Below are 57168 nucleotides of genomic sequence, written 5' to 3'. Positions count from 1 at the left end.
CTCGCCCTCGGCGCCATAACGCGATTCGACCGGGCCAGCTTCCACGCCTGCCGCCGCCAGCACGCCACGGATCGCCGCCTCGTCGAACGGCTCCACGCGGAAACAGATGTGATCGACATTGCGCCCTTCCGCGCCGGGCGCGGCGCCGCCCATGCGACCGAGCTTGCCGTCCACCGGCACCAGGTCGAGCAGGCAGCGGCCAGCGCGCAACTGGATCAGGCCGATCTCTTCCTGCCGGCGCTCGACCTTGCAGCGCAGGACGTTGCAGTAGAACTGCTCCATCACGGCCGCATCCACGACGCGCAACACGATGTGATCGATTTCACGTATGTGTATCATTTGCCCTCCCAGGGTTTGATCACGCTTGCAAGAAGGGAATGATAGTACAAGTCATAAATGCCAGTAGCCTCGGCCCGGTGTTCGGCATCGACGTGGCCGAGCTCAACGCTGTGGCGAACAATCACCGCTTCCCGCCGCCTTCATGTTCTGCGCGCTAAACGCGAAAAGCGGTAGGTGGTCGCAAATTGCGACCACCTCGCCAAGCTAAAGTTCCCCCCGTCAAGGTTAGCATCTAGATCCGGCCACGCTTGAATTCAGCCAGGAAGCGCTTGGCCTCGGCGGCCGACAGCACCTGCTCCGCGTCGCCATGCCATGCGTACAGGTAAGGCGTGCCGCCCAGCCGGTCGGTCAGCTTGGCCGACAGCAGGAAGCGGGTGCCGAGTGGATGGATGCTGGTGTCGCACAGGCGCCGCGAGCATTGCACCAGCAGCTCCGGCGAGAAGGCCTGCCCCGGCACCGGGCGGATCTGCACCCGCCCGTCGCGCAGCACGGATTCGACGGCCACCGGCCGGTATGCATAAATATCGCGTGCCATGGCGGCCCCTCCTGGTTACGTTCAGGGCGCCATGGTAGCAGAACGGACGCGACCGGCAAGGGGCCGGCCGCGCAGCGGGAAACGACCGCTTACTTGCTGTAGTAGCCGACGCCCAGCAACACGTTGTCCACGCGCTGGATCAGCGAGTGCTTCTGCTCCACCGCGTTGGTGGCCGGATTGCGCCACACGAAGTCCACCGTGCCCGAACCCTTGCTCTTGGCCAGCTTGATCATCTCTTCGACCATGGGCTTGCCAGCCGCATCGCGCAGGCCGCGCACGTCCATGCCCGACAGTTGCGGCGAGTCGCCCGAGGCGCGGTAGCGGCCATCGTCGATGCCGATTGCGAACACGTACAGGTCGTTATGCAGGAAGCCGCCCTGCTGGCTGTTGAAGGCCGTGAAGGCTGCCTTGTCGCCGGATTTCTTCAGGTAGGCGACGGCCTTGTCGAGCAATTCCTGCGCTTCCTCCACCGAGCCGCGCGGCGTGTAATAGCCCACGCACAGGATGTACTTGTCCACCTTGCGGTATTGGCTGACCTTGTTTTCGATGTGGTTGCTGACCCGGTTCAGCCAGCGGTATTCGATGGAACCCGTATCGTTGACGCGGGCTTGTTCCAGCAGGTCGCGGATCAGGGGCTTGCCGGCCGCATCGCGCAGGTCGATCTCGTTCTTGCCCACCAGGCCCACTTGCGAGCCGCCATTGGCCACCATGAAGCCGTCCATGTCGACGGCATACACGTAGTACGGCCCGTGCACGAACGGGCCGGCCGGTTCATTGAATTTCGCGAAGGCCTTTTCCGGGCCGTTCTTTTGCAGATACTCGACCGCGCTGTCGAGCAGTTCCGTGGCACGCTTGGCTTGCGCGCGCTCGATACTGCCGTAGTGACTGGTCGCCGGAGCATCGCCCGCGTGCGCGGCAGGCATGGCAAGCAATGCCGACGCGGCGGCGAGAGTTAATGCGCTGATGTAATGTCGTTTCATAGTGCGTTCCAGTTCAGATAGTGACAGCCAACATGCCCATGACGCGCAGCGTGTGGCACCAGCATGAACAACGACAACGTTTGCCGCAACGACGACCGGCGGCGCGTGCCGAAGACCATACAGTCATCAGGGGAAGCAAGTAGCAGGCCATTTACGCTGCCTGAGTGACGTAAAATTGACGGGACAGGGGTTGGGCGCAGGCGGCGCTGGCACGCACGCGGCATTGCGGCTGGATTGCGGATGGATAGCGGCTGAATCGTGGCGGATGTGGCGCCATGCGGACGCCAGTAAAGCGTGTCGTGCCTGACAGAACGCAGGCACGACCGTACCATTCTGCAACAACGGTGTGGTGGATTGGAGCAGCGGAAAGCGCCCCTCGCCCCCTCCCTGGCTCGCTAAAAGTCCGGCCAGACGCTCAGTGTTTGCGGCGTTTGACCATACCGATCACGGCAACGCCAGCCAGCAGCATGCCCCAGGTCTCAGGTTCGGGCACCGGCGCCAACGCCGTGTAAATCGTCAGTGACGGCGCGCTGACATCCATCTTGGCGTACGAGCTTAGCTTGTTGGTGCCGAACATGTCGTCCCAGCTCGCGTAAGCCGCAGACGCGTTGGCGAAAGTGCCGAATTGGAGGTGGGTAGCGTGGCTGATCGACAGGCCGTGCACGCCATATTCAAACGGCGTGGCGGTAGTGACATTGTTCATTCTCCCGGAGGTGAGACCACCCTGCGCATCCGGCAGGTAGATGACGGCCTCGTTGCTCGCCTGGCCCGGCACCCAGGTACCATTGGCCTCAGGGGGTTTTTCCGGGGTCTTCAAGACGCCCGACACCGATGCCGAGATCGAATACCCCGTGATGACATAACCGGTGGCAGGTGTCAGCGTCATGGAGAGCATGTATTCGCTCACGGTAGGCAAGCTGCCACCGGCGACCAGATCATGGTGGATGGTTTGCCAGGGGGCCGTGGTGACGGTGACGACGCCGTTTCCGACGCCCAGCACATCCAACATCTGTGAGTCCGCATTATCGACGATGGAACTCAGGTCGAGCGTCCGGGTGTGCACATCAGGGATCGCGGCCTGGGCGAACAGCGGAGTCGCTAGGGCAAGCGCGGCAAGAATGGTTCGCATACTGATTTCTCCAGAGATAGGACGGATAGTCCTGGTTGTAATTCCGAGAAATGTTAGTATATAGACATTCTTTCAAATTGCACAAGACGATTCTTGTGCGCAGACGGCGTTACGCGCGGATCAGCAAGGCCACCGCTTCCGCCGCGATGCCTTCCTCGCGCCCCAGGTAGCCGAGTTTCTCGTTGGTCTTGGCCTTGATGTTGACCTGGCCCACGGCCACGCCCAGATCCTCGGCCACGTGGGCGCACATGGCGGCGATGTGGGGCGCCATCTTCGGTTGCTGGGCGATGATGGTGGCGTCGATGTTGCCGATCACGTAGCCGGTGGCCACCACGCGCTTGCACGCTTCGCGCAGCAGCGTGCGCGAGTCGGCGCCCTTGAATTGCGGATCGGTATCCGGGAAATGCTTGCCGATATCGCCCAGCGCGGCGGCGCCCAGGATGGCGTCCGTGATCGCGTGCAACAGCACATCGGCATCGGAATGGCCGAGCAGGCCCACGTGGTGCGGAATCGTGACACCGCCGATGATGAGCTTGCGGCCTTCCACCAGCTTGTGGCAGTCATAGCCCTGGCCGATGCGGAACGGGAGTGCGGGAGTGGGATTCATGGCGGTGCTCAATTCGAAGTGGGTTGGGCCAAATACATTTCAGCGATGCGGACGTCGGCCGGCAGCGTGACTTTCAGGTTGCGCGGATCGCCGGGCACCAGCCGGGGCGACAGACCCAGCGCCTCCACGGCGCTGGCGTCGTCCGTGATGGCGCTGGCGTCGGTGGCCGCGTCCAGCGCGCGGCGCAGCAGCGCGTAGGGGAACATCTGCGGCGTTTGCGCCAGCCACAGGCCGTCGCGCGGGACAGTGGCGACCTGACCGCCGGCCGCGCGCTTGACCGTGTCGACCACGGGCAGCGCCAGCAGGCCGCCGGCCGGGTCGCCGGCCACGCCATCGATCAGGCGGGCGATCAGTGCCGGCGTCAGCCCCGGACGGGCGGCGTCATGCACGAGGATGCTGTCGCCATCGCGCACCTGCGCGCGCAGCGCGTGCAAGGCGTTCTGCACGGTTTCCATGCGGGTGGCGCCGCCGCAGCGCAGCACCGTCACGCCATCCAGGCCGGGCGGCACCACGGCATCGATCTGGCCGTCGGCCGGGCTGACCACGATGTAGGTGTGGGCAATGCGGTCGCTGGCCAGGAAGGCTTCCAGCGCATGGCGCAGCATGGGCTTGCCGCCCACGGTCAGGTATTGCTTGGGGCCGTCGGCCGCCATGCGGGCGCCCACGCCCGCCGCAGGAATCAGGGCGTAGTGGCGCGGCGCGCCAGCGGTGTTGTCAGTCATCAGTGCTTGCTATGGTTCAGAAGGAGTGGCCGCCACTGAGCACGTTGCGGATCTCGCCGCCGCAGGCCTGGCTCAGGCGCGCATATTCTTCGGGCGCGTCGATGCGGGCCTGTTCGGCGTCCACCTTGTGCATTTCTTCCTTGATGTAGACCATCCAGCCGTTATCGACCTCATGCGACAAAGCCGACATGGCCGTGCCCGACGGCGCGTACAGCGGCTTGTCCTGGAAGCGCTTGGCCAGCGCCGCGCGCACCGTCTTTTCCACCTTGGGCAAATGCTGCATGTAGGCGTTCATGTGGCGCAGCTCGTGGTTGAGGATTTCCTTGTAGGCGCAGGAGCCGACCGGGAATTCACGGGCCACGTAGATCACCACGGGCACATAGTACAGCTTGACCTCGATCTTCGGCGCGATGCACTCGTAGCCGCTGTCCGGGTCCTGCAGCAGCGTGCCCGTGTAACCCATCTTGACGCGCGAATCGGTCTGGGTCAGCCCGGCCACCTTGACGGCGCCGGCCGCCAGCCCGTGCATGGTAGTAAGGGCGTTGTAGGACAGGTGGGTGTCCACGGTGTAGCCGCTTTGCTGGGCCGTGAGCACGGTGACAGTTTTGCTGAGCGAATCTTCACAACGGATCTGGAACGGCGTGCGTTCCGCGTGCGCGGCCGTCGCGGCCAGCAGGCAGGCCAGCGCGAGCAGCGAACGGCATAGAAACCGGAATGGCCGCAGCGACAGCATGGCTCAGTCCAGCTTCCAGGCGCCGGCGCGCAGTTTGTCGAGCCAGAACACGCCGATGACGGTCTTGACGTCGGTGATCTTGCCGCTGCGGACCCAGTCCAGCAGCTCGTCGATGGTGGCGGTGAAGGTTTCCAGGAATTCGCCGTCGTCCAGCTTGGCCGTGCCCGCTTTCAGGCCGCGCGCCAGGTAGAGGTCGAGGTGCTCGTCCGAGTAGGCGATGGCGTTGTGGATCACGCTGACAAATTGCCAATCCGTGGCCGTGTAGCCGGTTTCCTCCTCCAGCTCGCGCTTGGCGCAAGCGAGCGGGTCCTCGTCCGGGTCGATCTTACCAGCGGGAAATTCGATGAAAACTTGATTGAGCGGATAACGGAATTGCCGTTCCATCAACACGGTGCCATCGTCGAGCAACGGCAGGATGACGACCGCGCCCGGATGACGGATGTACTCGCGCGACGTGTGCTGGCCGTCCGGCAGTGCCACCTTGTCCTTCTGGACCTTGAGGAACTTGCCTTCGTAAGCCATTTCACCGTCGACGCGGACTTCTTTCAGATGCTTATCCATGCGCACTCCATGTTGCCCTAGGGCTAGTATATCAGGTGTGGTGTTTGCGCAGGTAGCGTACTACAAATCCAGGAAAGGCGAGCACGATAAAGAGACAGGCCGTGATCGCGTAGAACTCCCACGTCTGGGGGAAAGGGGTGCCGATGCGGGCTTCCAGGGCAAAACCGGCCGCCCCCACGGCGAAATACAGCACCACCATCTCCACCAGCCGCAGCCAGAACGGCTTGCGCCGCACTGTCCGCGGGTCGCCCGGATGCCGCTTGAGCGGCACCACGGCGAACACCTTGTCATTGAAGAAAGGCAGGTTGGCGGCCAGGATAGTCAGGGCTATCACCAGCCAGCTGGCGGAAGACACTTCCATCAGGTGTTGAGCGTCTTGGTCATGGCGCTCAGGCACGAGGCCAGCAGCGGGCCGGGCAGCATGCCCACCACCACCAGCGCCAGGCCGTTCAGGCTCAGCACCAGGTTCATGTCGCCGGGGATGGACAGCGGGGTGCTGTCGGTCGGCTCATCGAACCACATCATCTTCACGACGCGCAGGTAGTAGAACGCGCCGATCAGCGAGAACATGACGGCCAGCACGGTCAGCCAGATCTGGCCGGTACCGAGCACGGCGGCCAGCACCGAGAACTTGGCGGCGAAGCCCAGCATCGGCGGCACACCGGCCAGCGAGAACATCATGATCGACATCAGCACGGCATACCAGCCGTTGCGCTTGCTCAGACCCTTGAAGTCGGCCAGTTCGTCCGCTTCGAAGCCGGCGCGGGCCAGCACCATGATCATGCCGAAGCTGCCGGCCGTGGTCATCACGTAGGTGATGGCGTAGAACATGGCGGCGCTGTAGGCGGCCGGGGCGCCGGTGCGGTTGGTGCCGACCACGCCAGCCAGCAGGCCCAGCAGCACGAAGCCCATCTGGGCGATGGTCGAGTACGCCAGCATGCGCTTGATGTTGCTCTGGGCGATAGCGGTCAGGTTACCGATGGCCAGCGACAGCACGGCCAGCACCAGCAGCATCTGCTGCCAGTCCACGGCCATCGGCAGCAGGCCTTCCACCAGCAGGCGGATGCAGACGGCGAAGGTGGCCAGCTTGGGCGCGCCGCCCAGCAGCAGGGTCACGGCGGTCGGCGAACCTTGATAAACGTCCGGCACCCACATGTGGAATGGCACGGCGCCCAGCTTGAAGGCCAGACCGGCCACCAGGAACACCAGGCCGAACACCAGGATGGTGGGCTTGATGGTGCCCGAGGCGGCGGCCAGCGCCACCTTGGACAGGTCCAGCGTGCCGGTGGCGCCGTAGATCATCGACATGCCGTACAGCAGGAAGCCCGAGGCCATGGCGCCCAGGATGAAGTACTTCATGGCCGCTTCGGTGGCCTGGGCGTTGTCGCGGCGCAGGGCCACCAGCGCGTACAGGGCCAGCGACATCAGTTCGATGCCGAGGTAGATGGACAGCAGGCTGTTACCGGAGATCATGACCATCTGGCCCAGCAGCGAGAACAGGGCCAGCACATAGAACTCGCCGCCCAGGTTGCCGCTCAGCATGCCACGGTCGGTGGCGTACTGGCGCGCATAGATCAGCGTCATGCCGACCGAGACGTAGGTGAACAGCTTGAGCAGGTTGGACATCGGGTCGGACACGAACATATTGTTGAACGTGTAGACCGTGGTGCCAGCCGCGTAGTCGACATAGCTGAAGTAGCCGCAAACGAGCAGCGTCAGCAGCGACAGTACGTACGTGATCGAACGCTTGCCCTCGGACAGGAACATATCGATCAGCAGGATCGCCGACGCGGCGACCAGCAGAAAGACTTCTGCGTAGAGCGGGATCATGTTGGTGGTATTCATGTAGGCGTTTCCGTTTTCTTCTTAAGGCAGCTTGCTGTGCGCTACGTGCGCGAGCAGGTCCGCGACCGAGGTTTGCATCGTGTCGGTGAACGGCGCGGGGTACAGGCCCATGGCCAGCACGGCCGCGGCCAGCAGGCCCAGCATTACGAACTCGCGGGCACCGATGTCGGTCAGCTCGGCCACGTGGTGGTTGGCCACCTTGCCGAAGATGACGCGCTTGGCCATCCACAGCGAGTAGGCGGCGCCGAAGATCAGCGCGGTGGCGGCGATCATGCCGATCCAGAAGTTGGCCTTGACGGCGCCCAGGATCACCATGAATTCACCCACGAAACCGGAGGTGGCGGGCAGACCGCAGTTGGCCATCGAGAAGAAGATGAACAGCGCGGCGAATTTCGGCATCTTGTTGACGACGCCACCGTAGTCGGCGATCTGGCGCGAGTGGGCGCGGTCGTACAGCACGCCGATGCACAGGAACATTGCGCCGGAGATGAAGCCGTGCGAGATCATCTGCACCAGGCCGCCCTGCACTGCCATGTCGTTAAACAGGAAGAAGCCCAGGGTGACGAAGCCCATGTGGGCGATCGACGAGTAAGCAACCAGCTTCTTCATGTCCTTCTGCACCAGGGCCACCAGGCCGATGTAGACCACGGCGATCAGCGACAGCGTGATGATGAAGTTGGCCATGTAGTGCGACGCGTCCGGGGTGATCGGCAGCGAGAAACGGACGAAACCGTAGGCGCCCAGCTTCAGCATGATGGCGGCCAGCACGGCGGAACCGCCGGTTGGCGCTTCCACGTGGACGTCGGGCAGCCAGGTGTGGACCGGGAACATCGGCACCTTGACGGCGAAGGCCATCAGGAAGGCGATGAAGATGAAGATCTGCTCACGCATCGTCAGCGGGGTGCGGTGCCAGGTCAGGATGTCGAACGAACCGCCGGACACGTTGTACAGGTAGATGATGGCGATCAGCGTCAGCAGCGAGCCGAAGAAGGTGTACAGGAAGAACTTGAACGACGCGTACACGCGGTTCTCGCCGCCCCAGATACCGATGATGATGTACATCGGGATCAGCGTGGCTTCGAAGAAGAAGTAGAACAGCAGGCCGTCCATGGCGCAGAACACGCCGATCATCAGGCCCGACAGGATCAGGAACGCGCCCATGTACTGGGCCACGCGCTTCTGGATCACTTGCCAGGCCGAGATCACGACGATCACGGTGATGAAGGCCGTCAGCGGCACGAACCACAGCGACAGGCCGTCGATGCCCAGCGAGTACAGGATGTTGAAGCGCTCGATCCACGGCGACTTCTCGACGAACTGCATGCCGTGGGCGGCGTTGTCGAAGTGGGAGATCAGCGGCAGGGTCAGCGCGAAGCTGACCAGCGAACCGATCAGCGAACCGACGCGCACCATGCCGGCGTTGCTGTCGCGGCCGAATGCCAGCACCAGCAAGCCGAAGGCGATCGGCACCCAGATCGCCAGGCTCAGGAACGGAGGTAATGTAGAAATTGACTGCATCATGGTTATCTTTATCTCTATGCGGTTCAGCTAATTAAGCGTGCCAAAACGGCAGGAAGTAGACCAGGAACCCCAGAATGCCGAGGATCATGATGAACGCGTAGTGGTAGATATAACCGGTCTGCGCCAGACGGGTCAGCGACGAGAACCACTCCACAACCTTGGCGCTGCCGTTCACGACGAGGCCGTCGATCAGCGTGCGGTCGCCCACGTTCCACAGGCCATTGCCCAGCAGGCGAGCGCCGCCGGCGAACACGGTCTCGTTGAACTTGTCCATGTAGTACTTGTTGTCCAGCAGCGTGTGGATGGCGCGGAACTTGTCGTAGAACCAGGCCGGCACGCGCGGGTTGATCATGTAGCAGTAGTAAGCCGAAGCCACACCAGCCAGGGCCAGCGCCAGCGGCAGCGAGGTGAACGCATGCATCGCCATGGCGACCGGACCGTGGAATTCCTCGCCCAGTTTTTCCATCGCGTGGTGGTTCTCGCCGACGAACACGACGCCGTTGAAGAACTTGCCGAACAGCATAGGACCGATGGTCAGGTAGCCGATGATGACCGATGGGATGGCCAGCATCACCAGCGGGAACCAGACCACGAATGGCGACTCGTGCGGCTTCTCGCCAGGGCCCAGGCCGTGGTGGCCGTGTGCGTCCTCTTCCTCTTCGTGGTGCGCGTCCGAATCGTGGGCGGCATGGTCGTCATGCGCGGCGGCAGCCGGCGCGTGGTGGTGGTCATGGCCGTGGGCCTTGCCGAAACGCTCTTCGCCGTGGAACACGAGGAAGTACATGCGGAACGAGTAGAACGCGGTCACGAACACGCCAGCCAGCACGGCGAAGTTGGCGAAGCCGGCGCCGGCGATGTGGGTTTCCGCCACGGCTTCGATGATCGAATCCTTGGAATAGAAACCGGAGAAGAACGGCGTGCCGATCAGGGCCAGCGAGCCGAGCAGCGAAGTGATCCAGGTGATCGGCATGTATTTACGCAGGCCGCCCATGTTGCGGATGTCCTGGTCGTGGTGCATGCCGATGATGACGGAACCGGCGCCCAGGAACAGCAGTGCCTTGAAGAAGGCGTGGGTCATCAGGTGGAACACGGCGATCGAGTAGGCCGAGGAACCGAGGGCCACGGTCATGTAGCCCAGCTGCGACAGGGTCGAGTAAGCGACCACGCGCTTGATGTCGTTCTGGATGATGCCCAGGAAGCCCATGAACAGGGCCGTGATCGAGCCGATCACCAACACGAACGACAGCGCCGTTTCCGACAGTTCGAACAGCGGCGACATGCGGGTCACCATGAAGATACCGGCCGTCACCATGGTGGCGGCGTGGATCAGTGCGGAGATCGGGGTCGGGCCTTCCATCGAGTCGGGCAGCCACACGTGCAGCGGGAACTGGGCCGATTTACCCATGGCGCCGATGAACAGGCAAATGCAGGCCACGGTCAGCAGCATCCAGTCCGTGCCCGGCAGGGTCAGGGCCGCCAGCGCTTCACGCTTGGCGAACACTTCCTGGTAGTTCATGGTGCCGGCGTAGGCCAGCAGCAGGCCGATGCCGAGGATGAAGCCGAAGTCGCCCACGCGGTTGACCAGGAAGGCCTTCATGTTGGCCACGATGGCCGTCGGACGGGTGTACCAGAAACCGATCAGCAGATACGAGACCAGACCCACCGCTTCCCAGCCGAAGAACAGCTGCAGGAAGTTGTTGGCCATCACCAGCATCAGCATCGAGAAGGTGAACAGCGAGATGTAGGCGAAGAAGCGGTTGTAGCCTTCATCTTCAGCCATGTAGCCGATCGTGTAGATGTGCACCATCAACGAGACAAACGTCACCACGCACATCATCATCGCCGACAGCGCGTCGATCTGGAAGCCCACTTCGAGCTTCAGGCCGGCCACCGTCATCCAGTTGTAGACGGTGCCGTTGTAACCGGCGCCGCCGATGACGTCTGACAGCGTCATCGCCGACAGAATGAATGCAATCAGCACGCCAAGAATCGTCGCGGTATGCGACGTCTTGCGGCCGACCATGTTCCCGAAGAATCGGGTTCCGAACAAGCCCGCGATCGCGGCGCCGGCCAGCGGCGCCAGGGGTACGGCAAGAAGGAGGTTAGGGTTTAGAGTTTGCCCCGCCATGATGAACCTTAATCGTTATTATTCGAGGTTGAAACTTAGCCTTTGAGGCTATCCAGGTCTTCCACATTGATGGTGTCCAGATTACGGAACATCACCACCAGGATCGCGAGGCCGATCGCCGATTCAGCGGCGGCCACGGTCAGGATGAAGAACACAAAGATTTGCCCGGCCGCGTCGCCCAGGTAATGCGAGAACGCGATGAAGTTCATGTTCACCGCCAGCAGCATCAGTTCGATGGCCATCAGCAGGATGATGATGTTCTTCCGGTTCAGGAAAATACCCACGATCGAGATCGCGAACAGAATCGCGCCAAGAACGAGGTAGTGAGCGAGCGATAAAGTCATGGTGCCTCCTTGTTTGCTGCACCGGCCTGTTCGCGGTTGGACACGGCTGCCACCTTGACGATGCGCAGACGGTCGTTACGCTTGACGCGCACTGCGTCAGCCGGGTCGAAGTACTTGGTGTCCTTGCGCTTGCGCAGCGTCAGGGCCACGGCGGCGACGATGGCCAGCAGCAGCACGGCGGCGGCGATCTCGAACGCGTAGATGTATTTGGTGTAGATCAGCAGGCCCAGTTCCTTGGTGCCGCCGATGTTGCCGGCGTTGGCCGGGCCCTGCGCCTCGAACGACAGGAAATTGCGCCACAGTACGGCGGCCATTTCCAGCACGATCACGACGCCGATGAAGCTGGCCAGCGGCAAGTAGCCCCAGAAGCCTTCGCGCATCTTGTCCATGTTGATGTCCAACATCATCACGACGAACAGGAACAGCACCATGACGGCGCCCACGTACACGAGCACCAGCACGATGGCGAGGAACTCGGCTTTCAGCAGCAGCCAGATGGCGGCGGCCGAGAAGAACGACAGCACCAGGAACAGTGCGGCGTGGACCGGATTGCGGGCCGTGATAACGCGGGTCGCGGCCAATATCATGATGGCCGAGAACACGTAGAACAAAGCAGTTTTAAATTCCATAACTAACCCAAGAGACGTACAGTTTATTGATCGGCAGATCACGCCCTGCCCTGCTCCACCGGAGCGGATTGGGCAGGACGGCGGCGATTAGCGGTAAGGAGCGTCGGCCGCGCGTGCCGCGGCGATCTGCTCTTCGTAACGATCGCCAACGGCCAGCAGCATCTCTTTCGTGTAGTACAGATCGCCGCGTTTTTCGCCGTGGTATTCCAGTACGTGCGTCTCGACGATCGAGTCGACCGGGCACGATTCTTCGCAGAAGCCGCAGAAGATGCACTTGGTCAGGTCGATGTCATAACGCGTGGTGCGGCGCGTACCGTCTTCGCGCTGCTCCGATTCGATCGAAATGGCCATCGCCGGGCACACCGCTTCGCACAGTTTGCAGGCGATGCAACGCTCTTCGCCGTTCGGATAACGGCGCAGCGCGTGCAGGCCGCGGAAGCGCGGCGACATCGGCGTCTTCTCTTCCGGGTACTGGATGGTGATCTTGCGCGAGAACATGTACTTGCCCGTCAGCGCCATCCCTTTGATCAGTTCGGTCAGCATGAAGCTGCCGAAGAAGTCCTTGATACGTTCCATTGTTCTCTTCCTTACTTCCAGATATTCCAGGATGTCTGCATCCAGCCTGCGACGAGGACCAGCCAAACCAGGGTCAACGGGATAAATACTTTCCAGCCCAGACGCATGATCTGGTCATAGCGGTAGCGCGGGAACGTGCCGCGTACCCAGATGAACAGGGAAACGATGCAGAACACCTTAGCGAACAACCAGAAGAAACCACCGAAACCGCCCCAGAATTCCAGGAACTTAAACGGTGCGGACCAGCCGCCCAGGAACATGATGGACGCCAGCGTGCCGATCAGGATCATGTTGGCGTACTCGGCCAGCATGAACATGGCGTAGGCCATACCCGAGTATTCAACCATGTGGCCGGCCACGATTTCCGATTCACCCTCGACCACGTCGAACGGGTGGCGGTTGGCTTCAGCCAGGCCCGAGGTCAGGTAGACCACGAACAGCGGCAGCAGCGGCAGCCAGTTCCACGACAGGAAGTTGACGCCCTGCTCGACGAAGTAGCCTTTTTGCTGGCCACCGACGATGTCGATGAAGTTCAGCGAACCGGACACCATCAGCACCACCACCAGCACGAAGCCCATCGGGATCTCGTAGGAGATCATCTGGGCCGAGGCGCGCATGGCGCCCATGAACGAGTACTTCGAGTTCGACGACCAGCCGGCGATGATGATGCCGTACACTTCCATCGAAGTGATCGCCATCAGCAGCAGCAGGCCGGCGTTGACGTTGGCCAGCACGGCTTCGGGACCGAACGGCACCACCGACCAGCATGCCAGTGCCGGCATGATGGTCATGATGGGGCCCAGCACGAACAGGCCGGGGTTGGCCTTGGTCGGCGTGATGATTTCCTTGAACAACAGCTTGAGCGCGTCGGCGATCGGCTGCAGCAGGCCGGCCGGACCAACGCGGTTCGGACCGACGCGGATCTGGATCCAGCCGATGAACTTACGCTCCCACAGGGTCAGGTAAGCAACCAGACCCATCAGAGGCATCAGCACGACGACGATCTTGATCATGGCCCACACCAGGGGCCAGATTGGCGCCAGCACGCTGGTGGCGCCGGCGTTGTTAATGGCGGTGACGAATTCAGGCAGAGCCATTATTTCCCCTCTCCTGCTTTTTCAACTGTGATGGAACCGAACATGCTGCCCAGGGCGGCGGTCGTCGGGTGAGCGGCGGCCACGCGCACGGCGTTGGCAGGCAGGCCGGCGTCGACGGCGGCCACCAGGATGGCGCTGCCGGAACCCTGGCTGACTTTGACCTTGTCGCCGGCCACCACGCCCAGCTGCTGGGCCAGTGCGCTGGACAGGTGCGCTTTCGGCGCGGCGGCGTCGGCCGTTTTTTGCAGCGACTCGGCGCGGCGCACGATGGCGTCGGCGAAGTAGATCGGCACGTCGGTCACGCGCTCAGGAGCATTACCGGCACCGAACGCGGCGGCGACTGGCGCGGCCTTGGCGGCGTTGTTCAGGCGGGCCGACACGTCGGTCACACCGGCGCCCAGCACTTCGTCGCGGACCGCTTCCGAGGTCTCGTAGTCGAAGCCGGACAGGCCCAGCACGTTGCCGAGCACGCGCAGCACTTTCCAGGCCGGACGGGTGTCGCCCAGCGGCTTGACGGTGCCGTTGAAGCTCTGTGCGCGGCCTTCGCAGTTGACGAAGGTGCCCGAGGTTTCGCTGAACGGCGACACCGGCAGCAGCACGTCGGCGTAGTCCATGCCGTGCTTGTAGGCCGACATCACGACCACCATGTCGGCGCGCTTGAGCGCGTCGGCGGCTTGCTGTGGGTTGACGGCGTCCAGTTGCGGCTCCACGTTGAGCAGCACGTAAGCCTGTTTCGGCGTGCTGAACACAGGGGCGGTGCCGCTGTTGGCGTTGGCGATGTAGGCGCCCACGGTGTTGGCCGCTTCGGTCAGCACGCCCAGCTTGGCGCCCGTCTGTTCAGCGATCCATTGCGCGGCAGCGTGCAGCGCGGCCGCTTGCGGATGTTGTACGGCGGCGTTACCGAGCAGCACAGCCTTGTTGTCACCGGACAGCAGGCTGGCGGCGATGGCGGCGGCCGTGTCAGACACGGTCACGGCCTCGAAGCCGGCTGGTGCAGCGATGTCCTTGGCCTTGGCCACGGCAGCGACAACTTGCGACAGCGCGGCCAGCCAGTCGGACGGCGCGGCGATCATCTTGTTGGCGATGGTGATCAGCTGGTCGTCGTCGGCGGCATGCAGGATGGACAGCTTGGCGCCGCCCTTCACTGCCGTGCGCAGGCGGGTGGCCAGCAGCGGGTGATCCTTGCGCAGGAACGAGCCGATCACGAAGGCGCGGTTCAGCTGCGCGAAATCGGCGATCGACATGCCCAGCCATGGCTTGACGTCGGCGGCCAGCGAGAAGTCGCTGTGGCGCAGGCGCGTGTCCACGCTGTCCGAGCCCATGGCGCGGGTCAGCTTTTGCAGCAGGTGCAGTTCTTCCAGCGTCGAGTGCGGCGTGGCCAGTGCGGCCAGCGCGTTGGCGCCGTGTTCATGCTTGATGTTCTTCAGGCCGTGCGCCACGTATTCGAGCGCCGTCTGCCAGTCCACTTCCTTCCATTCGCCGCCCTGCTTGAGCATGGGGGCGGTCAGGCGGTCGGCGGCGTCCAGGCCTTCGTACGAGAAGCGGTCCTTGTCGGAAATCCAGCACTCGTTGATGGCTTCGTTTTCCAGCGGCAGCACGCGCTTGACCTTGCCCTGCTTGACCTGAACGATCAGGTTGGCGCCCAGGCCGTCGTGCGGGCTGACCGATTTGCGGCGCGACAGTTCCCAGCTACGGGCGCTGTAACGGAACGGTTTCGACGTCAGCGCGCCGACCGGGCACAGGTCGATCATGTTGCCCGACATTTCGGAGGTGACGGTCTGGCCGACGAAGGCCGTGATTTCCGAGTGTTCGCCGCGGCCGATCATGCCCAGCTCCATCACGCCGGCCACTTCCTGGCCAAAGCGCACACAGCGGGTGCACTGGATGCAGCGCGACATTTCCTGCATGGAGACCAGCGGGCCGCCATCCTTGGGCGCCACCACGCGTTTCTCTTCCTCGTAGCGCGACTCGCCCTTGCCGTAACCGACGGCCAGGTCTTGCAGCTGGCATTCGCCGCCCTGATCGCAGATCGGGCAGTCCAGCGGGTGGTTAATCAGCAGGAATTCCATCACGGACCGCTGTGCCTGCACGGCCTTGTCGGACGCGGAGCGCACGATCATGCCGGCCGACACGGGCGTGGCGCAAGCGGGCAAAGGCTTGGGGGCCTTCTCCACTTCGACCAGGCACATGCGGCAGTTCGCTGCGATCGACAATTTCTTGTGATAGCAGAAGTGCGGAATGTAGGTTCCCAGTTTGTTGGCGGCGTCCATCACCATGCTACCAGCAGGGACTTCGACTTTTTTGCCGTCTATTTCGATTTCAACCATGGTGATCGTTACCTGACGCAGCTTAGATGTAAGCGGGCACTAAGCAATGCTTGTGCTCGACGTGATATTCAAATTCTTCGCGGAACTGTTTGACGAAAGCCCGCACCGGCATCGCCGCCGCATCGCCCAGCGCGCAGATGGTGCGGCCCTGGATGTTGTCGGCGATCGAGTTCAGCATATCCAGGTCCGACGCGCGGCCCTGGCCATGTTCGATACGATGCACCATGCGGTACATCCAGCCCGTGCCTTCGCGGCAAGGGGTGCATTGGCCGCACGACTCTTCAAAGTAGAAGTAGGACAGGCGTTCCAGCGCCTTGACCATGCAGCGCGTTTCATCCATCACGATCACGGCGCCCGAACCGAGCATGGAGCCGGCCTTGGCGATCGAATCGTAATCGAGGTCGGTGTCCATCATGATCTCGCCGCGGATCACCGGAGCGGACGAACCCCCGGGGATGACAGCCTTGATCTTCTTGCCACCGCGCATGCCGCCAGCCAGTTCCAGCAGCTTGGCGAACGGGGTGCCCAGCGGCACCTCGTAGTTGCCCGGCATGTTCACGTCGCCCGAGATCGAGAAGATCTTCGAGCCGCCGTTGTTCGGCTTGCCCATGCCCAGGTACTTCTCCGGGCCCATGTTCAGGATGAACGGGACGGCCGCGAAGGTTTCCGTGTTGTTGATGGTGGTCGGCTTGCCGTACAGGCCGAACGACGCGGGGAAAGGCGGCTTGAAGCGCGGCTGGCCCTTCTTGCCTTCCAGCGATTCGAGCAGCGCCGTTTCTTCGCCGCAGATATAGGCGCCGTAGCCGTGGTGCGCGTGCAGCTGGAAGCTGAACTCGCTGCCCATGATCTTGTCGCCCAGGAAGCCGGCGGCGCGCGCCTCTTCCAGCGCCTCTTCAAAGCGCAGGTATTCCTGGAAGATCTCGCCGTGGATGTAGTTGTAGCCCACGGTGATGCCCATGGCGTAGGCGCCGATGGCCATGCCTTCGATCAGCGCATGGGGGTTGTAGCGGATGATGTCGCGGTCCTTGAACGTACCTGGCTCGCCTTCGTCCGTGTTGCAGACCAGGTATTTCTGGCCCGGGAACTGGCGTGGCATGAAGCTCCACTTCAGGCCCGTGGGGAAGCCGGCGCCGCCGCGGCCGCGCAGCGAGGACGCTTTCAGGTCAGCGATGATCTGCTCGGGGGCGATCTTTTCTTGCAGGATGCGGCGCAGCGCGCTGTAGCCGCCGCGCTTGACGTAGTCTTCCAGATGCCAGTTCTGGCCATCCAGGCCGGCCAGGATGACCGGGTCGATGTGTCGGTTATGGAGTGACGTCATTTCTTGAGTTCCTCGACCAGGGCGTCGATCTTGTCGTTGGACATGAAGCTGCACATGCGGTGGTTGTTCACCAGCAGCACCGGCGCGTCGCCGCAGGCGCCCATGCACTCGCCTTCCATCAGCGTGAATTCGCCGTCGGCCGTCGTGTCGCGGTAGTCGATGCCCAGCTTTTCCTTCAGATGGTGGGCCGCGCGCTCACCGCCCGACAGGGCGCATGGCAGGTTGGTGCACACGGTGATCTTGTGCTTGCCGACCGGCTTGAGGTTGTACATATTGTAGAAAGTGGCCACTTCCTGCACGGCGATGGCCGGCATACGGATGTAGTCCGCCAGTTCCTGCATCACTTCGGGCGAGATCCAGCCCAGCTCAACCTGGGCGTGGGCCAGCGAGGCCATCACGGCCGACTGGCGCTGGTCTTCCGGGTACTTGGCCAGCTCGCGGTCGATTTTTTTGTAGCACTGCTCTGATAACAACATACTTTTGCCTTTCGGACTGTCTTTTCGCTTAGCGGTCGATTTCGCCGAAAACGATATCCTGGGTACCAATGATGGTCACGGCGTCGGCGATCATGTGGCCGCGCGCCATTTCGTCCAGCGATTGCAGGTGGGCATAGCCCGGTGCGCGGATCTTCATGCGGTACGGCTTGTTGGCGCCGTCCGACAGCAGGTAGATGCCGAACTCGCCCTTCGGGTGCTCGACGGCGCTGTACGCTTCGCCCGGCGGCACGTGGAAACCTTCCGTGAACAGCTTGAAATGGTGGATCAGCGACTCCATGTTGGTCTTCATGTCGACGCGCGATGGTGGCGCCACCTTGCGGTTGCTCGACATGACGGGACCCGGATTGTTGCGCAGCCATTCCACGCACTGCTTCATGATGCGGTTGGACTGGCGCATCTCTTCGATACGGACCAGGTAACGGTCGTAGCAGTCGCCGTTGGTGCCGACCGGCACGTCGAAGTCCATCAGGTCGTACACTTCGTACGGCTGGTGCTTGCGCAAGTCCCAGGCGATGCCCGAGCCGCGCAGCATGGCGCCGGTGAAGCCCATGGCCAGCGCATCTTCGGGCTTGACCACGCCGATGCCCACGGTACGCTGTTTCCAGATCCGGTTGTCGGTCAGCAGCGTCTCGTACTCGTCCACATAGGTCGGGAAGCGGCGCGTGAAGTCCTCGATGAAGTCGAGCAGCGAACCCTGGCGGTTCTCGTTCAGCGCGGCGATCTTCTTGTCGCTGCGGATGATCGACTTCTGGTGCTGCGGCATGGCGTCCGGCAGGTCGCGGTAGACGCCGCCCGGACGGTAGTAGGCCGCGTGCATGCGGGCGCCGGACACGGCTTCGTAGCAGTCCATCAGGTCTTCACGGTCGCGGAACGCGTACAGGAAGGGGCCCATGGCGCCCACGTCGAGCGCGTGCGCGCCCAGCCACAGCAGGTGGTTCAGCAGACGGGTGATCTCGTCGAACATGACGCGGATGTATTGCGCGCGCAGCGGCACTTCCACGCCCAGCAGCTTCTCGATCGCCATCACGTAGGCGTGCTCGTTGCACATCATCGACACGTAGTCGAGACGGTCCATGTAAGGCACGGACTGCAGGTAGGTCTTCTGCTCGGCCAGCTTCTCGGTGCCGCGGTGCAGCAGGCCGATGTGCGGGTCGGCGCGCTGGATCACTTCACCGTCCAGCTCCAGCACCAGGCGCAGCACGCCGTGCGCGGCCGGGTGTTGCGGACCAAAGTTCAGGGTGTAGTTTTTAATTTCGGCCATTATTTCGTCCCGTAATTTTCTTCGCGGATCACGCGCGGTACATTTTCACGCGGCTCGATCGTCACAGGCTGGTAGATCACACGCTTCTGTTCCGGGTCGTAACGCATCTCGACATAGCCCGACACCGGGAAGTCCTTGCGGAACGGATGGCCGATGAAGCCGTAGTCGGTCAGGATGCGGCGCAGGTCGTTGTGGCCGTCGAACAGGATGCCCATCACGTCGAACGCTTCGCGCTCGTACCAGTTGGCGGTGCGCCACAGGCTGGTCACGGAAGGCAGCAGCGGCATGTCGTCGTCGGCGGCGAACACGCGCACGCGCACGCGCCAGTTGTTCTTCACGGACAGCAGGTGCACGACGACGGCGAAACGCTGGCCATCCCAGGCGCCTTCGCCGTAGTTGAGGTAGTCGACGCCGCACAGGTCGATCAGCTGGTCGAAGCCCAGCGCCTTGTCGTCGCGCAGCGTCTGCATCACGCCGAAGTAATCGGCGGCCTTGACCACCAGGGTGATCTCGCCCAGCGCCACGGTGGTGCTAACGCGATCGCCCAGGGCGGAGCCGAGGGCGTTTTGCAGTGTTTCCAAATGTGTAGTCATAGTTGATGCGCCCCGTTAGCGTGCGATCGTATTGGTGCGCTTGATCTTGTTTTGCAGCTGCATGATGCCGTACAGCAGAGCCTCGGCCGTCGGCGGGCAGCCCGGCACGTAGACGTCGACCGGAACGATGCGGTCGCAACCGCGCACCACGGAGTAGGAGTAGTGGTAGTAGCCGCCGCCGTTGGCGCAGGAACCCATCGAGATCACCCAGCGCGGTTCTGGCATCTGGTCGTAGACCTTGCGCAGCGCGGGGGCCATCTTGTTGCACAGGGTGCCGGCCACGATCATCACGTCGGACTGGCGTGGCGAGGGACGGAACACGACGCCGAAGCGGTCCATGTCGTAACGGGCCGCGCCCACGTGCATCATCTCAACCGCGCAGCAGGCCAGACCGAACGTCATCGGGAACATCGAACCCGTACGCGCCCAGTTGATCAGCTTGTCGGCCGAGGTGGTGATAAAACCTTCGTTTAATACGCCTTCAATAGCCATGGCTTATTCCCAATCAAGGGCACCTTTCTTCCAGATATACCAAAAACCGACCACGAATTCGGCGATGAACACCATCATCGTCACGAAGCCGGCCCAGCCCAGTTCGCGCATGGAGACGCCCCACGGGAAGAAGAATGCCGTTTCCAGATCGAACAAAATAAAGAGGATCGCGACCAGGTAGTACCGGACGTCGAATTTCATGCGCGCGTCTTCGAAAGCTTCGAAACCGCATTCATAGGGGGAGAGTTTTGCAAAGTCAGGCTTGTTGGGCCCGAGCAGGTGACCCAGGACTTGGGGCAGGATACCAACGCCGAGACCGACGAGGATGAACAACAGGACGGGGAAGTAATTTTCGAGGTTCACGATTGATAAGCTTGATGTTGAACGATCGGTTGAAGGACACACTGCAGTGTTGCGGTATTGCGTTGCAGTGATCTTAACGTCCGACCCAAATCAACAGCTTAGACCAGGATCGAACGACACATCCTCGTAAAAAAGCCAGCTTAGGTACTACCTTTGCTGGCCTCTAATTTTTGGTGCCGACGACGAGACTCGAACTCGTACAGCTTGCGCCACTACCCCCTCAAGATAGCGTGTCTACCAATTTCACCACGTCGGCATTCATTAAGGCCGCTATTCTACTGTGTTTTGCGCACTTTGTTAATGCGAATTGCACTAAAACAAGGAAGAAAAACGATAAATCTTTACTGAATCTCACTTTGGATTGTTTTGACAGCTTTCACTGCCAAAACAATAGGCAAGACGTTTACTGTATTACAAAAGACTGACTATTTGCTTACTTCGGAATCGAGGCGGCGGGAGCAGGTGCGACCGGGGCCGGTGCTGCAGGCGCGGCGGCAGCAGGCGCCGTCGTTGCCGGGATGGCCGCTGCGCCGCCAGCCGGCGCGGCCGGTGCTGGTGCTGGTGCAGGTGCAGGTGCCACCACCTTGTCCATCACGCCGCCGCTGACGCCGGTGCCGCTATGCGTTTGCAGGAACGACAGGCCCAGCGTGGCGCTGAAGAACAGGATTGCGGCCACGGCGGTCGACTTGGACATAAAGTTCGACGAACCGGAGGCGCCGAACAGGCTGCCCGAGGCGCCGGAACCGAAGGCGGCGCCCATGTCGGCGCCCTTACCATGCTGCATCAGCACCAGGCCGATGATGGCCAGCGCCGACAGGACTTGCACTACAACGATCAGATTGTACAAAGTGTTCATGTTGTTTCGTTCTCAGATTAAATAAGTTTCAAGCACTACCCTGCCCCGCCACGCGCTCAGTGCGCGTGGATGATGGCCAGGAAATCAGCCGCCTTCAATGCCGCACCGCCAATCAGGCCGCCATCGATGTCGGGCATGGACAGCAATTCCTTGGCGTTGTCCGGCTTCATGCTGCCGCCGTACAGGATGTGCACGCCAGCTGCCGCCTGGCCATCCTTTTCCGCCAGTTGGGCACGCAGCACCTGGTGCACGTCCTGCGCCATTTGCGGCGTGGCCGTCTTGCCGGTGCCGATTGCCCACACCGGCTCGTAGGCGACCACGATCTTCGCCACATCGCCGGCACTGATGGCTTCCAGCACGGCGCCCAATTGCTCGCGCACAACCGCGTTGGTCTGGCCCGCTTCGCGCTCGGCCAGCGTTTCCCCGACGCATACCACCGGCGTCAAACCGGCGGCCAGCGCGGCCACGGCCTTCTTCGCCACCAGTTCGCTGCTTTCGTGATGGTAGGCGCGGCGTTCCGAGTGGCCGACCAGCACATAGCGGCAAGCGAAATCGGCCAGCATGGCGGCCGATACTTCGCCCGTATAGGCGCCGGCCGCATGGGCCGACACGTCCTGTGCACCCCAGGCGATGGCCGAGCCCTGCAGGGCCGCCTGGCACTGGGCCAGGTAAGGCGCGGGGGCGCAGACCGCGCAAGCTGCGCCGGAGGCGGTCAAACCAGCGGCGATACCGGCCAACAACTCCGCATTGCCGGCACGGCTGCCGTTCATTTTCCAATTACCGATGACGAGTTTGCGTCGCATAGTAGCCTAATTTTTTATTAACCCGTTATTCTAACGTGCGGCCGGAAGGCCGGTCAAACCAGCGGCATGCGCCGCAAGCCAAAAATTGATAAATTGATACAAATTCGCAGCATTCCCGCCCAAACCGTATCAAATCACCTGCAACATGATTTTGCCCACGTGGGTGCTGCGCTCCATCAGCGCGTGGGCTTCGGCCGCCTGCTCCAGCGGGAACACTTCGTAGATCACGGGCTTGATCTTGCCCGCTTCAAACATCGGCCACACGCGCTGCTTGAGCTGGGCCGCGATCGCCGCCTTGAAGGCGACGGAGCGGGGCCGCAGCGTGGAACCGGTGATGGTCAGGCGACGGCGCAACACCTGGCCCAGGTCCACCGTGGCCTTGGCGCCGCCCAGCAGCGCGATCAGGGAAATGCGGCCATCGTCGGCCAGGCAGGCGATTTCGCGCGGCAGGTAGTCGCCGCCCACCATGTCGAGGATCACGTCCACGCCGCGGTCGTTGGTGAGCGACTTGGCCAGCGCAGCGAAATCCTCGGTCTTGTAATTGATGCCGCGTTCGGCGCCCAGTTGCTCGCAGGCGCGCGCCTTGTCGTCGCTGCCGGCCGTGGCAAACACGCGGTGGCCCATGGCGGCGGCCAGCTGGATCGCCGTCACGCCGATGCCGGAGGTGCCGCCCTGCACCAGCAAGGTCTCGCCGCCGCGCAGGTGGGTGCGGTCGAACACATTGCTCCATACGGTGAAATAATTTTCCGGCAGCGACGCGGCCTCCAGCGCCGACAAGCCGCGCGGCACGGGCAGGCATTGCTGCACGGGCGCCACGCAGTACTCAGCGTAACCGCCGCCCTGCACCAGCGCACACACCATGTCGCCGCGCGTGAAATCGCTGCCGGACATGTCGCCGTCGACGATCTCGCCGGCCACCTCCAGGCCCGGCAGGTCGGACGCGCCCGGCGGCGGCGCGTAGCTGCCCAGGCGCTGGAACACGTCGGGCCGGTTGATGCCGGCCGCATGCACCTTGATCAGCACTTCGCCCGCCTTAACGGCCGGCATCGGACGTTCGCACAGTTTCAGTACATCGGCCGGGCCCGGCTTGGTGATCTCGATCGCACGCATATCGCTTCCCTCGTGATTGGCAAGCGAAGATTGTACTTCAGGGCGGCGTTGCGCGCAGGCCGTTGCCGCCCGCCCTCCCCCTCTCCCGCTCAGCCGCCGCCCGTGCGCGACTGGCGCGGCAGCGGCGTGTTCGGCTTCCATGCGGCCGACAAGGCCTGCCCTTCCTCGATCTGCTCCTGGGTCATGCTGCGCAGCACGGCAGCGCGCTGCTCGGCGGCGTTGGCGGAACCGCCGGCCGCCGCCAGGTTCCACAGCATGTAGGCGATCACGTTGTCCTGCGGCATGCCGCCGATGTGGTAGCGGTACATCAGCCCCAGCACCTGCTGCGCCTCCGCATGGCCCTGCTCGGCCGCCTTGCGGAACCAGACGATCGCCTGCTTGTGGTCCTGGATCACGGCGTTGCCCGTGTAGTACATGGCGCCCACCACGTACTGCGCGTCGGCCTTGCCCTGCAGCGCCGCCTTGCGGTGCCATTCGAGCGCCTGTTTGTAGTCCTGCGGCACGCCGCGGCCCATGTAGTACATCAGGCCCAGCAGGTGCTCGGCGTCGGCATTGCCGGCCTTGGCCAGCGGCACGATTTCGCGGTAGGCGAGCGCGTAGTTCTTGCTGTTGTAGGCCATCGCGCCTTCGGCGAAGCCGGCGTACGCGGCCTGTTGCATGGCCAACAGCAAACAGAGCGCAAAAAGTATTTTTTTCATGTTGCGTTTGTAGGTGTAAGTCTGACTGTTCATCATCGCGGCGCCCGCCTTATTTCCAGCTGACCTTGCCCAGGCCGTCCACGCTCACGTGGCGGTTGGCCGGCTTGCCATACACGGTGACGGAACCGAGGCCGCTCAGGTTGAGCGTGACGTCGTTGCGGGCGGTGACGGTGGCGTTGCCCAGTCCGCTCAGGTCCACGTCCACCGCGTCGGCCTGGAATTGCTGCGCATTCAGGCCGCCCAGCCCGCCCAGCGAGGCGCGCAACAGCTTGCTGCGCCCGCCCAGCGTGATGTAGCCGGCGCCATGCATGTCGAGCTCGACCAGCTCGTTCTCGCTGACCCACAAATGCATGCTGCCCACGCCGCCCAGGTTGGCCTTCACCTTCTTGTAGTCGCCCGCCACCTTCATGGAGCCGGCCCCGTCCAGCGTCAACTCCAGCTCGTCGCCCATGAAGCCGTTGACCTCCGTCGTGCCCACGCCTTCCGACACCACCTGGCGCAGGGCCGGCAACACCAGCTCGGCCCGCGCGCCCGAGCGGTTCACCTTGACGCCATGGCTTTCCGTGTCCAGGTGCAAGGTGTCGCCCGTTTGCGCGGCTGTGATCTTCGCCATGGTGCGCTTGTCGGCCACGATGGTGAGCGACGGCTGCGCGCCGCGGGTGACCTTGAGGTCGAGCACGCCGTCAAGCAGCACCCGCTCCACGCGTCCGTCGATGGTGCGCGACTCGGTGACGTAGTCGTCGGCGGCCTGGGCGCGGTTGCACAGCGTACAGAAGACAGCCAGCAGCAGGCTGAAAGGGAGCAGTTTTTTCATTTGAATGATTTCCTCGGATTTCCTCGGCTTGCCTCTCGGGATTACCGGTCGTGGATGCGGATCGTCGCCCAATGTAGCAGAGCCCGTGACCGGGCGCGACAGATTGCGATGAACTGCACAAAACGCGGCACAGAGTGCCGAAATCGGTCCTCCGCGCCGCTGTCGGAATTCCTGACAGTGGTGGGCCTGCCCCGCCGCCATCCGGGCGCCATCCCTGCGCAACCACGGGCATAGCCATGGGCACGGCCGCGCTCGGCACGGCTTATGCGTGCCCCCATCCGGGGCCGCCCGGCCCGCGTTGCAACCTGCTGCATGCTTTGGAAAGGAGTTGGTATGTCCACCGATCATTCGTATCGCCGCCGCATCACCGGCACCACCATCGGCCTCCGCACCGGCCGTCCTTGCCTGCCTGGCCGGCGCTGGCTGGCGCCACTGCTGGCCGTGCTGGCCCTGGCGGCCAGCGGCCCCAGCCAGGCATTCTGTCCAAAGAATGGCTTCGTCTGTTTCATCACGTCCAAATCGGCGGGCAGCCTGACCCACCAGGACATCACCCAGCGCGGCATCGAGGAACTCGACAAGCGCTATTTCGCCGTGCCCAAACTGACCACGTCCATGCAAAAGGCGCTCGACCGCATCATCGAGGCCGACGCCAAGGTGGACGAGGACCAGACCAGCTCGGCCAAGCACTTCGATGGCGAAAATGCTCCCGGCGCGCAACTGCGGCTGGCCACGCTCAAGCAGAACGTGCTGGACGCGCTGCGCAGCGATCCCATCAACGCCACCGGCGCGCGCGACAACCTCGGCGGCGCCCTGCACACCATCCAGGACTTCTACTCGCACAGCAACTGGGTGGAGATGGGCAACGGCGGCGCCAACCCGGACGTGGGCCGCCCCACCCCGCTCGCCTTCGCCGGCCCCGGCGTGACCACCTGCTCCGGCTTCACGGACACCGGCCTGACCTGCGCCAATTCGTCCAACCTGGTCGGCTCCCTGCTCACCAGCGGCTATTACGGCGGCGAGGACCGCGTCAAGCCGGGCAACTTCAAGTGCAGCCACGGCGGCCCGCTCGACAAGAGTTCCAAATCGAGCGACCTGCTCGGCTACTTCCGCGAAGGCATCAACAAGGACACGCTGTACTGCGACATCTCGCCCCACAGCACCTTCCACAACACGGCCGCCGGCGCCGCCATCGCCGCCACCCAGCAGTTCGTGGAAGACATCAAGGCCGAGATCACGCCGGCCCAGCTCAAGGCGCTGCTAGGCGCCGGCCCTACGCTGGCGTTCGCCATCGACACCACCGGCAGCATGGGCGACATCATCGCCGGCGTGCGCAATTCGGCCACCAGCATCGTCAACGCCCGCCTGGGCACGGACGAGGAGCCGCTGCAATATGTGCTGGCCCCGTTCAACGATCCGGACACCGGCCCCAACCTGGCCACCAACGACGCCACCGCGTTCAAGGCCGCCATCTCCGCGCTGGACGCGTCCGGCGGCGGCGATTGTCCTGAACTGGCCATGACCGGCATCTACAACGGCCTGTCGCTGGCCGATCCCGGCGGCGACCTGTTCATGTACACGGACGCGGCGGCCAAGGATGGCGCGCTGGCCAGCGCCGTGATCGGCCTGGCCAAGAGCAAGGACATCAAGATCTACCCACTGCTGTTCGGCCGCTGCTCGCCGATCACGCCCGGCTTCCTCCAGGCGGCGTCCGAAACGGGCGGCCAGGTGTTCTTCCTGTTCCGCGGCGAAGCCGGCACCGTGACCCAGCTGGCCGATCTGGTAGCCCGCAACAACGCGGTGCAGATCCTGTCCGTGCAGGACCAGTTCCCCGTGCACAAGACCTACGCCGTGCCGGTCGACGCCAGCCTGACGCGGCTCACCGTGTCCGTCAGCACGGCTGTGCAAGGCTTGCCGCCGTTCGTGCACCTGGTGCGCCCGGACGGCGTGGTGATCGACGCCAGCACGGCCACCGCCTTCCTCAACCTGAGCAGCGGCGCCATCATCTCGATCGACCATCCGATGCCGGGGCCGTGGCAGCTGACCGTGGGCGATACGTCCAGCCTGATGTACGTGAACGTGAGCGGCATCGCCGGCCTCGCGTTCAGCTCGTTCAAGCTGGCCCGCTTCGGCGCCCAGCCGCCGCACCAGGGCTTGCTGGCCATCGACGGCGAACCGGGGCCGGGCCAGTCGCTGTACGCACTGGCGGCCTTGAAGGAATTGAGCAGCGCGCCCCAATTCCAGTTGCGACGCAAGGACTACAGCCTGATCGCCCCGCTGGCGCTGGAGCAGGACGCCACCGACGGCGGCCTGTACTTCGGCCCCATCACCGTGCCCAACGGTCCGTTCCTGGCCTACGCCACCGGCACCGACAGCGCCGGTTATCCGTTCCAGCGCCTGGTGAGCCTGACGGTGACGCCGCAGACCATCTCGCTCAAGCCGCCGGCGCCGCAAGATTTGCGCCCCGGCATGACGACCACGCTGACCTACCAGGTGCGCAACGACGGCGCGCCCGCCACCTTCAGCTTCGCCGCCACCGACGACCAGCACTACGTCGGCAACATCAGTCCCGCCAGCCTGACGCTGGGCACGGGCGAGACGGGCAACGTGACGGTGCAATTGACACCGCCCGCCAGCGCCCGCATCGGCAGCGCCGACAACCTGACGGCCGCCGTCCAAAGCACCACCGATCCCCTGGTGCACAACAGCGCCACGCTGACCAGCTTCGTGACGGGCGCGGCGCAGGTATTGGGCAAACCCAATTTCATCGCTGAAATCATCGGCCAGGAAACGGTGGCGCCCGGCGTGACCGGCATCGACCTGCGCTTCACCAACACCGGCGCCGGCACCGCGCAGAACATGACGCTGGCCGCGCTGGCCTTGCGCACACTCAGCGGCACCGGCACGGTCACGCTTAACACGGCCTTGTCGCCCGCGCTGCCCTTCGTCACCCCCAACGTCGACGTGGGCAGTTTCTTCACCGTGCGGCTCACGTTCAACACGCCGGCCGGCGTGCAGCGCTTCAGCGTGGGCGAGACCGGCACCGTGTCCGACATCGCGGGCGTGTCCTACGCCTACGCAGCGGCCCAGGCCGTGATGCAGAAGTGACCTCCCCCCCTCAAGCAAGGAGATTTGTCATGAAACGTCTTTCCACTTGCGTGCTGGCCGGCTTGCTGGCCGGCGTGCTGCTGGCGCCGGCCGCCCGCGCCACGCCATTCACGTTCACCTTCAGCGCCACACCATCGGGCGGCAGCATCACCGGCCAGCCGGGACAACTGACAGGCTGGGGCTACGATATCGGCAACACCGACACGGTGGACTGGTTCGTGCCCACGGCGCTGAGCGCCTCGTCGTTCAGCATCGGCTTGCCGGACGCCAGCTATTTCGACTTTCCCATCCTGGCGCCGGGCGCGAGCGCATCGCGCGCGTTCGACGCGGCCACCCTCGCGGGCCTGTTCGGGCTCCAGGTGTTCACGTTCGCCACGCCGGGCCAGAGCGACAGCGGCGTGTTCACCCTGTCGGGCGAGTGGTGGGATGGCGACCCGCTGGCCGGGGGCAGCCTGATCCAGGCAGCCACGGCGGTGACGGCGCCGTTCGGCGTGCAAATCCCCACCGCGCCCGCGTTGCCGGTGCCGGCCACGGCGCTGTTGCTGGCGACAGGGCTGGGCTTAATGGGCAGCCGGGGATGGTGGCAACGCCGGGCTTGCTGGGGACGCCTGGGATGGTGCAGAAGCCGGCAAAGCCGGGGGCGCAGGCAGTGGATGCGCCAGCGCTGCGGCCAGCAGCGCTAGCAGGTCGGCGCTGGCCTTCGGTGCCGGCGCGGCCGGACGGATGTCGAGATAAAATCCGGGGCCGGTGCGGCCCAGCAAGTCGAGCTTCTTGCCATGCCGCTCGGTGGGCTGCACTTGCAGCACCGTAAGCCGGGTCCGCCCCGCGCCCTGCGCTTGCAGATGCACAATGAACTGGCAGGAGAATGGCGCGCCGCCGGCATCCCAGTAGTAGTCGGCGTCCGGCACGATCAGCACGTCGTGCCGGCGCGCGTCGGCGGGCAGTTGCAGCCAGCGCGCCAGATCCGGCGTGGGCGACAGGGCCAGGTCCGCATCGGGCGGGAACAGCGGCGCGCCAAACGGCAGCGCCAGATGGTAGCGGCGACGGGCTTCGCCGCCAGGCGCCAGCTGCTGCAGGGTACGCAGTACCAGTTGCTGGACCTGCGCCGGCGCTTGCGCCACGACGACCGCCTCCGGTTCCGCGCACCCGACCCGCAGCGGCAAGACCAGCAGCAACCACGCGCCTCCCAGCGCCAGCAGCAATGGCAACCAACCGCCCTTCCTCGCTCCGATCAAACGCATATGCCGCCTCCGTCGAACCATGCTCCCGATATGACGGCGATGCGCCCGAACACAATACAAAAAAGCGGGAAACCGGGGTCAGGTCATGAAATTGCGCATCTTACGTGGTGGCATGACCTGACCCCGGTTTCAGTTGTCGAGCGGTGTGAAAGCTGCGCCGGGCAGCACGATGGTGGCGCGGAAGCCGCCTTCGGGGTGGTTGTCGAGCAGCAGTTCGCCGCCGTGCGCTTGCACGATGCCGCGCGCGATGCCCAGCCCCAGCCCCATGCCGCTGCTGTTCTGCTCGCGGCCATGGTCGAGCCGCACGTACGGCTCGGCCAGGCTGTCGAGCGCCTCGGGCGGCACACCGGGTCCATGGTCGCGGATCACGATGGCGATGTTGGTGCCGCGCGGCTCCACCGCCAGTTCCACCTGCTTGCCGTAATGCAGGGCGTTGTTGAGCAGGTTGCCGATGGCGCGCTTGAGCGCCAGCGGTTTGGCCGCCACGCTCAGCCCCGAGGCCGTGAACGAGACTTGATGGCCGGCCAGGCGCGCATCGCGCACCATGCGGCCGAGCAAGGCGTCGAGCCGGATTTCGGTCGGGTTCTCGTGGATGTCGCTATCTTTGACAGTCTGCAGCGCGCCCTTGACCATCATCTCCAGCTCGTCCAGGTCTTCGTGGAATTCGTCGCGCAACTGCTCATCGTCAAGCAGCTCCGTGCGCAGCTTCAGGCGCATGATGGGCGTGCGCAAGTCGTGCGATATGGAGACGAACAGCCGCTCGCGGTCGGCGATATAGCGGTTGATGCGTTCCCGCATGGCGCTGAACGCGCGCACCGTGTTGACGAATTCGCGGCTGCCCGTCTCCGGCAGTTCCGGCATACGCTCGCCGTTGCCAAAGGCGGTGGCCGCTTCCGACAAGGCGGCCAGCGGCCGCGTGGTCCAGCGCACCACGAGAATGCACAGCAGCAGCACGGCGCCCAGCGACAGCGCCTGCAACAGCACGCGGTCGCGCGTGAGCGGGTTGCCGCTGTCGAGGAAGTAGGGATTGGGCATCAGCGTGGCCAGGTACAGCCAGTTGCCCGGCCCCATCTCGGCCTGGATCAGCAAAATGGGCGCCGGGGCCGGCTTAGTCAGCACGACGTTCTGCACCCAGCCTTCGGGCATGTCGTTGAGCGTGGTGCCGTCGTCGCTGACGGGCAGATGGTCGGGCCAGGCGAAATCGATGCGCAGCTTGCTCAGGTTGGGCACGTCTTCCTTGAGCGTAGTGCGCACCTGGGCCTTGGCCACCTCGGCCAGCGCCTGCTCACCAATGCCAGCGATCTCCACCGGGGCCCGGTTGACGTTGACAAGAAAGCGCGTGCCGCCCATTTCGCGAAACTGCTGGATGATGAGCGGACGGTAATTGGCCGGCAGACTCAGGAAGAAGCGCACCACCTTGGACGCGCTGTGGGCCAGATGCTGGGTGGCCGTGCGCACCTCCACTTCCGCTTCCGCGTGGCGCTGGGTGGCCCACAACCAGTTGCCGGCCAGTTGCGTGAGCAGCACGCCGGCCACCATCACCACCACCAGCCGGCCCAGCAGCGACGGCGGCAGGATGCGCGCCAGCCAGCGACCCGGACGCAACCGCGAAGTCATTTCAACACGGCCATGGCTAGGCATGGCGACGAAGACAGTGCGCGTGCACGGCAAGGCGCCATAACGACGCCATGGGCTTGTTGAAGTGACTTCTTAGACATTGCTGGCGGTGACATCGGCGGAGAACACATAACCGGCGCCGCGCACTGTCTTGATCAGCAGCGGCTGGCGGCCGGCGTCGTTCAGCCGCAGGCGCAGGCGGCTGATCTGCACGTCCAGGAAACGGTCCATGGGGCCGGCGTCGCGGCCACGGGTTTCCTCGCACAACACGTTGCGGTCCAGGATGTCGCCCGCGTGTTCGACGAAATACTTGAGCAGCTGGAAGTCCAGTCCCGTCAGCGGCACGTGCTCGCCGTTGGGGCCAGTGACGGTGCGTTCGACCGTATCGAGCGTATAGCCGACGAAGCGGTAGAAGCGCGGCGCGGCCACGTTGTCCATGCCGGTGCGGCGGTGGATGGCCTTGATGCGCGCCAGCAGTTCACGCGGGCTGTAGGGCTTGGAGATGTAATCGTCGGCGCCCAGTTCCAGCCCCACCACGCGGTCCGTCTCGTCCGAGCTGGCCGTGAGCATGATGATGGGCACGTTGGAGCGGCGCCGCACCATCTTGCACAGGGCGAAGCCGTCCGTGTCGGGCAGCATCACATCCAGGATCACCAGCGACAATTCGTCGGCGTAGCGGTTGAACTCGGCCGTGAAGGTTTCGCCGTTGTGGGCCAGGCCCACGTCATACTGGTTCTTCTCCAGGTAGGTCTTGAGCAGGGTGCGGGTCTTTTGGTCGTCGTCGACTATCAGTATCTTACGCATGGTGTTGCCTAGTGTGTCTTGGTGTAGGTGCGCGCGATGGCGGCCAGCCGGCGCTGGGTATCGGCCACGGTCGCGCCGTCGTCGAGGAAATAGCGGTGCAGCTCGGCCACCATGGCGTCGCGCACGATCTCGTCGGTGGCCATGCGGTGCACCAGGCTGGGGATCTGGGCGCCGGGGCCGCTGGAAAACAGTTTGTAGGAAGCGCGCGCGCAGCTGTCCATTTTCGCCAGCGCGGGATTGCGCAGCACGGGAATCGAACCCTTGATCTGATTGTAGTCGTTCTGCAGCGACGGCGTCATGATCAGGGCGGCCAGCTTTTCCTGCGCCGGCCGGTGCGGTTCGCGCGTCGCCAGCATGCTCAGGGTGTCGATGTTGTACAGGTGGTAGTTGGCCGTGCCCGGCACCACGGCACAGCCGAAGCCCTCGTCCACGGCCAGGCCGCGCGTGACCAGCTCGCCCTTGGCCCAGTCGCCCATCACCAGCATGGCGGCGTTGCCGTCGGCCAGTTCGCGGGTGGCCTCGTCCCAGGTGCGTTCGGGCACGGGCTGGTCCATCCATTTCTTCAGGTGGCGCAAGCGCGTCAGCGCGCTGGCCAGTTTCGGGTCGGCGTAGGCGGCCGGCTCGCGGCGCTGGAACAGGGCGCGATAGAACTCGGCACCTTCGGACAGCACCAGCGTCTCGAACAGCGTGGCCACCTGCCACGGTTCGCTGCTTTGGGCCAGTGGCGTCACCCCGCCCTGCTGCAACACGGCAGCCACGTGCTCGAACTCGGCCCAGGTGGTGGGCGGGTTCAGCTTGAACTGGTTAAACAGCTTGCGGTTGTAGAACAGGGAGTTGATGCGGTGGATGCCGAGCGGCGCCGCGTACACATGGCCGTCGGACTGGATGGCGGCCGCCACGGTCGGCTGCAGCAGCTTGTCCCACTTGCCGGCGGCGGCCACGGCGTCCAGGTCCAGCAGCAGGCCGAGCCGGGCCCAGTCGCGGATCACGATGCCGTTCACCTGCGCCACTTCCGGTGCGTCCTTGGCCAGCATGCGGCTGCGCAGCACGATGCCGGCGCCCACGCCGGAACCGTTGGGGATCATGCCGTCGCGCCAGGCGATGCCCTCGTCGTTGAGGCGGGCGGCCACGAGGTCGACGGCCTTGCGTTCGCTGGCCGATTTCCACCAATGCAGCACTTGCAAGCCATCTGCCTGCGCGGCGCCCCATGCGGCCAGGCACACCAGCGGCAGCAGCCGGCGCAGCGTTTTCACCATGTCTCCTCACTCCAGCGACGGTCCACCTCCTCGGATGGCCCTGTTCTTCTTTGTTCCGGCAACAGGGATGCCATGTTGCCGCTGAGACTATACCTTAACTCGCGCAACAAACGTTGGTAAGCATGTTCAGCATTTTGCAAGAAAGCGTATGGAATTGTTGCGTTTTGTTGCAGCGGCACGCGCACCGCCCGGCGCGCCGCCACGCCCGCCACGCCAGCCGGAATGGCCGCCGCACGCCGCCGGCCATTGTAAAGAAATGTAAGCATCGCCAGCCACTCAAAACTCAACAAACCCAACAAAATCAAACACTTAACATTATTTCAAAATAGGAAAAGTGTCTGAGTAGCATCACAAAAGGGCCGATGTTACTGTGCACTTGCCGTAGCAAAAAACTACAACATCCACCGCAACAGCAACACAAGTGTGGCAGATACGCCGGCATGGAACGAGAGATACCGCGGCAGAAATGCCGACGCATCCGGGTCCGCACTGACAACCAAAGAGGAGACTGTCGTAATGAAACATACCGTCCTGAAAACCCTCCCGGCCATGCTGGCCCTGGCCCTGGCCAGCGGCGTCGCCCACGCCGACGCCTTCAACGATACGGAGGGCTTCCACGGTTACCTGCGCGCCGGTTCCGGCGCCAGCTCGACCCACGGCCCGCAAAGCTGCTTCGGCCTGGGCGGCCCCACCCAAAGCTATCGCCTGGGTAACGAGTGCGACAGCTACACCGAATTCGGTTACACCCACGAACTGGCCAAGTCCGAAAACGGCGCCAGCTTCGTCGGCACCCTGTGGGTCGACGCCTACAAGAACAGCTCCGACTTCGGCAACGCCCCGCTGAACATGGCCAAGGCCTATGTGGAAGCGCGCAACCTGCCGTTCATGAACGGCGGCACGGTCTGGGTCGGCAAGCGTTACTACTACCGTCCTGACATCCACATGCTGGACATGCAGTTCATCAACATGAACGGCACCGGCGGTGGTCTGGACAAGATCAACCTGGGCCCGGGCAAGATCAGCTACGCCGTGTTCAAGGATAACGACCAGAACCAGTACGACCCTAACCTGTCGACCGTCGTCAACACCCCGGCCGCGATCCGCCAGAACCTGGTGTACGAAGGCCTGCCGGTCAACGCCGGCGGCACGCTGGACGCGGCTGTGACCATCATCACGGCCCAGGGCAAGGGCACGCAGGACCACAACGGCTGGAACGCCTCGCTGTTCCACAAGCAAGCCGGCACCTTCGGCGGCGGCAACACCTTCGGCGTGCAGTACGGCGTCGGCCCCGGCACCGGCATCGGCGGTCCTTGCTGCGCCCGTATCGGTTCCTCGGGCAGCACCACGCTCGGTTCCGACGTGACCCGGGTGCGCGTGTTCGACGACCTGTGGATCCAGCCAACCAAGCAGTTCAGCGCCGAAATGGTGGCCCTGTGGCAGAAGGACAAATCGGACGCCAACGGCAGCACCACCTGGACCACGGCCGGTATCCGCCCCGTGTACGCCTTCGCGCAAAACTTCAAGCTGCAGGCCGAACTGGGCGTGACGGGCCTGAAGTCGGGCACCACCGGCGAGACGGCGCGCCTGACCAAGCTGACCATCGCCCCGACCATCACCGTGGGCGAAGGCTTCTGGCAGCGTCCTGAACTGCGCGCCTACTTCACGTACGGCAAGTGGAACAAGGAAGCGACGGCCATGGTCAACGCGGCCAACAATTCCGGCCCCGTGTACGGCAACGGCACCAGCGGTTCCTCGATCGGCCTGCAGATGGAAGCCTGGTGGTAATCGATCCGGCATTGCGCCCGTCCGATACCCCGCTTTACCCGTAGCCTAAGCCGCGCGTCCGGCACCCAACCAAGTTTCAGGTGCCGGCGCGCAATCGTGATAGATTAATAAAGTTACATCAATCCACATACGGAGACATATAACATGACCCTCAAACCTCTCGTTCAAGCCGCCCTGCTGCTGTCCGCCGTCGCCGCCTCCGCCGCCATGGCTGCACCCCAGGTCGAAGTGCTGCACTACTGGACTTCCGGTGGCGAAGCCAAATCGATCGCCGAACTGAAGAAGATGATGGAAGCCAAAGGCGTGGCGTGGAAAGACTTCGCCGTGGCCGGTGGCGCGGGCGAAAACGCCACCACCGCCCTGAAGGCACGCGTGATCGCCGGCAGCGCTCCAACCGCCGCCCAGATCAAGGGCCCATCGATCCAGGAATGGGGCCAGGAAGGCGTGCTGGCCAACATCGACGCGGCCGCCACCGAAGGCAAGTGGGAAAGCCTGCTGCCGTCCGTCGTCACCAAGGTGATGAAGTACCAGGGTCATTATGTCGCCGTGCCGGTCAACGTGCACCGCGTGAACTGGCTGTGGGTCAACCCGGCCGTGCTGGCCAAGGCCGGCGCCAAGGCCCCGACCAACTTCGATGAATTCTTCGCCGCCGCCGACAAGATCAAGGCTGCCGGCATGGTGGCCGTGGCCCACGGTGGCCAGCCATGGCAGGACGCCACCGTGTTCGAGTCCGTGGTGCTGGGCGTGGGCGGCGCCGCGTTCTACGACAAGGCGCTGGTCAAGCTGGACCAGGCCGCGCTGACCAGCCCCACCATGGTCAAGTCGTTTGAAACGCTGGGCAAGATCAAGACCTACATCGACAAGGACGCCGCCGGCCGCGACTGGAACCTGGCCACCGCCATGGTCATCAACGGCAAGGCCGGCATGCAGTTCATGGGCGACTGGGCCAAGGGCGAATTCACGGCCGCCGGCAAGGTGCCGGGCAAGGACTTCCTGTGCCTGCCCGCACCGGGCACCGAGAAGTCGTACACCTTCAACATCGACTCGCTGGCCATGTTCAAGGTCAAGAGCGCCGAGGAACAGAAGGCCCAGCTGACCCTGGCCAACGCCGTGATGAGCCCCGAGTTCCAGGAAGTGTTCAACCTGAACAAGGGTTCGATCCCGGTCCGCTCCGGCGTCTCGCGCGCCAAGTTCGACGCCTGCGCGACCCGCTCGATGGACGACATGGCCGCCAGCAGCAAGGCCGGCACCCTGGAGCCTTCCATGGCCCACGGCATGGCGATCGACTCGGCCAAGGCCGGCGCGATCCAGGACGTGATCGCCAAGTTCATGAACTCGTCGATGACGCCGCAGGCCGCCGTGCAAGCGCTGGCCAAGGCTGCCAAGACGAAGTAAGAACGCTGAAGCAAGGCTGCAATCAGGCCGTCACCAGGCCTGTACTAAGGCTGTAACCCTAGCAGTAACGCTGTAACGCTGTCGCGCGGACCGCCGTCCGCGCGCAGAGGCCGCGGCCGCCGCGCTCCCGCCCCCTGGAGCGCGGGCCGGCCGCCCCCCTCGCCCTGGAGAACCCCATGTCCGCTACAACCGCAACCCCGGCCAGCCCGGCCGCCGCCAGCGCGGCCCGCGCCCCGGCCCGCGCCAGCCGCTTCGCCGGCCTGGCCGACACCTGGCTGCCACGCCTGGTGCTGTCGCCCACCATCATCGCCTCGCTCGTGTTCGTGTACGGCTTCATCGGCCTGACGGCCTGGCTGTCGCTGACCGACTCGCACATGATGCCCAATTACGAGTATGCCGGCTTCGGCCAGTATGCCAACCTGTTCGAGATCGACCGCTGGTGGACCGCCGCCGCCAATCTCGGCATCTTCGGCGGCCTGTTCATCCTGGTCTGCCTGGCCATCGGCCTGACGCTGGCCATCCTGCTGGACCAGCGCATCCGCCACGAAGGCGCGCTGCGCGCCATCTACCTGTACCCGATGGCGCTGTCGTTCATCGTCACCGGCGCGGCCTGGAAGTGGATCCTCAACCCGGGCCTCGGTCTGGAGAAGATGATGCACGACTGGGGCTTCGCCAACTTCACCTTCGACTGGCTGGTCAATTCCGACATGTCGATCTACACCGTGGTGATCGCCGGCGTATGGCAATCGTCCGGTTTCGTCATGGCCCTGTTCCTGGCGGGTTTGCGCGGCGTCGACGACGCCATCATCAAGGCCGCCATGGTCGATGGCGCCAGCCTGCCCACGATTTACCGGCGTATTGTCATCCCCTCCTTGCGTCCGGTCTTTTTCAGCGTGCTGCTGGTGCTCGCGCACATCGCCATCAAGAGCTTCGACCTGGTGATGGCGCTGACCGCCGGCGGTCCCGGCACCTCCTCGGACGTGCCGGCCATCTTCATGTACCAGTTCTCGTTCACCCGCGGCCAGCTGGGCCTGGGCGCGGCGTCGGCCATGATGATGCTGGCCACGGTGCTGGCCGTGCTGGTGCCGCTGATGTACATGGAAACCAAAGGAGCGCGCAATGGACGCTAATCTGAACATCGACGGCGGCCGCGTGACGGTCGGCCGCATCGCCATCTACACCCTGCTGGTGCTGGTGGCCCTGTATTACCTGGCGCCGCTGTACGTGATGCTGACCACCTCGTTCAAGACGCTGGACCAGATCCGCTCGGGCAACCTGCTGGCCTTCCCGCTGCATCCGACCACCGCGGCCTGGGGCAAGGCCTGGGACAGCGCCTGCACCGGCGTGAGCTGCGGCGGCCTGCAACCGTACTTCTGGAACTCGGTGCGCATGGTGATCCCGGCCGTGTTGATCTCCAGCCTGATCGGCTCCCTGAACGGCTACGTGCTGGCGCACTGGCGCTTCCGTGGTTCGAACGTGGTGTTCACCGCCCTGATGGTCGGTTGCTTCATCCCGTTCCAGGTGGTGATCCTGCCGATGGCGCGCCTGCTGGGTCTGGCCGAGCTGGCCAACACCACCACCGGCCTGGTGCTGGTGCACATCATCTACGGCATCGCCTTCACCACCCTGTTCTTCCGCAACTACTACGTGTCGGTGCCCGATGAACTGGTGAACGCGGCCCGCATCGACGGCGCCGGCTTCTTCACCATCTACCGCCGCATCATCTTCCCGCTGTCGCTGCCCATCTTCATGGTCTGCTTCATCTGGCAGTTCACGCAGATCTGGAACGACTTCCTGTTCGGCGTGGTGTTCGGCGGTTCGGACGCGCAGCCAGTGACGGTGGCGCTGAACAACCTGGTCAACACCTCCACCGGCGTGACCGAGTACAACGTCAACATGGCCGCCGCCATCATCGCCGCGCTGCCGACGCTGGTGCTGTACATGGTGGCGGGCAAATACTTCGTGCGTGGCCTGACGGCCGGCGCGGTCAAGGGCTAATACACAATTCGGCGCCGGCATCGTGGCCGGCGCCTTCAGGAGACATCAGCATGGCTAGCTTATCTATTCGTAACGTGCGCAAGGTTTATCCGAACGGCGCAGAAATCCTCAAAGGTATCGATCTGGAGATCGAGGACGGTCAGTTCCTGATCCTGGTGGGCGGCTCCGGCTGCGGCAAATCCACCCTGCTCAACATGATCGCGGGGCTGGAGAACATCTCGCAGGGCGAGATCCGCATCGGCGACCGCGTGGTCAACAACATCCCGCCCAAGTCGCGCGACATCGCCATGGTGTTCCAGTCGTACGCGCTGTACCCGACCATGACGGTGCGCGAGAACATCTCGTTCGGCCTCGGCATCCGCAAGGTGCCCAAGGACGAGCAGGAGAAGATCGTCAACCGCGTGGCCGACACGCTGCAGATGGCCCACCTGCTGGACCGCAAGCCGGCCATGCTGTCGGGCGGCCAGCGCCAGCGCGTGGCCATGGGCCGCGCCATCGCCCGCGATCCGTCGCTGTTCCTGTTCGATGAACCGCTGTCCAACCTGGACGCCAAGCTTCGCGTGGAGATGCGCGCCGAGATCAAGCTGCTGCACCAGCGCCTCGGCTCGACCATTGTCTACGTGACCCACGACCAGATCGAGGCCATGACGCTGGGCGACCGCATCGCCGTCATGCGCGACGGCGTGGTGCAGCAGTTCGGCAGTCCGCAGGACATCTACGACCGCCCCGACAACCTGTACGTGGCCGGCTTCATCGGCTCGCCGTCGATGAACTTCCTGCGCGGGAAGCTGGTGCAGGATGGCGCCAACATCGCGTTCACGCTGGAACACGCGGGCCAGACCACGCTGCTGCCGGTGCCGGGCACGGTGCTGCCCAAGCATGCGGGCCGCGAGATCATCCTCGGCATCCGCCCCGAGCACGTGACAGACGCCGTCAGCGCGCGCCGCGCCACCAGCGCCGACGCCTACCACCCGACGGAAGTGGAATGCCTGGTCGAGATGACGGAACCGACCGGCCCGGACACCCTGGTGTTCGCCTGGTTCAACGGCATCCGCGCCACCTGCCGCACGCACCCGCGCGCGGAAGCGACGGCCGGCCTGCACACCAAGCTGGCGTTCGACCTGTCGAAAGCCGTGTTCTTCGACCCGACGTCCGAGAAGCGCGTCGACTTGGGCCAGTAAACACCCCAGTCAGCACGCCAATTAGCCCACCACGGCCGCCGCTTCCTGCGGCGGCCAGTTCCCCTCCCCGATTTCCCTGGCCGCGGCAGCGCGGGGAGCAGCCGCACCCGAATTCGCCGCCCCCATAAAAAGACGCGGGCCACGACCGGCGTCATGGAGACTAGACATGAAGCTCAACGATATCAAGATCGGCTACCGCCTGATGCTGGGCTTCGGCCTGATGCTGGTGCTGATGGCCGGCATGACCACCATCGCCGCGCTGGCCTCGCGCCAGGCCGGCGCCAGCCTGACGCGCTCGGTCGATCAAAGCAACGCCAAGTCCGCACTGGTGGCCGCCATGCGCCAGAACCTGTTCCATCAGGGTCTGGCCGCGCGCAACATCGGCGCCACGGCCGACCTCAATCAGATGCAAAAGGAGATGGCCAACATCGGCATCGAACAGCAGCGCTACCGCGACAATGAAGCCAAGCTGGCGGCGCTGGGCCTGAATCCTGCCGAACGCGCCATCGTGGACGAGATGCACGGCTACGAGCAAACCAGCCTGCCCTACTTCAAGGAAGCGCAGGAATACGTGGCCGGCTTCAACGCGGGCCAGGCGCTCAAGGTGCTGACCACGCAGGTGGCGCCGCTGCAGGATAAATGGCTGGCTGGCCTGGACCGGATGGCGGCCCTGCAGAACCAGGAGATCGGTACCGGCATCAGCCGCTTCAAGGACGACAGCGCGCACGCCACCGTCATCATGACCCTGATCTGCGCCGTGGCCATGACGCTGGCCGTGGTGGTGGCGCTGCGCCTGAGCCGCAGCATCACGCGCCCGCTGCAACAGGCGCTGGAACTGGCCACCCGCGTGGCCGGCGGCGACCTGACCCAGCGCGTGGCCGTCGGTGCGCAGGATGAAACGGGCCAGCTGCTGCGCGCACTGGCCAGCATGAACGACAGCCTCGCCGCCACCGTGGGCGCGGTGCGCACCAGCACCGAGTCGATCACGGTCGCCTCGCGCGAGATCGCCAGCGGCAATGCCGACCTGTCCTCGCGCACGGAAGCCCAGGCCAGCGCGCTGGAACAGACGGCCAGCTCGATGGAGGAACTGACGGGCACCGTGCGCCAGAACGCCCAGCACGCGCAGCAGGCCAACCAGCTGGCCGTGTCGGCATCGGCCGTGGCCGCGCAAGGCGGGCAGATCGTGGCCGACGTGGTGCAGACCATGGCCACCATCAAGGCCAGCTCCTACCAGATCGTCGACATCATCGGCGTGATCGATTCGATCGCGTTCCAGACCAACATCCTCTCGCTGAACGCGGCCGTGGAAGCGGCGCGCGCCGGCGAGCAGGGACGCGGCTTCGCCGTGGTGGCCTCCGAGGTGCGCAACCTGGCCCAGCGCAGTGCCGGCGCGGCCAAGGAAATCAAGACCCTGATCGGCAATTCGGTGGAACAGGTGGACGCGGGCGGCAAACTGGTGGACTCGGCCGGCGAAACCATGGAGCGCATCGTCTCGGCCGTGCGGCAGGTGGCCGACTTCATGCACGACATCACGGCCGCCAGCCAGGAGCAGAGCGTGGGCATCGAGGAGGTCAACCGCGCCGTCGGCCAGATGGACGCCATGACCCAGCAGAACGCGGCGCTGGTCGAACAGGCCGCGGCGGCGGCCGAGAGCATGCAGGAACAGGCCACCAACCTGGCCCGCGCGGTCGGCATCTTCAAGCTGGGCGCGCAGGATGCGTCGCTCCACGCTGCCCTGCCCCCGGCGCGCGGCCCGCAATACCGCCTCGGCGCGACGCCCGCCTGACATCGCGCGCGCCGCATACACCAGAGACACTACACTTCCGCAAACGGATAACGATCATGACGACGACACCCAACTTCCGCGCCCGCGCCACGCTGCTCCAGCACATCCAGCACACCATGCGCTTCTACGAGCCGCGTTGCGTGGATGGCAGCGGCGGCTTTTACCACTACTTCAAGGATGACGGCACCGTGTACAACGCGCACAGCCGCCATCTGGTCAGCAGCACGCGCTTCGTGTTCAACTATGCGATGGCGTTCCGCCACTTCCAGCAGCCGATCTACCTGGAACGCGTACGCCACGGCCTGGCCTTCCTGCGCGGCGCGCATCGCAACGCCAGCACGGGCGGCTACGCCTGGGAGCTGGACTGGCGCGATGGCCAAGCCACCGTCACGGACGGCACCAACCATTGCTACGGCCTGGCCTTCGTGCTGCTGGCCTATGCACAGGCGCTGATGGCCGGCGTGAGCGAAGCGCGGGTCTGGATCGCTGAAACCTATGCACTGATGGAGGAACGCTTCTGGCAAGCGCAGTGTGGCCTGTATGCCGATGAAGCGAGCACGGACTGGTCGCAGCTGTCGCCATACCGGGGCCAGAACGCCAACATGCACAGCTGCGAAGCGCTACTGGCCGCGTTCGAGGCGACGGGCGAACTGCGCTACCTGCACCGGGCCGAGACGCTGGCGCACAACATCACCGTGCGGCAGGCCGCGCTGGCCGATGACCTGATCTGGGAACACTACCACCAGGACTGGTCGGTGGATGGCGACTACAACCGCCACGACAAGACCAACATCTTCCGCCCGTGGGGCTACCAGCCCGGCCACCTGACGGAATGGGCCAAGCTGCTGCTGATCCTTGAGCGCCACGCCGTGCGGCTGGCCGCGCCATCCGACTGGCTGTTGCCGCGCGCCCACGCCCTGTTCGACCAGGCGCTGGCCAAGGCCTGGGACGGCGAACATGGCGGCATCTGCTACGGCTTCGCGCCGGACGGCAGCATCTGCGACAGCGACAAATACTTCTGGGTGCAGGCCGAAAGCCTGGCCGCCGCCGCGCTGCTGGCCACGCGCACAGGCGATCCGCAATACTGGGACTGGTATGAACGGCTGTGGCAATACAGCTGGGCGCACATGATCGACCACCAGCATGGCGCCTGGTATCGCCTGCTCAGCGCCGACAACCGCAAGCTCAGCGACGAGAAAAGCCCGGCCGGCAAGACCGACTACCACACCATGGGCGCCTGCTACGAAGTGCTCAACGTGCTGGCCGACTAAGGGCCGGCACGACAAAGATGGCGCCGGCCACCGGCGCCATCCCCTCCTGCCTTACGCCGCGCGGCGGCGACGGGCCACCACGCCCACCAGCGCCAGGCCGCCCAGCAGCATGCCGTAGGTCTCAGGTTCCGGCACGGCCGTGGTGATGTTCAAGCCGCCAGAATAGCTGGCCGACGGGCCGGCCCAGCCGCGCACAGTCAGCACCAGCGGGCCGCTGAAGCCCGTGTCGAACAGGTGGGCGCCGCTGACAAACAGACCGTCGGCGATGTCCAGCTTCTTGCCGTTCAGGCTCACTTCCTGAAAGCGGATGTGCTGCGATTCGCTGCCATAAAAATTCACCACCCCGCCATTGGCCATGAAATTGCCGTTCAGCGTAGGCGAGAACGTGTACGTGTCGCTGAAAAAATTGCCGTCGATGAAGTCCGGCAGGCTCAGGTTGAAGCTGCCCGTCCATTCGTTGGGGTGGTAAGGCGATTGCAGCAGCGGCACCGTGTAGTCATGGGCCAGGGCGGAGCCGGTGGCGGCCCCTGCCAGCAGCAAGGCGAGCAAAGTCGATTTCATGGGGTTTCCCTTCAGTAATGGAGTTGGCGGTGCCGGCAGGCGGCCGGACCGGATCTGCATGGCGAGCCTGCGATGGGCCCGCCGATCGTCAAGAATAGTAATTTGTTATCATTTCCTGCAAAATAGTCTGTTTGGACTGAAATGTGGCCCGCCACTTGTGGCGCCACGCACGCTGGGTTGTAATTACGACATGAACCATTCCTTCCTTTTGATCGACGATCACGCGCTGTTCCGGGCCGGACTGCGCATGACGCTGGAGAGCGCCCACCCCGGCGTGCCGGTGCGCGAGGCAGCCACGCTGGACGAGGCCGTCCACGGCCAGCGCGACGCGACCGCCCCCACCGTCGTGCTGCTGGACTTGCAACTGCCCGGCCTGAACGGCATGGACGGCATGACCCTGATCCGCCACAAATGGCCCGACTGCGCCATCGTGGTGTTGTCGGCCGACGACAGCCCGGACACGGCGCGCCGCGCCCTGGAGCATGGCGCGCTGCGCTACATTTCCAAGGGCGAGCCGGCCGCCAGCATCCTCGACGGCATCGGCGCCGTGATGCGGGCCGAGCCGGGCGCGCTGGCGCCGACCGCCTCGCGCACCGCCGCGCCGCGCCTGACCCCGCGCCAGTGCGAAGTGCTGGATCTGCTGTGCCAGGGCATGTCGAACAAGCTGATCGGGCGGCGCCTGAACCTGTCGGAGAACACCGTGCGCGGCCACGTGCAGGCGCTGCTGGCCCTGCTGCAAGTGGTGAGCCGGGCCGAGGCGGCCTACGCGGCCCGCAGCCGGGGGCTCGTTGGCTAGGCCGGGCGCGGCACGGCGCGCCGAAGGCCTGATGCGGGCCGAACAGATGCGCCTGTTGCTGGGCAATATGGGCAGCTCGCTGCTGCCCACGCTGGCCGTGGCCTCGCTGCTGCTGTACACGCTGGCCACGCCGGCCAACGCGCCGGGACTGCGGCTGTGGTGCGCCGCCGTCATCGGGTCCAAACTGTTCGGCTGCTGGGACGCGCGCCGCATCCTGCGCGGCCGGATCGGCCCATGGCGCGCCTACCGGCTGCAGCGCTGGATGCTGGTGCTGACGGCCATCGACGGCGCGGCCTGGGGCGCGCTGGCCTGGACCGGTTTCGATCCCGCCTCGACGGCCAACAGCATCCTGGTGGTGGCCGTGTTGTCGGGCATCGTCGGCAACGCCATGTCGATGCTGTCGCCGGTGCTCAGCGTGTTCGCCATTTTCTGCGTGTGCGAGTTGGGCGCGCTCGCGCTCAAGGCCTGGTCGCTCGACGACCTGCCGTTCCGCACCCTGAGCCTGGCCGTGGTGGTGTATTTCTTCAGCTTGCTGTCCCAGGGACGCAACAGCGCCCGCGCCGCACGCGCCGCCATCCAGCTGCGCTTCGACAACATCGGCCTGATCCGGCAACTGCGCATCGAAAGCGACCGCACGCGCCACGCCTTGCACGCGGCCGAGCAAGCCAACCTGGCCAAGTCGCGCTTCCTGGCCGCCGCCAGTCACGACCTGCGCCAGCCCATCCACGCGCAAGGCCTGTTCCTGGAAGTGCTGGCGCGCTCGCCGCTCAACGACAACCAGCGCACGGTGCTGGCCAGCGCGCGCGCCGCGTCCGAGGCCTCGGCCGACATGCTGCATACGCTGCTTGATTTCTCGCGCATCGAAGCGGGCGTGATCGAACCGCAGATCGAAGCGTTCGCCCTGCAACCGCTGCTGGCCAAGCTGGAAAGCGAACTGGCGCCGCAAGCGAACGCCAAGGGACTGGTGTACCGCACGCGCGACAGCGGCTTGGCGCTGCGCTCGGACCGCGGTTTGCTGGAACTGATCGTGCGCAATCTGGTGACGAACGCCGTGCGCTACACGGACCAAGGCGGCATCCTGGTCGCATGCCGCCGGCGCGGCGCGCACGCCGTGCTGGAAGTGTGGGACAGCGGCATCGGCATCGCGCCCGAGCAGCAGGAAGAAGTGTTCCGCGAATTCCACCAGCTGGGCAACCCGGAGCGCGACCGGCAAAAAGGCCTGGGCCTGGGCCTGTCGATCGCGCGCGGGCTGGCCCAGTTGCTGGGGCACGAATTGACGATGGCGTCGCGGCCGGGACGCGGCAGCGTGTTCCGGCTGGCCGTGCCGCTGGCGGCCATGCCGGCGCTGTCGTCCTCGCCCTCGTCCGCCTCCGCGTCGGCACTGCCCGCGCGGGGCGCGTTGCCGCAACGGGTGCTGGTGATCGACGACGACGCGATCGTGCGCGCCAGCATGCAGCAACTGCTGGCCGGCTGGGGTTGCGACTGCCGTGTGGCCGACGGCATCGAACCGGCGCTGATGCTGGCCCGCGCGTGGCAGCCGGATATGATCATCAGCGACTACCGGCTGCGTGAGCAGCGCACCGGCGCCGAAGCCATCGCCATGCTGCGCGCGCAGGCCGGCGCCGCGACACCGGCCCTGCTGATCACTGGCGACACGGCCCCCGCCCGCCTGCGCGAAGCGCGCGCCAGCGGCGTGCCGCTGCTGCACAAGCCGACCTCGCCCGAGCAGCTGTACCACGCCATGAAACAAGCTTGCACCGGCCGGGGTCAGTGCCAACAATCCAACACGACCTCAGCCGATGCGCTGCACTGTGGCTGAATTTATGATGCGATGTTGGCCCTGACCTTGGATGCTTAGTCCGGCAGAAAATCCGGCGACAATACCACTTCCACCGGCCACGGGCACTGCTCCGGAAAATCTACGCATTTCGTTTCGCGCTGCGCCAAATTGCGGGCGCGGCGATACACGTAGGCATACCAATCGGGATCTGGCAACAGCCGACGCAGGCTAGGGCTATCCGTCAATACCTCTTCAATGCACTCGCGCTGTTCCGTGATCGTGCTGAACCAACCGTTTCCCCGCAATCGAGGCTGGTACCGCCACTTCAACAGATGGGCCAGGAGGACCGCGCAACGGTGCCGTAATTCTCGCCTCTCACTCGTGCTCACGGCCGCTATCTCCTCGGCGATATTTTCGGCATCGATCTGCGACAACCGGCCCGCTTTCAGCAGGGCCACTTGTTCTTCCGCCCAAACGACCACGTCCGTTTCATACGCTGTGTCCATGGCTGGCTCCTCCTTCACACAGCGTTAGAGCCCAGCCCGGCGCGAAAGTTCCGCCGCCGGCCAGCGGGGGAAAATGCTTGATTACTCAACAATCTTCGATGATTTGATGCAAAATTGCCTCAGACGATGGCAAAGCAACCACATTTGTTTTGATGGTGCTACACTGGTCGATGTCTTTTCTTCATAGAGAGGCTCCCACCATGAACCAGATGTCGAGGCGTCAGTTCCTGAAGGTGACTGGCGCGACCCTGGCCGGATCGAGCATCGCGCTGCTGGGCTTCGCCCCAGCCACGGCGCTGGCCGAAGTCCGGCAATACAAGCTGGCGCGCAGCACAGAAACCCGCAACACCTGTCCCTACTGCTCGGTGGGCTGCGGCATCCTGATGTATGGTCTGGGAGACGGCGCCAAGAACGCCACCGCCCGTATCATCCACATCGAGGGCGACGCCGACCACCCCGTCAACCGCGGCACGCTGTGCCCGAAAGGCGCCAGCCTGATCGACTTCATCCACAGCCCCAACCGGCTGCAGGTGCCCGAGTACCGGGCGCCCGGCGCCACCGAGTGGAGCCCGATCTCGTGGGACGACGCGCTCAACCGCATCGCCAAGCTGATGAAGACCGACCGCGACGCCAACTTCATCGAGAAAAGCGCGGACGGCAAGACCGTCAACCGCTGGCTGTCGACCGGCATGCTGTGCGCCTCGGCTGGCACCAACGAGGTGGGCTACCTGACGCACAAAACCATGCGCAGTCTGGGCATGCTGGCTTTCGATAATCAGGCGCGTGTATGACATGGTCCGACGGTGGCAGGTCTTGCCCCGACGTTTGGCCGTGGCGCGATGACGAATCACTGGGTCGACATCAAGAACGCCGATGTGATCCTGGTCATGGGCGGCAATGCCGCCGAAGCCCACCCATGCGGCTTCAAATGGGTGACGGAAGCGAAGGCGCACCGTGGCGCCAAGCTGATCGTGGTCGACCCGCGCTTTACCCGCACCGCCTCGGTGGCCGATCATTACGTGGCCACCCGCACCGGCTCGGATATCGTGTTCCTGGGCGCGATCATCAACTACCTGCTTACGAATGACAAGATCCAGCACGAGTATGTGCGCAACTACACCGACCTGCCCTTCATCGTGCGCGAGGACTTCGCGCTCAACGACGGCCTGTTCTCGGGCTACGATGAGAAGGCCGGCAAGTACACCGACAAGAGCAGCTGGAACTATGAGCTGGGCGAGGACGGCTACGCCAAGATCGACCCCACACTTGAACATCCGCGCTGCGTCTACCAGCTGCTGAAGAAGCACTACGCGCGCTACACGCCGGAGATGGTGCAGAAGGCCTGCGGCGTGGCGCCCGACAAGTTCAAGCTGGTGGCCGAGGCGCTGGCGTCGACGGCCGTGCCGGGCCGCGCCGCCACCATCCTGTACGCGCTGGGTTGGACCCAGCATTCCACAGGCGCGCAAACGCTGCGCTGCGGCGCCATGGTGCAGCTGTTATTGGGGAACATGGGCATCGCCGGCGGCGGCATGAACGCCCTGCGCGGCCACTCCAACATCCAGGGCTTGACGGACCTGGGGCTGATGTCCAACCTGCTGCCCGGTTACATGACGCTGCCCGGCGAGGCGGAACAGGACTTCGACGCCTTCATCAACCAGCGCGCGCTCAAGCCGCTGCGGCCCAACCAGCTCAGTTACTGGAGCAATTACCGCAAATTCCACGTCAGCCTGATGAAGGCCTGGTGGGGCGACGCGGCCACGGAGGAGAACAAGTTCGCCTTCGACTACCTGCCCAAGCTGGACAAGCCCTACGACATGATGCAGGCCTTCGAGCTCATGCATCAGGGGAAAATGAACGGCTACATCTGCCAGGGTTTCAACATCCTCGCCTCGGCGCCGGACAAGCAAAAGATCACGGAAGCGCTGTCCAAGCTCAAATTCCTCGTCGTGATGGACCCGCTGGCCGTGGAGACGGCGGAATTCTGGCGCCCGTTCGGCGCCTTCCATGAAGTCGATCCGGCCAAGATCCAGACCGAAGTGTTCCGCCTGCCCACCACCTGCTTCGCCGAGGAGCGCGGCTCGCTGGTCAGCTCCTCGCGCGTGCTGCAATGGCACTGGCAAGGTGCGGAAGGGCCGGGCCAGACCCGCAGCGACCTGGAGATCATGTCCGGCATCTTCCTGCGCATGAAGAAGATGTACCAGACCGACGGCGGCAAGTACCCCGATCCGATCGTCAACCTGACCTGGCCTTACGCGCAGCCGCACAGCCCCACGCCCGAGGAACTGGCGATGGAGTACAACGGCAAGGCGCTCAAGGAGCTGACCGATCCCAAGGACCCGACCAAGGTGCTGGTGAAGAAAGGCGAGCAGCTGGCCGGCTTCGCCCAGTTGCGCGACGACGGTTCCACGGCCTGCGGCTGCTGGATCTTCTCCGGCGCGTGGACGGCGGCCGGCAACCAGATGGGCCGGCGCGACAACGCCGATCCCTCCGGCATCGGCCAGACGCTGAACTGGGCCTGGGCCTGGCCGGCCAACCGCCGCGTGCTGTACAACCGCGCCTCGTGCGACACCAAGGGCAAACCGTTCGACCCCACCCGCAAACTGGTGGGCTGGAACGGGACCAACTGGGCCGGCGTGGACGTACCCGACTTCAAGCTCGACGAGCCACCCGAGAACGGCATGGGCCCGTTCATCATGCTGCAGGAAGGCGTGGCCCGCTTCTTCTGCCGCGCCGGCATGAACGAGGGCCCGTTCCCCGAGCACTACGAGCCGTTCGAAACGCCGGTCGGCCACAACCCGCTGCACCCGTCCAACGCGCGCGCCACCAGCAACCCGGCCGCCCGCGTGTTCCCGTCCGACCGCGCCAAGTTCGGCACGGCGGCCGAGTTCCCGCACGTGGCCACCAGCTACCGGCTCACCGAGCATTTCCACTACTGGACCAAGCATGCGCGGCTCAACGCCATCATCCAGCCGGAGCAGTTCGTGGAGATCGGCGAAGACCTGGCGGCCGAAATCGGCGTGGCCAACGGCGGCACCGTCAAGGTCAGCTCCAAGCGCGGCCACATCGTGGCCAAGGCGGTGGTCACCAAGCGCATCAAGGCGCTCACCATCGACGGCAAGAAGACCCACACGGTGGGCCTGCCGATCCACTTCGGCTTCAAGGGCGTCACCAAGCCGGGCTATCTGATCAACACGCTCACCCCCACCGTCGGCGACGGCAATTCCCAGACCCCGGAATACAAGTCGTTCCTGGTCAAAGTGGAAAAAGCGTGAGCGCGCGAGGAGAATGACATGGCACTGCAATCATTGGATATCAAGCGCCAGTCCGCCACCACGACGCAACCGCCCAGCGCGCGCGAGCCGGCGCTGGGCACCGTGGCCAAGCTGATCGACGTATCGAAGTGCATCGGCTGCAAGGCTTGCCAGACCGCCTGCATGGAGTGGAACGACCTGCGCGACGAAGTGGGCAGCAACGCCGGCGTGTATGACAACCCGAACGACCTGTCGCCGCAATCGTGGACGGTGATGCGCTACTCCGAGCACGAGACAGGCGACGGCAACCTGGAATGGCTGATCCGCAAGGACGGCTGCATGCATTGCGAAGACCCGGGCTGCCTGAAAGCCTGTCCGGCGCCCGGCGCCATCGTGCAGTACACCAACGGCATCGTCGACTTCCACCAGGAGAACTGCATCGGCTGCGGCTATTGCGTGGCCGGCTGTCCGTTCGACGTGCCGCGCATCTCCAAGAAGGACAGCCGCGCCTACAAATGCACGCTGTGCTCGGACCGGGTGGCCGTGGGCCAGGAACCGGCCTGCGTCAAGACCTGCCCCACCGGCGCCATCGTGTTCGGCACCAAGGAGGACATGCAGGTGCATGCCGAGGAACGCATCGCCGACCTCAAGTCGCGCGGCTATGCGCAGGCGGGCCTGTACGACCCGGCCGGCGTGGGCGGCACGCACGTGATGTATGTGCTGCACCACGCGGACCAGCCGGGCCTGTACCACGGTTTGCCGGCCGCGCCCAGCATCAGCCCCATGGTGGGCCTGTGGAAGGGCATGACCAAGCCGCTGGCCCTGGCCGGTATCGCCGTCACGGCGCTGGCAGGCTGGTTCCACTACTCGCGCGTGGGGCCGAACGAAGTGACCAGGGACGAAGAAGCCGAGGCAGTCAAAGACGCCAACCGCATCCGGGAGAGCCAAAATGAATCGCGATAAGGATGGCAATCCGCTCATCGAGCGCTACACGGCCAATGAACGCAGCGGCCACTGGGTCACCGCCATCTGCTTCGTTCTGCTGATGGTGTCCGGCCTGTCCATGTTCCACCCCGCCACCGCATGGATGGCGGTGTTCCTCGGCGGCGGCCAATGGACGCGCATCCTGCACCCGTTCATCGGGCTGGTGATGGCGGCCTCGTTTGGCGGCATGGTGATGCAGTTCTGGCGCCACAACCAGTTCGAGCCCGGCGACCGCGAATGGCTGGACCAGACGGGCGACGTGATCCACAAGCGCGAACACCTGGTGCCCAAGGCGGGCCGCTACAACGGTGGGCAGAAGCTGCTGTTCTTCGTGCTGGTGGGCTGCATGGCAGCGCTGCTGGTGACAGGCATCGTGATCTGGCGCGCCTACTTCTCGGCCCTGTTCCCCATCGGTCTGATACGCTTCTCCGCCCTGCTCCACGCATTTGCTGCGTTGTTCATCATCGTCGCCATCATCATCCACGTGTACGCGGGCCTGTGGGTCAAGGGCTCGCTGGGCGCGATGGTGCGCGGCACGGCGACCTACGGGTGGGCGCGCAAGCACCACGGGCGCTGGTTCGAGGAGGCCGTGCGCAAATCGCGCGAATAACAACGTGTTGTAGCCCGCCCGTTTTGGATTAGAATAAGCCGCAAGGCCTGCCACCGCCGGTGGCGGGCGGGTTTGGCATTCTGGGACGGGGGACATACTTGGTACAACGCCTGCTTGCACCCGGCGAGATCGAAGCGCTCGATCACACCGCCATTCCGCGCCTGCTGCTGCCGCAGCCGCGCAGCCTGTTTTCCGCCCGCGCGGCCCGTCTGCGCCGGCTGGCCAATAACGAAATCAAGGGCATTCCCGTCGGCGCCACGCTGCGCGGCTACCTGCTGCTGATGGCCGCACTGGTCGATGCGCAGGCGGCCGTCACGCTGGCCCTGCCGTCCGACGCCGGTGCGCTGGCGGCGGCAATCGACATACCCGGCGACGCCGCCATCGCCCAGGCGCTCAACCACAACATGCCGCCGCTGCCCGTGAGCGGCGCCCGCCCCGCCGCCTGGCGCGGCGTGTTCGACAGCCTGCTGGCCCAAATGAGCACGCTGGCCGACAGCCAGCCGCAATTCTCGTCCGTGGTGGACGAGCTGCGCGCGCTCACCGGCGCCGAACTGGAAGGCTGCGCCGATGCCGTGCTGGCGCAATTCGGCGACGGCATCAATCCGCTCCACGCGCCATTCGTGGCGGCCGCGTTGCAGGTGGTGTGGACGCTGCAAGCGAGCCTGCTCGACGCGCGCCGCGTGCAGCCGCTGGTGACGGGCGCGCTGTGCCCCGTGTGCAGCTCGCATCCGGTGGCCAGCGTGATCCGCATCGGCGGGCAGTCGCAGGGCTACCGGTATCTGCAATGCGGCATCTGCGCCAGCGAGTGGCACATGGTGCGCGTCAAGTGCTCCAACTGCGAGGAAAACGCGCATGTGGCCTACCAGAGCCTGGAGGATGCGGATACAGGCGCCGCGCCAGCGCCCGACACCATCAACAAGGCCAACGATCCCTCGCGCGTGGCGCGCGCCGAAACCTGCGACGACTGCCACAGCTACCGCAAGATCTTCAACCAGGAGCATGACTACGACGTCGAGCCACTGGCCGACGACCTGGCCAGCCTGATGCTGGACGTGCTGGTGGGCGAAGCGGGCTACACGCGCGCCAGCGGCAATCCCCTGCTATGGTTTAGCGCGGCATGAGCGGCGCAGCGACCGGAGCGCAGCCGGACGCCGGCGCGACGGGCACCAGCGTCGCGGGCGCCGGCAACACGCGCGCACGTAGCGTCCACCTGCCGGCCATGCATCTGATTTTGTCCGATCCCTCGTGCCAGCCGCTGCTGACCGGCTATGGCCGCGAACAAACGCTGGCCGCCGCCCGCGCACTGCTGGCCGAACTGCGCGGCGACATGCTGCGCGTGGCCAACGCTGGCGGTAGTGCGCCCGCCGCCGCTGGCGAGATCACCATCCCCGCCATCACCGCGCTGCTGGCGCAGCGGCTGGCGCAGGCCAATCAATCGCCACTGCGGCCTGTATTCAACCTGAGCGGCACCGTATTGCACACCAACCTGGGACGCGCGCTGCTGCCCGACTGCGCCGTGCAAGCCGTGGCCGAAGCGCTGCGCTGGCCCATGAACCTGGAATGGGACATCGACACGGGCAAGCGCGGCGACCGCGACGACCTGGTAGAAGACCTGCTGCGCGAACTGACCGGCGCCGAAGCCGTCACCATCGTCAACAACAACGCTGCCGCCGTGCTGCTGATGCTCGACACGCTGGCCGATGGCCGCGAAGCCATCGTCTCGCGCGGCGAACTGGTGGAGATTGGCGGCACCTTCCGCATCCCGGACATCATGCAGCGCGCCGGTGCCACGCTGCGCGAAGTGGGCAGCACCAACCGCACCCACCTGCACGATTACGCCAACGCGGCCAACACGCAGACGGCGCTGCTGCTCAAGGTCCATTGCAGCAATTACGCCATCACTGGCTTCACCAAGAGCGTGGAGGTGGCCGAACTGGCGCCGCTGGCGCGCGAGCGGCAGATCCCGCTGGCCGTGGATCTGGGCAGCGGTACGCTGGTCGACCTGGAACAATACGGTCTGCCGCACGAAACGACGGTGCGCGAAACGATCGCCGCCGGGGCCGACCTGGTGACCTTCAGCGGCGACAAGCTGCTGGGCGGCCCGCAGTGCGGCATCATCGCCGGCCGCGCCGACCTGATCGCGCGCATCAAGCGCAACCCGCTCAAGCGCGCACTGCGGGTCGGCAAACTGACGCTGGCCGCACTGGCGCCCGTGCTGGCCCTGTACCGCGCACCGGATCTGCTGCCCGAACGATTGACCACGCTGCGCCTGCTCACGCGCCCGGCCGCAGATATGCGCGCGCAGGCGCAAGCCATCCTGCCGCTGCTTCAGCGCGCGCTGGGCGCTGACTACGACGTGCGCGACGAAGCCATGACGAGCCAGATCGGCAGCGGCGCGCTGCCGGTGGACCTGCTACCCAGCCACGGCCTGACCGTGCGCGCCGCAGCCGGTTCGCGCGTGAGTGACGCGCTGGGCGTACTGGAACGACGGTTGCGTGCATTGCCCATCCCCGTCGTCGGCCGCGTGGCGCAGGACGCGCTGTGGCTGGACCTGCGCTGCCTGGATGCCGATCACCAGCAACGCTTCATCGCCCAACTGGAAGCGCTGGCCGTATGATCATCGGCACGGCAGGCCATATCGACCACGGCAAGACCACGCTCACGCGCGCGCTGACCGGCGTCGACACGGATCGTCTGAAGGAAGAAAAAGCACGCGGCATCTCGATCGAACTTGGTTACGCCTACCTGCCGCTGGATGATGGCCAGGTACTGGGCGTGATCGACGTGCCCGGTCACGAAAAATTCATCCGCACCATGGCCGCCGGGGTGACCGGCATCGACTACGCCCTGCTGGCGGTGGCCGCCGACGACGGCATCATGCCGCAGACGGTCGAACATCTGTCCATCCTGCGCCTGCTGGGCGTACGGCGCGGGGCCGTGGCCCTGACCAAGGCCGACCGCGCCGATGCGGCCCGGCTGGAGCAAGTGGAATCCGAGGTGCGCACCCTGCTGTCTGTCATGGGCTTCGACGACGCGCCGCTGTTCCGCACCAACGCCACAGCGCCGAACGATGCCGGCGTGGCGGCACTGCTCGCGCATCTCGCGGCCACCGCCCGTGACCTGCCCACCCGCGACGAACAGCGCCTGTTCCGGCTGGGCGTGGACCGCGTGTTCACGCTAGCCGGTCAAGGCACCATCGTCACCGGCACCGCACTGGCCGGGGCTGTGCGCGTAGGCGACGTGCTGCGGTTGGCGCCCGGCGGCCAACAGGTGCGCGTGCGCAGCATCCACGCGCAGAACCGCTCAGCCGAACGGGGCGTGGCCGGCCAGCGGCTGGCACTGAACCTGGGCGGCGCCGCGCGCGAGGACATCGCCCGTGGCAGCTGGGTAGTCGCGCCCGCGCTGGCCGAATGCGGCGAACGCTTCGACGCCGAACTGACGCTGCTGCCCGACGCAGGCGCACCGCTCGCATCATGGTCGCCCGTGCATGTGCACCTGGGCGCAGCCCATCACACCGCGCACGTGGTACCGCTCGATAGCGACACCCTGCCCCCCGGCCGCACGGGCCGCATCCAATTGGTGCTCGACGCGCCCGTGCACGCCGTGCCGGGCGACCGCTTCGTGATCCGCAACGCGCAGGCCAGCGCCACCATCGGCGGCGGCGTGGTGCTGGACCCGTTCGCGCCGCCCCGCAAGCGGCGCAGTGCCGAACGGCTGGCGTGGCTGCAAGCCATGTCCACCTATCTCGCCAACGGTGACTTGGAGGCGCTGCTGGCGTGCAGCCCGCACGGCCTGCGCACCTCCACGCTGACGCGCATGACGCTGCTGCCAGCCGACCAGCTCACGGCGCCGCCGGACGCGCTGCGCATCGCACTGACGGGCGGCGACGCGCTGCTGATCGCGCGCACCAGCGTACAAGCACTACAGGAACGCACCGTCGCCGCGCTGGCGCAGTTCCACGCGCGCGCGCCCGACGAAGCAGGCCCGGAATGGTGGCGCCTCAAGCGCATGGTGGCGCCCGACGCGGAGGACAAACTGTGGAGCGAACTGCTGGAACAGCTAATCGCGGCGACCCGCGTATGCCAGCGCGGCCGCAGCCTGCACCTGCCCGAACACCGCATCGAACTGAGTCCACAAGAACAGACGCAGGCCGCGCCCTTGCTGGCGTCCTTGCTGGCCGGCGCCTACGACCCGCCGTGGGTGCGCGATCTTGCGCGTTCGACGGGCATCGCAGAGGACGAAGTACGCCGCCTGCTGCGCAAGCTCAATCGCAGCGGCGATGTGGGCCAGGTGGTGCCCGATCTGTTCTACCACCCGGCGCGGCTGGCCGAACTGGCGCACATCGTCGCCACGCTACCCGAAGCGCAGGCGGCCTCGTTCCGCGACGCCACGGCGCTGGGACGCAAGCGCGCCATCCAGCTGTTGGAATACTTCGACCGCGTCGGCTATACTCGGCGCGTAGGCAACATCCATCTGGTACGGCCCAACGCCGTATGGTCTTAGCTTCACCATGATGCACCACGAGGAAGGCATACTCATCCGGTGATGGGGCCGGGCTTCAAACCCGGTGGGGGGCGTCAGCCGCTCCCTCGTAAGTTCGACTCCTACTGCCTTCCGCCCTTCCCTGCACCATCACCAGGCCACCACCGTCATACGGCTGTCATGTCAGCTACTTAACTTCGGCAGGAATACAAAACGCTAGAACTTGGACCTTAACCGTTGCATGACCGGCGGCACATCCCAAACCCGCGCACAGAAGCAGGTCCGGTAACTGCCCATTGTTATAGCCAGAGTGACCATAATGTAACTGCTGTGAAGAGAACAAAAGTGAATCCAACGAAAGGCTTTCGTGGGGCCACTGCATGAATGAATCGAGCAAGTAGCACTGGCAACAGGATGATAACCGCTGAAGCAAATGCAGCAGGCACGGTGAACAACCAGGTGAGGATGTAGTACAAACCAAAGAAAGTAGCGAAAAGCAACGATATGACGCCACTTATAGCGATTGGATTTGTTAAATGGGGAACTTCCCACCCCAAGGGCAAAGGTATGCGATAAAAGCCTTCGGCAAGAATTTGAGTAAATTGTGTATGAAGCAGCAGATCGAATGCACCAAGTAGGATGGGGCCAAAAACAAACAGGGAAGCTTGCGAACCAAATTCTCGAACGGTCTTCCTATGCTCAAGACACCACTTGATTGAGAACCACCCGAAGACACTGCCAATGCCAACGGGCGACAAATAACCCAGGAAATTTGGGTTTGGGCCGATGATTTTGGACAGGACGATGAACAGTAGAAAAGCTACAACTGCAACCCAACCATAGAAATTTCTCAATACAGAAAGGCTTTCTACGATTTTTGCACTCTTCAACTTTTCATTGAAGCTCCCATACCCTCCTTCAAGATGGGTAACCAGCGCATCTATTTTGGGGTTTTGACGCGCCATATCGCCGGCCCAATAGAAGCCGATAATTATTTGAACCAACGTAAGTATTAGTTTGAGCATTTGGACCAACGTTCGACACGCACGGCGGGACGCGGCTGGCGAAGCCGGTCGTAACACGGGCATTCGATGGACGGGTTGAAACTCATTTCTTGTGCTCCTCCAAGAACCTCTCGATTGCGCCTGGTGTGCGCTTAGAACCGACCAACCACTGAACTTGCCACTCCGTCAGCCGCTCGCCGTTCACCACCTCAAACTTACCCGGGATAGGTTCATTGACGTACCTCGACTGTCGAATAAGCACAAGCGGTTCTTCGGCCCCCTTGGATCGTTGTGAAAAGGCAAGTGCGCGCTCATACTGGGCAAAGGCTACAAAGTAGTCATTTCCGCCATTCCTTCGGAACGCGCCGCGCTCAGGGTGTAGCCATACCCGGTACTCAAGAACCTCATCGTAGAAGTAGCCCGCCCCCGACTTGACGAGTGCAGGGTAAGTGCCGACCTTCTCAGGTTCCACCGGAACGGGAAACTTGGTCTCACCGAAAACGACTCGGTCAGCCTCCGCGACGTTGAAGGCCGCGTTAGCGACGAAACTAACTACGAGCGCGAGGAATGCGATTAGCAGGCGGAGGCGCATACGGGCTCTACGTGCTTGAATTAACCGGCGCGCGTCAGCGCGTCCGGGTTGAATGAATTGTTGGGCCATAGCTTGGTGGAGGATGCTTTTCCATGTAGCCAGCGTAGTTGCCAAAATGCCTGCGGCGCCCGAGATAGTGAGGATACCGCTCGTAATGCGGTAATCCCCCCACCAGATGATAGCGTTTGAAAGTAGAATTTTCTCAATTTGATTTTTGAAAGTTCTGCAGCATGAAGACCTCCCGTTTTACCGACAGCCAGATCATCGCCATCCTGAAGCAGGCCG

General features: G+C 64.5%; 54 protein-coding genes and 2 tRNA genes (1 of these 56 only partly in view). 18 read left to right on the top strand and 38 right to left on the bottom strand.

Going from position 1 to position 57168, the window contains the following annotated elements:
* The 29 genes from H3H37_RS12150 to H3H37_RS12010 form a co-directional block, all read right to left on the bottom strand.
* On the bottom strand, positions 1-339 hold the 5' portion of the coding sequence (locus tag H3H37_RS12150; RefSeq protein ID WP_182162757.1) for a VOC family protein. The gene continues 69 nt to the left of window position 1, outside the view; only the first 339 of its 408 coding nucleotides appear in the window; its start codon is at positions 337-339; the stop codon falls past the left edge of the window.
* Positions 340-571: 232 nt separating this feature from the next.
* On the bottom strand, positions 572-874 hold the full coding sequence (locus H3H37_RS12145; protein ID WP_182162755.1) for a hypothetical protein: 303 nt from the start codon (positions 872-874) through the stop codon (positions 572-574).
* An 89-nt stretch (positions 875-963) separates the two neighbouring features.
* Positions 964-1854: a cache domain-containing protein gene (locus tag H3H37_RS12140; RefSeq protein WP_182162753.1), complete on the bottom strand. Its 891-nt coding sequence runs from the start codon at positions 1852-1854 to the stop codon at positions 964-966.
* 415 nt (positions 1855-2269) lie between these two features.
* A complete protein-coding gene (locus H3H37_RS12135; RefSeq protein WP_229218795.1) occupies positions 2270-2983 on the bottom strand; it encodes a PEP-CTERM sorting domain-containing protein in 714 nt (237 codons plus the stop codon).
* A gap of 109 nt (positions 2984-3092) precedes the next feature.
* Entirely contained in the window at positions 3093-3590 is a 498-nt protein-coding gene (ispF, locus tag H3H37_RS12130; RefSeq protein WP_182162751.1) for a 2-C-methyl-D-erythritol 2,4-cyclodiphosphate synthase, read from the bottom strand.
* Between the two features lie 8 nt (positions 3591-3598).
* Positions 3599-4312, bottom strand: a complete 714-nt coding sequence (gene ispD / locus H3H37_RS12125) for a 2-C-methyl-D-erythritol 4-phosphate cytidylyltransferase (protein WP_182162749.1) — start codon at positions 4310-4312, stop codon at positions 3599-3601.
* 16 nt (positions 4313-4328) lie between these two features.
* A complete protein-coding gene (locus H3H37_RS12120) occupies positions 4329-5045 on the bottom strand; it encodes a hypothetical protein (RefSeq protein ID WP_182162747.1) in 717 nt (238 codons plus the stop codon).
* Between the two features lie 3 nt (positions 5046-5048).
* Positions 5049-5606 (bottom strand): NUDIX domain-containing protein, encoded by a 558-nt coding sequence (locus H3H37_RS12115; protein ID WP_182162745.1) that lies wholly within the window; start codon positions 5604-5606, stop codon positions 5049-5051.
* Positions 5607-5637: 31 nt separating this feature from the next.
* A complete protein-coding gene (locus tag H3H37_RS12110; RefSeq protein WP_182162743.1) occupies positions 5638-5967 on the bottom strand; it encodes a DUF2818 family protein in 330 nt (109 codons plus the stop codon).
* Positions 5967-7451, bottom strand: coding sequence for an NADH-quinone oxidoreductase subunit NuoN (gene nuoN, locus H3H37_RS12105; protein ID WP_182162741.1), 1485 nt, complete (start codon positions 7449-7451; stop codon positions 5967-5969). The genes H3H37_RS12110 and nuoN overlap by 1 nt, the downstream gene beginning before the upstream one ends.
* A gap of 21 nt (positions 7452-7472) precedes the next feature.
* Positions 7473-8972, bottom strand: coding sequence for an NADH-quinone oxidoreductase subunit M (locus tag H3H37_RS12100; RefSeq protein WP_182162739.1), 1500 nt, complete (start codon positions 8970-8972; stop codon positions 7473-7475).
* Between the two features lie 31 nt (positions 8973-9003).
* Positions 9004-11100 carry an NADH-quinone oxidoreductase subunit L gene (nuoL, locus tag H3H37_RS12095; RefSeq protein WP_182162737.1) on the bottom strand — a complete coding sequence of 699 codons (2097 nt, stop codon included), beginning with the start codon at positions 11098-11100 and terminating at the stop codon, positions 9004-9006.
* Between the two features lie 35 nt (positions 11101-11135).
* On the bottom strand, positions 11136-11444 hold the full coding sequence (gene nuoK / locus H3H37_RS12090; RefSeq protein ID WP_090314441.1) for an NADH-quinone oxidoreductase subunit NuoK: 309 nt from the start codon (positions 11442-11444) through the stop codon (positions 11136-11138).
* Positions 11441-12073: an NADH-quinone oxidoreductase subunit J gene (locus H3H37_RS12085; protein ID WP_182162735.1), complete on the bottom strand. Its 633-nt coding sequence runs from the start codon at positions 12071-12073 to the stop codon at positions 11441-11443. The genes nuoK and H3H37_RS12085 overlap by 4 nt, the downstream gene beginning before the upstream one ends.
* 87 nt (positions 12074-12160) lie before the next feature.
* Entirely contained in the window at positions 12161-12649 is a 489-nt protein-coding gene (gene nuoI, locus H3H37_RS12080) for an NADH-quinone oxidoreductase subunit NuoI (RefSeq protein WP_182162733.1), read from the bottom strand.
* Positions 12650-12660: 11 nt separating this feature from the next.
* A complete protein-coding gene (nuoH, locus tag H3H37_RS12075; protein ID WP_182162731.1) occupies positions 12661-13746 on the bottom strand; it encodes an NADH-quinone oxidoreductase subunit NuoH in 1086 nt (361 codons plus the stop codon).
* A complete protein-coding gene (nuoG, locus tag H3H37_RS12070) occupies positions 13746-16073 on the bottom strand; it encodes an NADH-quinone oxidoreductase subunit NuoG (RefSeq protein WP_182162729.1) in 2328 nt (775 codons plus the stop codon). Before nuoG ends, nuoH begins: the two co-directional genes overlap by 1 nt.
* 22 nt (positions 16074-16095) lie before the next feature.
* The gene (gene nuoF, locus H3H37_RS12065; RefSeq protein ID WP_182162727.1) at positions 16096-17391 is read right to left on the bottom strand and encodes an NADH-quinone oxidoreductase subunit NuoF; all 1296 of its coding nucleotides are present in this window, start codon (positions 17389-17391) and stop codon (positions 16096-16098) included.
* On the bottom strand, positions 17388-17867 hold the full coding sequence (nuoE, locus tag H3H37_RS12060; protein ID WP_182155786.1) for an NADH-quinone oxidoreductase subunit NuoE: 480 nt from the start codon (positions 17865-17867) through the stop codon (positions 17388-17390). Before nuoE ends, nuoF begins: the two co-directional genes overlap by 4 nt.
* A gap of 28 nt (positions 17868-17895) precedes the next feature.
* Positions 17896-19149: an NADH-quinone oxidoreductase subunit D gene (locus H3H37_RS12055; RefSeq protein ID WP_182162725.1), complete on the bottom strand. Its 1254-nt coding sequence runs from the start codon at positions 19147-19149 to the stop codon at positions 17896-17898.
* Positions 19149-19742 carry an NADH-quinone oxidoreductase subunit C gene (locus H3H37_RS12050; RefSeq protein ID WP_182162723.1) on the bottom strand — a complete coding sequence of 198 codons (594 nt, stop codon included), beginning with the start codon at positions 19740-19742 and terminating at the stop codon, positions 19149-19151. Before H3H37_RS12050 ends, H3H37_RS12055 begins: the two co-directional genes overlap by 1 nt.
* Before the next feature lie 15 nt (positions 19743-19757).
* A complete protein-coding gene (locus H3H37_RS12045) occupies positions 19758-20234 on the bottom strand; it encodes a NuoB/complex I 20 kDa subunit family protein (RefSeq protein WP_008450353.1) in 477 nt (158 codons plus the stop codon).
* A gap of 3 nt (positions 20235-20237) precedes the next feature.
* Positions 20238-20597 carry an NADH-quinone oxidoreductase subunit A gene (locus tag H3H37_RS12040; RefSeq protein WP_182162722.1) on the bottom strand — a complete coding sequence of 120 codons (360 nt, stop codon included), beginning with the start codon at positions 20595-20597 and terminating at the stop codon, positions 20238-20240.
* A gap of 171 nt (positions 20598-20768) precedes the next feature.
* A tRNA-Leu gene (locus tag H3H37_RS12035) sits at positions 20769-20853 on the bottom strand.
* Between the two features lie 177 nt (positions 20854-21030).
* Complete coding sequence (gene secG, locus H3H37_RS12030) at positions 21031-21453, bottom strand: preprotein translocase subunit SecG (protein ID WP_182162720.1); 423 nt, start codon at positions 21451-21453, stop codon at positions 21031-21033.
* 56 nt (positions 21454-21509) lie between these two features.
* Complete coding sequence (gene tpiA / locus H3H37_RS12025; protein ID WP_182162718.1) at positions 21510-22256, bottom strand: triose-phosphate isomerase; 747 nt, start codon at positions 22254-22256, stop codon at positions 21510-21512.
* A 129-nt stretch (positions 22257-22385) separates the two neighbouring features.
* Positions 22386-23366, bottom strand: a complete 981-nt coding sequence (locus tag H3H37_RS12020; RefSeq protein WP_182162716.1) for an NAD(P)H-quinone oxidoreductase — start codon at positions 23364-23366, stop codon at positions 22386-22388.
* A gap of 89 nt (positions 23367-23455) precedes the next feature.
* Positions 23456-24064, bottom strand: a complete 609-nt coding sequence (locus H3H37_RS12015) for a tetratricopeptide repeat protein (RefSeq protein ID WP_182162714.1) — start codon at positions 24062-24064, stop codon at positions 23456-23458.
* A gap of 49 nt (positions 24065-24113) precedes the next feature.
* Complete coding sequence (locus H3H37_RS12010; protein WP_182162712.1) at positions 24114-24878, bottom strand: GIN domain-containing protein; 765 nt, start codon at positions 24876-24878, stop codon at positions 24114-24116.
* A gap of 333 nt (positions 24879-25211) precedes the next feature.
* On the opposite strand from H3H37_RS12010, the gene H3H37_RS12005 reads away from it, so the two are divergent.
* Positions 25212-27983: a vWA domain-containing protein gene (locus tag H3H37_RS12005; protein WP_229218794.1), complete on the top strand. Its 2772-nt coding sequence runs from the start codon at positions 25212-25214 to the stop codon at positions 27981-27983.
* A gap of 29 nt (positions 27984-28012) precedes the next feature.
* Entirely contained in the window at positions 28013-28666 is a 654-nt protein-coding gene (locus H3H37_RS12000) for a hypothetical protein (protein ID WP_182162710.1), read from the top strand.
* 687 nt (positions 28667-29353) lie between these two features.
* Here H3H37_RS12000 and H3H37_RS11995 read toward each other — a convergent pair.
* From H3H37_RS11995 to H3H37_RS11980, 4 genes are all read right to left on the bottom strand, one after another.
* Complete coding sequence (locus H3H37_RS11995; RefSeq protein ID WP_229218793.1) at positions 29354-30841, bottom strand: ATP-binding protein; 1488 nt, start codon at positions 30839-30841, stop codon at positions 29354-29356.
* Positions 30842-30934: 93 nt separating this feature from the next.
* Complete coding sequence (locus H3H37_RS11990; protein ID WP_182162706.1) at positions 30935-31645, bottom strand: response regulator; 711 nt, start codon at positions 31643-31645, stop codon at positions 30935-30937.
* An 8-nt stretch (positions 31646-31653) separates the two neighbouring features.
* The gene (locus tag H3H37_RS11985) at positions 31654-32901 is read right to left on the bottom strand and encodes an ABC transporter substrate-binding protein (protein WP_182162704.1); all 1248 of its coding nucleotides are present in this window, start codon (positions 32899-32901) and stop codon (positions 31654-31656) included.
* Positions 32895-33206: a hypothetical protein gene (locus H3H37_RS11980; RefSeq protein WP_182162702.1), complete on the bottom strand. Its 312-nt coding sequence runs from the start codon at positions 33204-33206 to the stop codon at positions 32895-32897. Before H3H37_RS11980 ends, H3H37_RS11985 begins: the two co-directional genes overlap by 7 nt.
* Positions 33207-33417: 211 nt before the next feature.
* On the opposite strand from H3H37_RS11980, the gene H3H37_RS11975 reads away from it, so the two are divergent.
* From H3H37_RS11975 to H3H37_RS11945, 7 genes are all read left to right on the top strand, one after another.
* Positions 33418-34686 (top strand): maltoporin, encoded by a 1269-nt coding sequence (locus tag H3H37_RS11975; RefSeq protein WP_182162700.1) that lies wholly within the window; start codon positions 33418-33420, stop codon positions 34684-34686.
* 144 nt (positions 34687-34830) lie between these two features.
* Entirely contained in the window at positions 34831-36081 is a 1251-nt protein-coding gene (locus H3H37_RS11970) for an ABC transporter substrate-binding protein (protein WP_182162698.1), read from the top strand.
* Between the two features lie 176 nt (positions 36082-36257).
* Positions 36258-37211 (top strand): carbohydrate ABC transporter permease, encoded by a 954-nt coding sequence (locus H3H37_RS11965; protein WP_182162696.1) that lies wholly within the window; start codon positions 36258-36260, stop codon positions 37209-37211.
* Positions 37201-38079 (top strand): carbohydrate ABC transporter permease, encoded by an 879-nt coding sequence (locus tag H3H37_RS11960; RefSeq protein ID WP_182162694.1) that lies wholly within the window; start codon positions 37201-37203, stop codon positions 38077-38079. The genes H3H37_RS11965 and H3H37_RS11960 overlap by 11 nt, the downstream gene beginning before the upstream one ends.
* A gap of 50 nt (positions 38080-38129) precedes the next feature.
* Positions 38130-39260, top strand: a complete 1131-nt coding sequence (locus tag H3H37_RS11955; RefSeq protein WP_182162693.1) for an ABC transporter ATP-binding protein — start codon at positions 38130-38132, stop codon at positions 39258-39260.
* A gap of 166 nt (positions 39261-39426) precedes the next feature.
* Positions 39427-41046: a methyl-accepting chemotaxis protein gene (locus H3H37_RS26140; RefSeq protein WP_182162692.1), complete on the top strand. Its 1620-nt coding sequence runs from the start codon at positions 39427-39429 to the stop codon at positions 41044-41046.
* Positions 41047-41102: 56 nt separating this feature from the next.
* Positions 41103-42317 carry an AGE family epimerase/isomerase gene (locus H3H37_RS11945; protein WP_182162691.1) on the top strand — a complete coding sequence of 405 codons (1215 nt, stop codon included), beginning with the start codon at positions 41103-41105 and terminating at the stop codon, positions 42315-42317.
* A gap of 51 nt (positions 42318-42368) precedes the next feature.
* Here the strand turns inward: H3H37_RS11945 and H3H37_RS11940 are convergent, their stop codons facing one another.
* Complete coding sequence (locus H3H37_RS11940; protein WP_182162690.1) at positions 42369-42878, bottom strand: FxDxF family PEP-CTERM protein; 510 nt, start codon at positions 42876-42878, stop codon at positions 42369-42371.
* A gap of 190 nt (positions 42879-43068) precedes the next feature.
* Here H3H37_RS11940 and H3H37_RS11935 point away from each other — a divergent pair, with 190 nt between their 5' ends.
* Both H3H37_RS11935 and H3H37_RS11930 read left to right on the top strand, forming a co-directional pair.
* Positions 43069-43674: a response regulator transcription factor gene (locus H3H37_RS11935; protein ID WP_182162689.1), complete on the top strand. Its 606-nt coding sequence runs from the start codon at positions 43069-43071 to the stop codon at positions 43672-43674.
* A 31-nt stretch (positions 43675-43705) separates the two neighbouring features.
* Positions 43706-45493, top strand: a complete 1788-nt coding sequence (locus H3H37_RS11930) for an ATP-binding response regulator (RefSeq protein WP_182162688.1) — start codon at positions 43706-43708, stop codon at positions 45491-45493.
* A 35-nt stretch (positions 45494-45528) separates the two neighbouring features.
* Here the strand turns inward: H3H37_RS11930 and H3H37_RS11925 are convergent, their stop codons facing one another.
* Positions 45529-45960, bottom strand: coding sequence for a DUF29 domain-containing protein (locus H3H37_RS11925; RefSeq protein WP_182162687.1), 432 nt, complete (start codon positions 45958-45960; stop codon positions 45529-45531).
* A 200-nt stretch (positions 45961-46160) separates the two neighbouring features.
* Here H3H37_RS11925 and fdnG point away from each other — a divergent pair, with 200 nt between their 5' ends.
* The 7 genes from fdnG to H3H37_RS11890 all read left to right on the top strand — a co-directional run bounded on the left by fdnG (position 46161) and on the right by H3H37_RS11890 (position 55422).
* Positions 46161-49232, top strand: a complete 3072-nt coding sequence (gene fdnG / locus H3H37_RS11920) for a formate dehydrogenase-N subunit alpha (RefSeq protein WP_182162686.1) — start codon at positions 46161-46163, stop codon at positions 49230-49232.
* Positions 49233-49250: 18 nt separating this feature from the next.
* On the top strand, positions 49251-50174 hold the full coding sequence (gene fdxH, locus H3H37_RS11915) for a formate dehydrogenase subunit beta (RefSeq protein ID WP_182162685.1): 924 nt from the start codon (positions 49251-49253) through the stop codon (positions 50172-50174).
* The gene (locus tag H3H37_RS11910) at positions 50161-50805 is read left to right on the top strand and encodes a formate dehydrogenase subunit gamma (protein WP_182162684.1); all 645 of its coding nucleotides are present in this window, start codon (positions 50161-50163) and stop codon (positions 50803-50805) included. Before fdxH ends, H3H37_RS11910 begins: the two co-directional genes overlap by 14 nt.
* Positions 50806-50903: 98 nt before the next feature.
* Entirely contained in the window at positions 50904-51926 is a 1023-nt protein-coding gene (gene fdhE, locus H3H37_RS11905; RefSeq protein WP_182162683.1) for a formate dehydrogenase accessory protein FdhE, read from the top strand.
* The gene (gene selA / locus H3H37_RS11900; RefSeq protein WP_182162681.1) at positions 51923-53422 is read left to right on the top strand and encodes an L-seryl-tRNA(Sec) selenium transferase; all 1500 of its coding nucleotides are present in this window, start codon (positions 51923-51925) and stop codon (positions 53420-53422) included. The genes fdhE and selA overlap by 4 nt, the downstream gene beginning before the upstream one ends.
* The gene (gene selB, locus H3H37_RS11895; RefSeq protein ID WP_182162679.1) at positions 53419-55308 is read left to right on the top strand and encodes a selenocysteine-specific translation elongation factor; all 1890 of its coding nucleotides are present in this window, start codon (positions 53419-53421) and stop codon (positions 55306-55308) included. Before selA ends, selB begins: the two co-directional genes overlap by 4 nt.
* 21 nt (positions 55309-55329) lie before the next feature.
* A tRNA-Sec gene (locus H3H37_RS11890) sits at positions 55330-55422 on the top strand.
* Positions 55423-55586: 164 nt separating this feature from the next.
* Here H3H37_RS11890 and H3H37_RS11885 read toward each other — a convergent pair.
* From H3H37_RS11885 to H3H37_RS25635, 3 genes are all read right to left on the bottom strand, one after another.
* Positions 55587-56312 carry a hypothetical protein gene (locus H3H37_RS11885; RefSeq protein WP_182162677.1) on the bottom strand — a complete coding sequence of 242 codons (726 nt, stop codon included), beginning with the start codon at positions 56310-56312 and terminating at the stop codon, positions 55587-55589.
* 82 nt (positions 56313-56394) lie between these two features.
* Complete coding sequence (locus H3H37_RS11880) at positions 56395-56883, bottom strand: GCN5 family acetyltransferase (protein ID WP_220456419.1); 489 nt, start codon at positions 56881-56883, stop codon at positions 56395-56397.
* Positions 56884-56903: 20 nt separating this feature from the next.
* Positions 56904-57168, bottom strand: a 265-nt coding sequence (locus tag H3H37_RS25635; RefSeq protein ID WP_220456418.1) for a hypothetical protein, incomplete at its 5' end; no start/stop codon positions are given.

Source organism: Rugamonas brunnea, assembly GCF_014042345.1.
Taxonomy (GTDB): domain Bacteria; phylum Pseudomonadota; class Gammaproteobacteria; order Burkholderiales; family Burkholderiaceae_D; genus Rugamonas; species Rugamonas brunnea.
The sequence above is the reverse complement of the archived record's forward strand: the minus strand, read 5'-3'. Positions and strand labels throughout refer to the sequence as shown.

Coding starts and splice junctions, on each gene's coding strand:
- H3H37_RS11910 (WP_182162684.1), top strand. CDS start 50,161: ATGAATCGCGATAAGGATGGCAATCCGCTCATCGAGCGCTACACGGCC.
- H3H37_RS11970 (WP_182162698.1), top strand. CDS start 34,831: ATGACCCTCAAACCTCTCGTTCAAGCCGCCCTGCTGCTGTCCGCCGTC.
- H3H37_RS12000 (WP_182162710.1), top strand. CDS start 28,013: ATGAAACGTCTTTCCACTTGCGTGCTGGCCGGCTTGCTGGCCGGCGTG.
- selB (WP_182162679.1), top strand. CDS start 53,419: ATGATCATCGGCACGGCAGGCCATATCGACCACGGCAAGACCACGCTC.
- nuoE (WP_182155786.1), bottom strand. CDS start 17,867: ATGTTGTTATCAGAGCAGTGCTACAAAAAAATCGACCGCGAGCTGGCC.
- tpiA (WP_182162718.1), bottom strand. CDS start 22,256: ATGCGACGCAAACTCGTCATCGGTAATTGGAAAATGAACGGCAGCCGT.
- nuoG (WP_182162729.1), bottom strand. CDS start 16,073: ATGGTTGAAATCGAAATAGACGGCAAAAAAGTCGAAGTCCCTGCTGGT.
- selA (WP_182162681.1), top strand. CDS start 51,923: ATGAGCGGCGCAGCGACCGGAGCGCAGCCGGACGCCGGCGCGACGGGC.
- nuoH (WP_182162731.1), bottom strand. CDS start 13,746: ATGGCTCTGCCTGAATTCGTCACCGCCATTAACAACGCCGGCGCCACC.
- nuoK (WP_090314441.1), bottom strand. CDS start 11,444: ATGACTTTATCGCTCGCTCACTACCTCGTTCTTGGCGCGATTCTGTTC.
- ispF (WP_182162751.1), bottom strand. CDS start 3,590: ATGAATCCCACTCCCGCACTCCCGTTCCGCATCGGCCAGGGCTATGAC.
- H3H37_RS12015 (WP_182162714.1), bottom strand. CDS start 24,064: ATGAAAAAAATACTTTTTGCGCTCTGTTTGCTGTTGGCCATGCAACAG.
- H3H37_RS11925 (WP_182162687.1), bottom strand. CDS start 45,960: ATGGACACAGCGTATGAAACGGACGTGGTCGTTTGGGCGGAAGAACAA.
- H3H37_RS12135 (WP_229218795.1), bottom strand. CDS start 2,983: ATGCGAACCATTCTTGCCGCGCTTGCCCTAGCGACTCCGCTGTTCGCC.
- H3H37_RS12120 (WP_182162747.1), bottom strand. CDS start 5,045: ATGCTGTCGCTGCGGCCATTCCGGTTTCTATGCCGTTCGCTGCTCGCG.
- nuoN (WP_182162741.1), bottom strand. CDS start 7,451: ATGAATACCACCAACATGATCCCGCTCTACGCAGAAGTCTTTCTGCTG.
- H3H37_RS11995 (WP_229218793.1), bottom strand. CDS start 30,841: ATGACTTCGCGGTTGCGTCCGGGTCGCTGGCTGGCGCGCATCCTGCCG.
- H3H37_RS11945 (WP_182162691.1), top strand. CDS start 41,103: ATGACGACGACACCCAACTTCCGCGCCCGCGCCACGCTGCTCCAGCAC.
- H3H37_RS12110 (WP_182162743.1), bottom strand. CDS start 5,967: ATGGAAGTGTCTTCCGCCAGCTGGCTGGTGATAGCCCTGACTATCCTG.
- H3H37_RS11965 (WP_182162696.1), top strand. CDS start 36,258: ATGTCCGCTACAACCGCAACCCCGGCCAGCCCGGCCGCCGCCAGCGCG.
- H3H37_RS11935 (WP_182162689.1), top strand. CDS start 43,069: ATGAACCATTCCTTCCTTTTGATCGACGATCACGCGCTGTTCCGGGCC.
- H3H37_RS11985 (WP_182162704.1), bottom strand. CDS start 32,901: ATGGTGAAAACGCTGCGCCGGCTGCTGCCGCTGGTGTGCCTGGCCGCA.
- H3H37_RS12115 (WP_182162745.1), bottom strand. CDS start 5,606: ATGGATAAGCATCTGAAAGAAGTCCGCGTCGACGGTGAAATGGCTTAC.
- H3H37_RS12020 (WP_182162716.1), bottom strand. CDS start 23,366: ATGCGTGCGATCGAGATCACCAAGCCGGGCCCGGCCGATGTACTGAAA.
- H3H37_RS11940 (WP_182162690.1), bottom strand. CDS start 42,878: ATGAAATCGACTTTGCTCGCCTTGCTGCTGGCAGGGGCCGCCACCGGC.
- nuoL (WP_182162737.1), bottom strand. CDS start 11,100: ATGGCGGGGCAAACTCTAAACCCTAACCTCCTTCTTGCCGTACCCCTG.
- H3H37_RS12145 (WP_182162755.1), bottom strand. CDS start 874: ATGGCACGCGATATTTATGCATACCGGCCGGTGGCCGTCGAATCCGTG.
- H3H37_RS26140 (WP_182162692.1), top strand. CDS start 39,427: ATGAAGCTCAACGATATCAAGATCGGCTACCGCCTGATGCTGGGCTTC.
- secG (WP_182162720.1), bottom strand. CDS start 21,453: ATGAACACTTTGTACAATCTGATCGTTGTAGTGCAAGTCCTGTCGGCG.
- H3H37_RS12100 (WP_182162739.1), bottom strand. CDS start 8,972: ATGATGCAGTCAATTTCTACATTACCTCCGTTCCTGAGCCTGGCGATC.
- H3H37_RS12005 (WP_229218794.1), top strand. CDS start 25,212: ATGTCCACCGATCATTCGTATCGCCGCCGCATCACCGGCACCACCATC.
- H3H37_RS12085 (WP_182162735.1), bottom strand. CDS start 12,073: ATGGAATTTAAAACTGCTTTGTTCTACGTGTTCTCGGCCATCATGATA.
- H3H37_RS11880 (WP_220456419.1), bottom strand. CDS start 56,883: ATGCGCCTCCGCCTGCTAATCGCATTCCTCGCGCTCGTAGTTAGTTTC.
- ispD (WP_182162749.1), bottom strand. CDS start 4,312: ATGACTGACAACACCGCTGGCGCGCCGCGCCACTACGCCCTGATTCCT.
- nuoI (WP_182162733.1), bottom strand. CDS start 12,649: ATGGAACGTATCAAGGACTTCTTCGGCAGCTTCATGCTGACCGAACTG.
- H3H37_RS12010 (WP_182162712.1), bottom strand. CDS start 24,878: ATGAAAAAACTGCTCCCTTTCAGCCTGCTGCTGGCTGTCTTCTGTACG.
- H3H37_RS11885 (WP_182162677.1), bottom strand. CDS start 56,312: ATGCTCAAACTAATACTTACGTTGGTTCAAATAATTATCGGCTTCTAT.
- nuoF (WP_182162727.1), bottom strand. CDS start 17,391: ATGACGTCACTCCATAACCGACACATCGACCCGGTCATCCTGGCCGGC.
- H3H37_RS12045 (WP_008450353.1), bottom strand. CDS start 20,234: ATGGCTATTGAAGGCGTATTAAACGAAGGTTTTATCACCACCTCGGCC.
- H3H37_RS11960 (WP_182162694.1), top strand. CDS start 37,201: ATGGACGCTAATCTGAACATCGACGGCGGCCGCGTGACGGTCGGCCGC.
- H3H37_RS11930 (WP_182162688.1), top strand. CDS start 43,706: ATGCGGGCCGAACAGATGCGCCTGTTGCTGGGCAATATGGGCAGCTCG.
- H3H37_RS11955 (WP_182162693.1), top strand. CDS start 38,130: ATGGCTAGCTTATCTATTCGTAACGTGCGCAAGGTTTATCCGAACGGC.
- H3H37_RS11975 (WP_182162700.1), top strand. CDS start 33,418: ATGAAACATACCGTCCTGAAAACCCTCCCGGCCATGCTGGCCCTGGCC.
- H3H37_RS12140 (WP_182162753.1), bottom strand. CDS start 1,854: ATGAAACGACATTACATCAGCGCATTAACTCTCGCCGCCGCGTCGGCA.
- H3H37_RS12055 (WP_182162725.1), bottom strand. CDS start 19,149: ATGGCCGAAATTAAAAACTACACCCTGAACTTTGGTCCGCAACACCCG.
- fdxH (WP_182162685.1), top strand. CDS start 49,251: ATGGCACTGCAATCATTGGATATCAAGCGCCAGTCCGCCACCACGACG.
- H3H37_RS11990 (WP_182162706.1), bottom strand. CDS start 31,645: ATGCGTAAGATACTGATAGTCGACGACGACCAAAAGACCCGCACCCTG.
- H3H37_RS12050 (WP_182162723.1), bottom strand. CDS start 19,742: ATGACTACACATTTGGAAACACTGCAAAACGCCCTCGGCTCCGCCCTG.